Source organism: Vibrio sp. QJM3NY_15 (assembly GCF_057785995.1).
Map to the genome: position 1 here is coordinate 519,044 of NZ_CM173518.1, position 57,671 is coordinate 576,714.

General features: G+C 43.8%; 39 protein-coding genes and 2 pseudogenes (1 of these 41 cut by a window edge). 10 read left to right on the plus strand and 31 right to left on the minus strand.

Features of this window, described 5'->3' with window-relative positions:
* The first annotated feature begins 191 nt into the window (after positions 1-191).
* On the plus strand, positions 192-566 hold the full coding sequence (locus AC3CKG_RS18790) for a regulator (RefSeq protein ID WP_488529777.1): 375 nt from the start codon (positions 192-194) through the stop codon (positions 564-566).
* A 219-nt stretch (positions 567-785) separates the two neighbouring features.
* Here AC3CKG_RS18790 and AC3CKG_RS18795 read toward each other — a convergent pair whose 3' ends face one another.
* The 5 genes from AC3CKG_RS18795 to AC3CKG_RS18815 all read right to left on the minus strand — a co-directional run bounded on the left by AC3CKG_RS18795 (position 786) and on the right by AC3CKG_RS18815 (position 7,309).
* On the minus strand, positions 786-3,233 hold the full coding sequence (locus AC3CKG_RS18795; RefSeq protein ID WP_488529778.1) for a S8 family peptidase: 2,448 nt from the start codon (positions 3,231-3,233) through the stop codon (positions 786-788).
* A 21-nt stretch (positions 3,234-3,254) separates the two neighbouring features.
* Positions 3,255-4,247, minus strand: coding sequence for an AAA family ATPase (locus AC3CKG_RS18800; RefSeq protein WP_488529779.1), 993 nt, complete (start codon positions 4,245-4,247; stop codon positions 3,255-3,257).
* Positions 4,248-4,797: 550 nt separating this feature from the next.
* Complete coding sequence (locus tag AC3CKG_RS18805; protein WP_065099927.1) at positions 4,798-5,004, minus strand: antitoxin Xre/MbcA/ParS toxin-binding domain-containing protein; 207 nt, start codon at positions 5,002-5,004, stop codon at positions 4,798-4,800.
* Positions 5,005-5,423: 419 nt separating this feature from the next.
* Positions 5,424-6,803 carry a DEAD/DEAH box helicase gene (locus AC3CKG_RS18810; protein ID WP_488529780.1) on the minus strand — a complete coding sequence of 460 codons (1,380 nt, stop codon included), beginning with the start codon at positions 6,801-6,803 and terminating at the stop codon, positions 5,424-5,426.
* Positions 6,797-7,309, minus strand: coding sequence for a hypothetical protein (locus AC3CKG_RS18815; protein ID WP_488529961.1), 513 nt, complete (start codon positions 7,307-7,309; stop codon positions 6,797-6,799). The genes AC3CKG_RS18810 and AC3CKG_RS18815 overlap by 7 nt, the downstream gene beginning before the upstream one ends.
* Before the next feature lie 114 nt (positions 7,310-7,423).
* Here AC3CKG_RS18815 and AC3CKG_RS18820 point away from each other — a divergent pair, with 114 nt between their 5' ends.
* Positions 7,424-7,744: a helix-turn-helix domain-containing protein gene (locus tag AC3CKG_RS18820; protein ID WP_488529781.1), complete on the plus strand. Its 321-nt coding sequence runs from the start codon at positions 7,424-7,426 to the stop codon at positions 7,742-7,744.
* A 234-nt stretch (positions 7,745-7,978) separates the two neighbouring features.
* Here the strand turns inward: AC3CKG_RS18820 and AC3CKG_RS18825 are convergent.
* The 10 genes and pseudogenes from AC3CKG_RS18825 to AC3CKG_RS18870 form a co-directional block, all read right to left on the minus strand.
* A pseudogene (locus tag AC3CKG_RS18825) lies at positions 7,979-8,287 on the minus strand (cytidine/deoxycytidylate deaminase family protein); the annotation flags it as partial.
* A 48-nt stretch (positions 8,288-8,335) separates the two neighbouring features.
* Positions 8,336-12,235, minus strand: coding sequence for an esterase/lipase family protein (locus AC3CKG_RS18830; RefSeq protein ID WP_488529782.1), 3,900 nt, complete (start codon positions 12,233-12,235; stop codon positions 8,336-8,338).
* 474 nt (positions 12,236-12,709) lie between these two features.
* Positions 12,710-13,135: a hypothetical protein gene (locus tag AC3CKG_RS18835; protein WP_488529783.1), complete on the minus strand. Its 426-nt coding sequence runs from the start codon at positions 13,133-13,135 to the stop codon at positions 12,710-12,712.
* Positions 13,136-13,284: 149 nt separating this feature from the next.
* The gene (locus AC3CKG_RS18840; protein ID WP_102501600.1) at positions 13,285-13,695 is read right to left on the minus strand and encodes a hypothetical protein; all 411 of its coding nucleotides are present in this window, start codon (positions 13,693-13,695) and stop codon (positions 13,285-13,287) included.
* Entirely contained in the window at positions 13,692-16,004 is a 2,313-nt protein-coding gene (locus AC3CKG_RS18845) for a hypothetical protein (protein WP_488529784.1), read from the minus strand. Before AC3CKG_RS18845 ends, AC3CKG_RS18840 begins: the two co-directional genes overlap by 4 nt.
* An 11-nt stretch (positions 16,005-16,015) precedes the next feature.
* Positions 16,016-17,716 (minus strand): hypothetical protein, encoded by a 1,701-nt coding sequence (locus AC3CKG_RS18850; protein ID WP_488529785.1) that lies wholly within the window; start codon positions 17,714-17,716, stop codon positions 16,016-16,018.
* On the minus strand, positions 17,703-18,977 hold the full coding sequence (locus AC3CKG_RS18855; RefSeq protein ID WP_248401603.1) for a site-specific integrase: 1,275 nt from the start codon (positions 18,975-18,977) through the stop codon (positions 17,703-17,705). The genes AC3CKG_RS18850 and AC3CKG_RS18855 overlap by 14 nt, the downstream gene beginning before the upstream one ends.
* A gap of 147 nt (positions 18,978-19,124) precedes the next feature.
* Positions 19,125-19,466, minus strand: a pseudogene (locus AC3CKG_RS18860) (MFS transporter); the annotation flags it as partial.
* A gap of 133 nt (positions 19,467-19,599) precedes the next feature.
* A complete protein-coding gene (locus AC3CKG_RS18865; protein WP_488529786.1) occupies positions 19,600-20,760 on the minus strand; it encodes an aminoglycoside phosphotransferase family protein in 1,161 nt (386 codons plus the stop codon).
* Positions 20,761-20,771: 11 nt separating this feature from the next.
* Positions 20,772-21,056, minus strand: a complete 285-nt coding sequence (locus AC3CKG_RS18870) for a GNAT family N-acetyltransferase (protein WP_029223601.1) — start codon at positions 21,054-21,056, stop codon at positions 20,772-20,774.
* A gap of 274 nt (positions 21,057-21,330) precedes the next feature.
* Here AC3CKG_RS18870 and AC3CKG_RS18875 point away from each other — a divergent pair, with 274 nt between their 5' ends.
* Positions 21,331-22,077 carry a flagellar brake protein gene (locus tag AC3CKG_RS18875; RefSeq protein ID WP_017111391.1) on the plus strand — a complete coding sequence of 249 codons (747 nt, stop codon included), beginning with the start codon at positions 21,331-21,333 and terminating at the stop codon, positions 22,075-22,077.
* A gap of 189 nt (positions 22,078-22,266) precedes the next feature.
* Here AC3CKG_RS18875 and AC3CKG_RS18880 read toward each other — a convergent pair whose 3' ends face one another.
* The gene (locus tag AC3CKG_RS18880) at positions 22,267-24,627 is read right to left on the minus strand and encodes a Lon protease family protein (RefSeq protein ID WP_017111390.1); all 2,361 of its coding nucleotides are present in this window, start codon (positions 24,625-24,627) and stop codon (positions 22,267-22,269) included.
* Positions 24,628-24,868: 241 nt separating this feature from the next.
* Here AC3CKG_RS18880 and AC3CKG_RS18885 point away from each other — a divergent pair, with 241 nt between their 5' ends.
* Together AC3CKG_RS18885 and AC3CKG_RS18890 are read left to right on the plus strand one after the other, a co-directional pair.
* Entirely contained in the window at positions 24,869-25,363 is a 495-nt protein-coding gene (locus tag AC3CKG_RS18885; RefSeq protein ID WP_017111389.1) for a hypothetical protein, read from the plus strand.
* A 12-nt stretch (positions 25,364-25,375) separates the two neighbouring features.
* Positions 25,376-27,004 carry an ABC transporter ATP-binding protein gene (locus AC3CKG_RS18890; protein ID WP_488529787.1) on the plus strand — a complete coding sequence of 543 codons (1,629 nt, stop codon included), beginning with the start codon at positions 25,376-25,378 and terminating at the stop codon, positions 27,002-27,004.
* Between the two features lie 198 nt (positions 27,005-27,202).
* On the opposite strand, the gene AC3CKG_RS18895 is transcribed toward AC3CKG_RS18890, so the two are convergent.
* Together AC3CKG_RS18895 and AC3CKG_RS18900 are read right to left on the minus strand one after the other, a co-directional pair.
* On the minus strand, positions 27,203-28,216 hold the full coding sequence (locus AC3CKG_RS18895) for a LacI family DNA-binding transcriptional regulator (RefSeq protein WP_488529788.1): 1,014 nt from the start codon (positions 28,214-28,216) through the stop codon (positions 27,203-27,205).
* A 96-nt stretch (positions 28,217-28,312) separates the two neighbouring features.
* Positions 28,313-31,387 (minus strand): GH116 family glycosyl hydrolase, encoded by a 3,075-nt coding sequence (locus tag AC3CKG_RS18900; protein ID WP_488529789.1) that lies wholly within the window; start codon positions 31,385-31,387, stop codon positions 28,313-28,315.
* 64 nt (positions 31,388-31,451) lie between these two features.
* Here AC3CKG_RS18900 and AC3CKG_RS18905 point away from each other — a divergent pair, with 64 nt between their 5' ends.
* Entirely contained in the window at positions 31,452-32,399 is a 948-nt protein-coding gene (locus tag AC3CKG_RS18905) for an aldose 1-epimerase (protein WP_488529790.1), read from the plus strand.
* Between the two features lie 73 nt (positions 32,400-32,472).
* Here the strand turns inward: AC3CKG_RS18905 and AC3CKG_RS18910 are convergent, their stop codons facing one another.
* From AC3CKG_RS18910 to AC3CKG_RS18950, 9 genes are all read right to left on the minus strand, one after another.
* Positions 32,473-34,887 (minus strand): glycoside hydrolase family 94 protein, encoded by a 2,415-nt coding sequence (locus AC3CKG_RS18910; protein WP_488529791.1) that lies wholly within the window; start codon positions 34,885-34,887, stop codon positions 32,473-32,475.
* Positions 34,888-34,994: 107 nt separating this feature from the next.
* The gene (locus AC3CKG_RS18915) at positions 34,995-36,086 is read right to left on the minus strand and encodes an ABC transporter ATP-binding protein (protein WP_009846155.1); all 1,092 of its coding nucleotides are present in this window, start codon (positions 36,084-36,086) and stop codon (positions 34,995-34,997) included.
* Positions 36,086-37,435, minus strand: a complete 1,350-nt coding sequence (locus AC3CKG_RS18920; protein WP_065111792.1) for a GH1 family beta-glucosidase — start codon at positions 37,433-37,435, stop codon at positions 36,086-36,088. Before AC3CKG_RS18920 ends, AC3CKG_RS18915 begins: the two co-directional genes overlap by 1 nt.
* Before the next feature lie 17 nt (positions 37,436-37,452).
* The gene (locus AC3CKG_RS18925; protein WP_017097772.1) at positions 37,453-38,301 is read right to left on the minus strand and encodes a carbohydrate ABC transporter permease; all 849 of its coding nucleotides are present in this window, start codon (positions 38,299-38,301) and stop codon (positions 37,453-37,455) included.
* Between the two features lie 46 nt (positions 38,302-38,347).
* Positions 38,348-39,334: a carbohydrate ABC transporter permease gene (locus AC3CKG_RS18930; RefSeq protein WP_009846152.1), complete on the minus strand. Its 987-nt coding sequence runs from the start codon at positions 39,332-39,334 to the stop codon at positions 38,348-38,350.
* A 66-nt stretch (positions 39,335-39,400) separates the two neighbouring features.
* On the minus strand, positions 39,401-40,648 hold the full coding sequence (locus tag AC3CKG_RS18935) for an ABC transporter substrate-binding protein (RefSeq protein WP_009846151.1): 1,248 nt from the start codon (positions 40,646-40,648) through the stop codon (positions 39,401-39,403).
* 18 nt (positions 40,649-40,666) lie between these two features.
* Entirely contained in the window at positions 40,667-41,674 is a 1,008-nt protein-coding gene (locus AC3CKG_RS18940; protein WP_012601182.1) for a LacI family DNA-binding transcriptional regulator, read from the minus strand.
* Positions 41,675-42,116: 442 nt separating this feature from the next.
* A complete protein-coding gene (locus AC3CKG_RS18945) occupies positions 42,117-44,135 on the minus strand; it encodes a methyl-accepting chemotaxis protein (protein ID WP_488529792.1) in 2,019 nt (672 codons plus the stop codon).
* A 199-nt stretch (positions 44,136-44,334) separates the two neighbouring features.
* A complete protein-coding gene (locus AC3CKG_RS18950) occupies positions 44,335-45,657 on the minus strand; it encodes a carbohydrate porin (RefSeq protein WP_488529793.1) in 1,323 nt (440 codons plus the stop codon).
* A 21-nt stretch (positions 45,658-45,678) separates the two neighbouring features.
* On the opposite strand from AC3CKG_RS18950, the gene AC3CKG_RS18955 reads away from it, so the two are divergent.
* On the plus strand, positions 45,679-46,002 hold the full coding sequence (locus AC3CKG_RS18955; RefSeq protein WP_488529794.1) for a hypothetical protein: 324 nt from the start codon (positions 45,679-45,681) through the stop codon (positions 46,000-46,002).
* Here AC3CKG_RS18955 and AC3CKG_RS18960 read toward each other — a convergent pair.
* Together AC3CKG_RS18960 and AC3CKG_RS18965 are read right to left on the minus strand one after the other, a co-directional pair.
* Complete coding sequence (locus AC3CKG_RS18960) at positions 45,999-48,059, minus strand: prolyl oligopeptidase family serine peptidase (protein ID WP_488529795.1); 2,061 nt, start codon at positions 48,057-48,059, stop codon at positions 45,999-46,001. The two genes, AC3CKG_RS18955 and AC3CKG_RS18960, sit on opposite strands and share 4 nt — an antisense overlap.
* An 11-nt stretch (positions 48,060-48,070) precedes the next feature.
* On the minus strand, positions 48,071-48,988 hold the full coding sequence (locus AC3CKG_RS18965) for a LysR family transcriptional regulator (RefSeq protein WP_009846145.1): 918 nt from the start codon (positions 48,986-48,988) through the stop codon (positions 48,071-48,073).
* A 247-nt stretch (positions 48,989-49,235) separates the two neighbouring features.
* On the opposite strand from AC3CKG_RS18965, the gene AC3CKG_RS18970 reads away from it, so the two are divergent.
* The 3 genes from AC3CKG_RS18970 (at position 49,236) to AC3CKG_RS18980 (ending at position 55,625) form a co-directional block, all read left to right on the plus strand.
* Complete coding sequence (locus tag AC3CKG_RS18970) at positions 49,236-50,927, plus strand: L-lactate permease (protein ID WP_281054024.1); 1,692 nt, start codon at positions 49,236-49,238, stop codon at positions 50,925-50,927.
* A 274-nt stretch (positions 50,928-51,201) separates the two neighbouring features.
* Positions 51,202-52,341 carry an FMN-dependent L-lactate dehydrogenase LldD gene (gene lldD / locus AC3CKG_RS18975; protein ID WP_488529796.1) on the plus strand — a complete coding sequence of 380 codons (1,140 nt, stop codon included), beginning with the start codon at positions 51,202-51,204 and terminating at the stop codon, positions 52,339-52,341.
* 428 nt (positions 52,342-52,769) lie between these two features.
* Positions 52,770-55,625: an FAD-binding and (Fe-S)-binding domain-containing protein gene (locus tag AC3CKG_RS18980; RefSeq protein WP_488529797.1), complete on the plus strand. Its 2,856-nt coding sequence runs from the start codon at positions 52,770-52,772 to the stop codon at positions 55,623-55,625.
* 145 nt (positions 55,626-55,770) lie between these two features.
* Here the strand turns inward: AC3CKG_RS18980 and AC3CKG_RS18985 are convergent, their stop codons facing one another.
* Together AC3CKG_RS18985 and AC3CKG_RS18990 are read right to left on the minus strand one after the other, a co-directional pair.
* Positions 55,771-56,013 (minus strand): hypothetical protein, encoded by a 243-nt coding sequence (locus AC3CKG_RS18985; RefSeq protein WP_488529798.1) that lies wholly within the window; start codon positions 56,011-56,013, stop codon positions 55,771-55,773.
* Between the two features lie 153 nt (positions 56,014-56,166).
* A protein-coding gene (locus tag AC3CKG_RS18990; protein ID WP_488529799.1) for an ABC transporter permease subunit crosses the window boundary here: on the minus strand, positions 56,167-57,671 show its 3' portion. The gene runs 232 nt beyond the window's last position; the window shows 1,505 of its 1,737 coding nt (coding positions 233-1,737); its start codon lies off the right edge, out of view — the gene reads right to left on this strand; its stop codon occupies positions 56,167-56,169.

The following is a 57,671-nucleotide window of genomic DNA, read 5'->3' on the forward strand; positions in this document are numbered from 1 at the left end:
AAAGTAGCTGACACACTTTTGTCCATAAATGAGTTTCAGGAATTCTAATATTAATGATTCATGAATAACTTTTTATAAGGCAAGTTTGCCAATTAATACGCCTTTGTACAGTGCGCACTTTGTCTGATTATGTTTAATTGTGTATATCCGATGAAATAAATACAACCTATTGCATATATAATTTTTTATCATTGAAGTATCGCGAAATGAGTAAGAATTACATTTTTCGAGAGTTAGAGTGTCAAATGACTAAGGAAGAGGTTGCTGAACTGTGTTTTAAATCTGTGAGAACTGTCATAGGTTGGGATGAGGGAAATCAAATACCGCCAGAATGCAAAAGACTCATGCGTACGGCCAAAGGTCGGGAACTAAGCAATAGTAAAGACTGGGAACAGTTCAAAATGTTATATGACCGAATGGAGCTGCCGACTGGCCAAGTAGTGAGACCTCAACAAATATTGGCCGGAATTGCTCTATTGGGAATTCAGTCTGAATTAGAAATCAAGACTTCAACTCACTTACTTGGGTTAGCTAGATCGTTAGCTAACATTAAGAAAAGGGATTAGAAAAGTATGGGGTTATCAATGCGAATTCAAACTCTAAGCCATATTCGATAACACGGTAGCCTTTTGCTGATAAGGTTAACTTGACTGGCGCAAAGATAGACCTTGTTTAGTGAATTAGCCAGTCCTCCTTTTGGGTCATATCAAGGGGAAGGAAGCCGAACCTTTATCAAGAGGGTTCGGCTTTTTATTTGATTAGTGATATTTAATGAAAGGATTTTCTCAAGTTTTTATTACGTTAGTAATTTGAGTATCAATATCGATGATATTTTGAATTTCGTTATAAATAGCAAGATTATTTTCTGGTGTTTCTATTGATACCACCAAACTATACTTAGCCACACTTGATTGTCGATTTTCAGATTTTAGTTCTTTCCACCAACCAGAAACAGGGAAGATAGCTAAATATTTCTTCTCAGATAGTTCCCTAGCGGTTCCAGACCAAGTATCTGAGTGAATTGAGCCATTGCTTCTTAACCTCTGACCTAACATCCATTGAGATGAATCACTTTCAGTTTTATCTATGTGAGGGTTGTCATCTCGGTACTGTTTGTTAATACGTGATGCAAATTCTTCTTGATTTTCTTCAGCTGAGTTAAGTTCAAACCTTAAACCATGAGAACAATATTTATACTTGTTAGCCCATCCTCTTTCGCCGGGGTTTGGTTCGATAAAATAAGATAAAGTTACTTTTAACTTTACAGCCTCATCATCAAGTTTTGCTAGTTCATTCGATGGCCATGGTAACGAATACAATGCCATTTCATTCATCTTTCCATCTGATGTATAAGGTTGAATTGTGTCCTCTATAATCAGATTCACATTGCGGTCACCACTACGTAGAGCCTTGGTTAAATTTGGATACCCATACCCACCGAGCCTTAGAAGTGATTCGACATCGGATTTATTTTTAAATGGACTAAATCGTGATTTTAATTTTTCGGGCCATTCCGCACTGTGGACAACTAACGCACGTATTGTTTCAGGCCAATAGTCAGGATATTGCGACCAGACCTTTGAAGTAAAGTGAGTCGCTAAAGCTGTTGCGGCACTAGTTTCTCCAAAATAGCTAAAATATTCACCACTAGAGAAGTCATGTGATATCGCTAAAATACTTAAATCTTCGAACTCGGAGCTGAAATCAGAAATCGGATCATACCCAAAATTTCCCCCTTCAAATACAACCTCTGGCTTTAGTGGTGATGACTTATGCCAAGAATGACTTGATGTTGACGTAGGCCCAATATCTGACAGTTCACTAAACAGCTCATAACCAGATTCATGTAATAATGCCTCACTCGACCAATAACCAACAGTCAAAGCGTTATAAGCGTTAGCTGGTTCTTGGATGGTTGCATTTTGGTTGGTTGTAGGAATGTCTCTTGGTGAATTCAACAATAAGTTGCCAGCAGATACAACGAATAGCCTCCTTATAGGGTCATCAGGACTTTCTGAAGCTAATTCATCTACTTTTGCGGACCAACTCGAAGGGGCTCCCAACAATGAATAATCCGCGGATGTTGTCGCCAACGTGTAAATACGATTGTTGGAGGGGTTAATTGAATCAATATTATAGACAACATCGCTTGTAATTAACCCATACAAATCTGGGTCGTTCTGGCTAAACCCGGAGATGATCTTTCCTGACTCAATTTTCCCAGTGATCTCTATAGTAGAATTGTTTAGTTGATGCTTCAAATCCCCAAGTACCGAAGCGCCAGCCATCCATGTCCCATGTCCAAATTGATCGCCCGCGGGCCAATTTGGGTCGTATAAGACCTGTGAGCTAGATTCGGAAATTGAAACTAACAAAGGATGTTGAATGTTAACGCCACTATCTAAAATACAAATTGGTACCGCGTTTGGAGATACTTCATATGACAAATTGCTTTGCCAATCCAACTGTTCTGTCACTGGTGCGGATAAATAATCTGAGCAAACAGTTGCCGCAGGTCTAACTTCAACTATCAAATTGCTTAGCCGATGAAATAGCTCAAGTTGTGTAATAGTACCAGTTACGATCTTAACTACTCGGTCTTTAAAAGTAATACAGCCATTACCGATGGATAGAGAAGCAGCTCTGTTCGCGATCTCAATTTTCCTTTCAATTTCGTTGGTATTGGATTCTTTTGAGCTAAACCAGAGTTCAAAGTTAAGTATTGAGTTGGCGTCAGTAGGTAAGGGCTTAGTACTAAACCAAAGTTCTTTAATAGATGTTGAGGAGATCTCTGAAATAGATTCAATTAAAGGTTGGTTCTTAGGGCGGTTAGATGCTGATTCCTCGTGACCATATTGCGTTATTTTTTCAGAGAACTTCTCGAGGTTCTTGAGTGGCAAAGATATGTTTGCAGTACATACACCATCGATGGTGTTTACAGATAATAGTTCGATAGTTTTGTTGTCTAACGACTCAATCTTCAGCCGACTTGGATTACGTACATTTTCCTTAACAGAAAGCAACACATTATCAGGTGTGTTCTCCTTACCAACGATAACCGCAGCTTTTGCTAATAAATCTTTGCTAGAAACAACGGCATTGTCGAACGAACTTCTGATTTGTTGATAATGTAAAGCTCTGTTAGTTCTAAAAGGTTTGTTAGGAATTACGGGGGATACAGCTCTATAATCTAACAGAGATTTGGATGGATTTAACTTTATGTGTTTTTTCATTTAACCTAGCCTAGGTATATATCAATTTTGATATGATTTTCTTTCATTTAGTAATGATATTAGGTCGCTTTGTTCTACTTTTTGTATGTTATTAATCAAAGCGGATTTCACTGCATCATCACAGCTTTTCTTTATCTCTGCATAACTTAAACCATTAGCTGCTGACACTAGCTTATCAGGATCATTTAAGTTCAAGTCAAAAGCGATAAATCGCGATGAGATAAGGTCCATTATTGAGTCGTTGGTCGGGCGAGCGTACTCAATAACGTCATCAAACCTGCGGTATAGCGCATGATCGAGTATGTCTTTATGATTCGTAGCTGAAATGATCAAACTATCAGATTGGTGTTCGTCCAATAATTGAAGAAATGTGTTTAAAACACGTCTAACTTCTCCAACATCATTAGTTACACTTCTCTTTGTGCCTATAGAGTCAAATTCATCAAATAGGTAGACACCTTTATGAGTTCCTATGTACTCAAAAATACTTCTTAATTTGGCAGAAGTTTCCCCCATGAACTTAGTCATTAATGAATCCATTCTTACTGTAAATAATGGTAAATGCAGTTCATGAGCTATTACACTAGCAGACATAGTTTTTCCGGTACCAGGAGGTCCGAAAAGTAGGAGGTGTCTTCGAGGAACAAGACCGTATTGTCTGATTTTGGTTGAGTTTCTATTTTCATCTAGAAATCTCACTAGCTTAGCTTCAATATCTTGAGACAAGATAATGTTCTTAAATGTAAGCGTTGGATGACTTACAGTAAAAAGGTCATTAGCGTGCGAGATGTCAATTCTGGATGAGTTCGAAGAAACAACCTCAGGGGCAATTGACTTAGGGGAATTGAGTGCAAGCTTGGCGTTTTCTACAAGGTTACGTAATTCTTCAGCAAACTTAGTATGACCAATTTTCGACTCATGCGCTGAAATTTGTAAGACAACGGACAAGAATCGCTTCTCATCTTTTTTAATGAAGTGTCTTACTAACTGTTTTATCTGGTTTGCGCTTGCCATGGTACATCTCAATATCACCGTAATAAACTGTATTATAAGCAACTATCAACAATTTCTCTCCCTTTAAAAGTATAATTTTTTGAAATCGACTGGATTCTTTTACTATCTAAGATCGAAAGTACGTAAGAGCTTATAGGCGCTATAACGTTTGTTGTTAAAAGAATAGAGAGAAAGTGCAACGCAGCCTATACGTTAGGTTGAATTTACCCCCGTGATACAACACGGGGATTAACAACTAACAGTATTAGAAGAATTGATAACTTTTAGTAAGGTAAAACCAATAAACAGGATATGAATGAGTATTTACTCTGTCTGATAATGGGGCAAAGACGATTTACGAAACAACTTGTTTCGCATTTTTGCAAGACCCTCTTACAAAATTTAGGTATTAAAATTTGTCCAACAGGCTGTTTGGACAATTCGGGCATGTAAGGGTTGTTGCAAACTCTGCAACTACTAAGGATTCTTCGGTAGTTGGTCACTAGCTAATCCTATGGGTTTTACTGTGGCCCCTGAAACGCTTTAGGGCAAAAGTTTGTAGCAACAAAGCTCACGAAAACACTCCATGCTCTAAACGGCCAATCAAATTGAGTACAGCCTTGGTATCTTCGGCTGTCGAAAGCATATCAATTGGTCGTTTGTTACCAAGTCCTCGAACTGGGTGCTTAAGCCAGTGATTAGCAGCTTCTTCACTACCAAACAGTGCTAACGCAGCCTGAAATACTTTATCAAAATTCTTTTTGGTCTCTTTATTCACCTTAAACTCCGCCCAAATTTATATGATAAGTCCTATACACCATACCTACATCAGGAAAAGTTGGTCAAATAATGATTAGCGAGCGGATAGATAGTAATGAACTCAGCAATAATTGGGCAAAGACGAATTACGAAACAACTTGTTTCGCATTTTTTCAAGATCCTCTTGCAAAATTTAGGTATTAAAATTTATCCAACAGGCTGTTGGATAATTGGGGGTTGTTGCAAACTTTGCAACTACTGAGGATTCCTCAGTAGTTGTTCATTAGCTAATCCAATGGGTTTAACTGTGGCACCTGAAACGTTTTGGGGTATTTTTGAGCTAGCAGGATTTACTAACTCTTTCGAGCCAGAAGCAATACAGAATCGAAATGCTGAATTGATATTGAATCAAACGAGTTGGTAAAGCAATAGGCCTACTCAAGAAGCCAAAAATGCCGATATTACCCGCTGTCTAAAAGTTCCAAGCCGAAGCTCATCAAACGCGCCAAATGCGACATCAATATTCTCAGTGTTCCTTGTCGTGCTATTCCATACAAGCTTAGAGCTAAGTCCTCCTCGCTCTTCTAGCAGCCCCTTTTCGCTCAGACGGTTGCGCTTAGTATCTGGCTCGGCTTCTACAAACTTTTCCCACTTTGCATATATACACGACTCAGGAATATCTTGTTCAATCCTTTCTGCATAGTCAATCAAGCTTTGTTCAGCAAAGGTGAATAACCACGCTTGTTGATTTGTTGCGCCGTTCACACGAAGAATTCGCCCGAGCACCTGTCTGAAGTACAATTCGGTTTTGACTGAACTCATGTGACAACACACTTGAAGGCGCGGAATATCGGTCCCCTCACTAATCATTCCAACGCTAACAATCCATTGAGTATAGCTTCGTCTATAACGTTCAATCTCTGCTAAAGGCTCTTCATGCCGATAGGTCACTATTGAGACCGATTGAGCATACTTTTCAAAAAGTACCTTTTTAATTGTTTGTGCGTGCTGAACGGATGCAGCAACAATTAACCCTCCAGCCGTCGGGGATCGTGAACGGATTTCTTCAAGCTTTTTGCAACCCAATCCAAGTAAGTACTCCATTGCATCTTCATTATGAATGATGCTTTGATATGAGGCCTTAGTTTGCTTAATCATTTCCAATATTGAAGAAAAAGACTCCACTTTCTCATCGTTCGTCACGGTCAAATGTTCATTATCAACCAAAACAATCTTAGGGGCTCTGCAAACCTTATCGCCGATTGCTTGTTTTAACGTGTATTGATAATCAACCAAAAGTATTCCGTCAGGATCGCCGTACTGTCCCAATACTATCGGCAAAGAGTCTGAACGCCACGGAGTCCCTGAAAGAGCAAGGGTATACGTTGCGAGCCCTTGAATCTTTGCAAGGACTTGTTGCCCCCAAACATTCGCATTTTCAATCTCTGTACCAGAGCAGTGGTGTATCTCATCAAAGACCACAAAAACTCGATGATTTCTTAGCGTCAGCCAAAACTCCTCATTTAGAAATTGAATCGACTGATAAGTGAGAGATCGTCCAATAGAACCTAACCCTCCATTAAAGGTACAATTAAGAATCTGTGAAAAGGTTTTCTTTATTCCGCTTGAAACCGTTAAAGAAGGTGAGAAACATAATACAAGGTCGATCTTGCCCTCTTGCATCAACCTTGAAGCAACCGTCGCAGCCAGTACCGTTTTTCCAGCCCCTGGAGTTGCTTGGCAGAAGAAGTGCTGCTGGTTTGAGCTGTATTTCTGTAATGCCTTCTCTGAGCATTCTGCCTGCCATGGCCTTAGCACGATTGGTTGTCCTCACAAAGTGTTTTGAGAACACTGGTGAGTACATTCACTCTTCCTAACAACTGCGCTGAATGCTCTCTTGCTTGCTCAAGAAGTGGAAGCAACCTCGGCTCGAGTTCAGGAAAGCGGCTACAGAGAGATTGATACTCATTAATCTCCCCAAAAACAATCTCTAGCTCACCTTTGTACTGATTGCGTTCGAGCCTTAATACCGAGTAATCCGACAAGGTGGAAAAAGTAACCTTAGTGTTGTCTGATGCAGTATCGATTTGAAGACCTTTAAATAAGTCTGTTTGAAAGTATCGTTTCTGCTGCCCCGTCCCTTCAACTCGAAGGCAATTGTTCTTCACCAAACGAAGGAGCTGTCGATAAACCTTACGACGAGCATCATCCAGATCAACATAGGAGTCATAAATCGAAACAAATGCATCTCTTAGCTCAACAACTAAAAAACCATCCATCTCTTTTTCAATCAATAGGTTGTGCATTTCATCACTGATTTTCAATGAACGCTTCATGTACCGCATACACCACTAAAATACTAAGGATTGCTTAGTATACAGAAATCAGTAAAACTAAGAAAATCTTAGTTACCGTGAGATCAGAGAAATGAAACTTAAGTGCCATTCGAAAACCCAATTCCAAGGCGGCTCAAAGAAGCCCGCAAAAAAGCAAACCTCTCTCAAAAAGCATTGGGAGCACGTATAGGTATGGATGAAAGCTCTGCTAGCCCAAGAATGAATCAATACGAGAAGGGTAAACACACCCCAGACGTACAAACCTTAAAGCTATTGGCCGATGAACTAGGTGTGCCTTTAAGTTACTTTTTCTGTGAAGATGCAAGCGCCGCAGAACTAGCATGTATTGTTTCTCAAATGACAGAGAGTGAGAGGAAAGAATTAATTTCATCATTGCTAGCCAAAAGTAAACGTGAAGTCTAGTTGCATATTCAGACTTAGATTTGGTCTGCGGAGTGACTAAATAGGTACTATTTAGAATCTTCCTTTACTGTTTCTTGTTGGCAGAATTCAAAGTCGCTTGGTGATCACACATGTATGATAATTCACTGGTTTCTATTGGCGCTAGAACGTTTCTGGACAGAAACGTTTTAGAACTGATGCTCTAAAAAGTTTCTGTCAGATTAGGAAAAGTATGTTGAGGCCTTAGGCTCTTTGTTATAGCGCAGAGCCATTAACCAAAGACCAATGATGCGGTATGAGATCTCGAAAAGTTTCAAAAACTAATTTATTCCCTTCTGTGGTTATTGCCGCTTTTACGTCACCGCCCCAGTGAACTAAACGTTCTTGGCAAATACCACAAGGTGATAAAACCAAAAACTCACCATTTTCGTCTTCGCGGCATAGACACAACGAATGCGTTACTGCTTCATTTAATTTGTGAGCTTCCAGATAAGCCCCAGCTTCCATGCAAAGTGATAAAGCATCTTTTTTTACATCTGAGGCAACACTAGTTAAAATTTTTCCGCATGCAGCAACTTGTTATATGACGCCTTTTAAATGCTTACCCTCATACTAATAAAGCCCAAGTCCATGCTCTTCATCTCGCTTCGACTCTTCAATTATTTGGCGGTTTATATATGCAATATGATCTTTAACCCAGAGCCTTACATTATAATTTTCATGTGCCATCAAGGGGCTTAGTGCAACTTTATCTGATTCTAAGTAGGGAACTAGAGAGCCTGACCAACCACGGGTTCCCATATTAGCGCTCAGTTCACTCGCTACCCGTTGGTCATTTCCAAAGTTCTCAAGCAAGGCGATAAACAAAGCCGAAGGCTGTTGCATCTCATCAACTGTTTCGATGACATTTAAACAACGGGCAACAAAAACTGGACCAATATCTGGTTGCTTTAAGCACCATTCCATAACGCTTTCAACTGGAATAACAGAAAATACACTTGGCACATTTCCTACCAAACTTGTTTCCCTATCTAAGAGCTGCTGTAACCAATACTTATCCATCCCTTCTGCTCGAACGATAGCCTCACCAAATATCGGCCAGATTACGTCACCATAGTCGCTCATTAGGCTTAACATTAAAGGTTTGGTATAAGACCAGATATCACCATGATTTAAGCCGAATTTACTCGCCGCAATTAACTGATTAGTTAGCGCAACAGCAAGCTCTTCATCTCGCTCTTTTAATAGCTTTTTAGCCATGTCATGCCAATGGTGTGTATCTGTTGCGCTGTTCTCTTGCCCTTTATGTAAAGGTACGGCTGTGACTAAATACTTAAGCTGATCTCTTAGCTCGTTGATGCTGTCTTTATTGCTAAAACAATACATATAAATCACATTGAGCGCAGACCAGCTTGCCTGTTCGCCCAGATCAGCTAACGGTAAGCAAAAACCGGCCATCACATCCGGTTCAATGCTGTCAGTCACACTGCCATAACTCAATTCATTCGCACTATTTGGCGATAACACACCTCGCTGAATGAGCTCCAGCAGATTATCTAAATGTGCCTTTTTAATATCACCCGTCCGTATAAAATCTGGATAAAGATGAACCAATTTCTCATCCGCAACTAACCGATCGATATTCTCTTGCCAAAGATCTTGCGACTGCTCAAACAAACCTCGATATAAACCTAAAACTAACCGATAGTTAGGCTTTTCAATGGCCGCTAAGCGCTCTAGAGCCAAACCAAGTATCGGCACAACATCAGTTAAGTCATGAGCCAATTGGTGGCCAAAAGCATAGGACTGCTTTTGCTCCCCCTGTAACAATAAGCCGAGGTGAGGGAGTAGCTCTTCAATATTATGGGAGAGTTCTGTCGCAAGTGCTTTCGCATTCTCTGCTGCCACATCAACGTAGTGACCATCCTCACCTTTATGGTGTTCCCAGGGAGGATTGGTTACCAAAATCTTTAACTTCTCGGGCAGTTCAGCTTCATCGGGGCTTAGCAGCTCTAACCAGTTATTCAGCGCATCAGTCGCTTCTTGCTTGATATCTTCTGAATCATACTCAAAAGTTTTTTTGATACTGTCTAGAGCTTCTGGCCAATAGCAGCCATTGATACTTACAACCTTCCTAATCGCCGAATCCAACATTTCAATACGGCCACGAGCAACAAAACCTCGAATTGAATGACCTATATCTGGCAGGACTTTTTCTTTTTGCACATCGCCCCGTTCAAAAAGAACCAACATTAAATCAAAAGCTTGTTGCCAGAAATCAAAAATATCTTGCCATAGCTCTGGCCGCCACTCTTCAAGCGGTGCTTTAGTCCCCTGAAACTCGGCCCCAACAGTTCGCGAGCCTCCATAAGTACTGATTGCTTGACCTAAAGCCTCAAGAACCACAATATCCATATCGGTCTGATTAACTGCAATAGCCCGCTTTAAGATATCAAAGCGAATATTAGGCTTCGCTTGCGTTCCAGATAGATGCACTCGAAACAACTGAGAAAACATACCCGTTGCATTGTTGCTCCAACTTTCATTTTCAGCTGAGGCCAGCAACAGCATACACCATGCTGATTTTTCAAATACATCCGCATGAAAACATAGCTTTTCTAATGCCCATACTAGGTTTCTTCGCGTATCACCACCTATAGCCTGAAGTTGTTCATGACTGTACTCAGACAAAACTCGGTATAAAGCATCGCTCGTTGACTCGGGGTTCACCTCAACAAATGCGCGGAAGAGTTTCGAACCCCTTTCTGTAAGCAGCTCCTCCGCTTGGACAAAAGGGCTTTGCCCCCCAAATAGCCGATCTGAAAATCTTTGAACACTCGGCTGGTCATCAAGATATGAAGCCTGAGTACAAAAACTCTGCATTAAGGAATCGGGAAGGGTATCAATTAGCTGCTTTTGACGATCATATGACGTCTCCTCCCACCATTCTGACGCCAATGTCAGTGCCAGCGGCTTAGGCACCAGTCTTGCGTACCGCCCCGCGCGATTTATGATTTGCCGACTGGTAAATATTTTTAATACTCTGTCAAATGTTTTTAGGTCAGACCCTGCAACATCTTCCGCAATATATTTAGCCTCTTCGCCGGCTGTCCCTTCGTCCGTACCAAAGACATCGAACAAGGAACAAGCAGATAACATTCCCTTCTCAACATCTGTTATACCGCCGTCACCATCTATTAATTTTCTTACGACAGAGCTACTTTCTATCGAACCAAGCAACCGACCCTCTTTCTGATACTGCCCCGCGATTAGAGTAGCCATAAGAGGATAACCTTGAGCAAACCGAGCTACACGATCAACGTCACTCGAATCCATTCCAACTAATATTGGGGATAGGACCTGCTTTATGCCCTCATCTGACAATGGGGAAAGTTGAATATGAATAGACTCATCAACTTGTTCATCTGAATAGCCAACTGTAACAAGTTTTAGTAAGCAATCTGTTTTATTGATCTCCTTGGCCAAATGGTTGTGCAAATCAATATTACAATTTTCAATTACTACTAGGCCATGAACACGATCTTCAACCATTGCCCGAATACTTTCTTTAATGGTGGTGTCGTAACCAGGTGCATTAAAAATAAGAACACAGGAATCATCAATAGAAGTAGATGCATCAATAGCTTCTAATAATAAGCGTGTCTTACCTAACCCAGATGCTCCTGTTAGCCTAATCACAGCTCGTTCTAAATTCATAGCAGCAACAAACGACTCAAAATCTTTTGTTCGATTTTCATCAGTCGCATAATGGTAACTATGATTTCTTTCTACACTTTTCCAGTCTTCAAGGTCTCGTGAGGCAGTATTTTTATACCTATTTACGGTATGTTCTTCCAAAATAAATTTTTTAAAAACAATATATGAAGATGATTCAAGACTTTCCGGTTTAACAATTGAGCTGTGATCAACATCGTTAATTGTTTCAACCTGATGATGCCTGAAGATACTCTTGGAACTAGAAGAAGATACAATGTCGTCATTTGCAGCGACAATGCTCATAATCTCCAGAGCATTGTCCAGCTCACTATCTACCCACTGATCATTTAAATCATCGAGTTCGCTGGAGTCACGACACAGACTTTTAAGATGCTGATTTCTAAATGAAATATACTTGCCAACATTTGCGAACCCTGACCCATCATGTGGAACGTCAAAAAAGCATACTTTTTTGATTTTATGGTTTATTTTTTTATCCTTCATGCGAAGGAGAAGTTTTTTCACCACTAAGCCACCCAAACTATGGCCAGCAAGAATAATTTCATCGTTATCCAAGTCGCACCGAGCTTTTATATCGGTGAGTAAGCCATTTGCTATATTCAGAATACTGGGGCCACGCTGATAAAATTGTTTAATTATATGGGGCGACTGATAGCCATATGAAACAATGCTGTAATCAAGGTCTGCATCCTGCTCAAGGAACTCTGGAAATCTTCCCCATGTTCCGTCGGAGGTACCGCCCAGCCCGTGGACGAGTATTATTTTTTTTCCCATTTTTAAACTCTAATCTAGTGAACTCTTAGGAAACGATAAAACAATATCGCTCTTCGTTTTCCAGCACACATACTTGGCTGCCACCGCCGATATCCATGGTGCTAAAGGCATATGACAGTGTCTTTTCAGCAGACATTGTCTTTATGATATTTTTAGAAAATACAGACACTATATCAACAACATACTGTCCTATAGGTCTTATCCTTTCTTCCACTCATAAATTGCAGAACATGTCTGTTTAATCATAAGTAATCAACAAGGCTCATAATCTGCTATTAGTATATGTAGGTCAAGAATTGACATGAGAAAGTGGTCAGGAATTGAATGTTAGATGATTTAGGGGCAAAGACGTGTTTGCCGAGATCGGCGTCAACACGTCTTTGGACAAAAGAATCTTAGAGTATTGGTTCTCACATGCGAGATTTAGATGAGACAATGTATTTTGAAGCCTTCAACGTTTGTTATGATTACGATTTAACCAAAATCACGTGTTACTTTTTCAAACTGACGCATGACAGGTGTTGGCTGAAAACCAAGCTTCCGATAATTCTCCAAACATGACTTTAGAACAATGAAGCTTTGGAATTGAAGATCAATATCGATCATTGTCTCCTCACCCTTGTCGTGGTGTTTGATTATGTTCCTAGACCAATTCCTTTCTCGAAGAATGATATTCGTTTTAGGGGTATCCTCTTTACGCCATTCTGCTTTGAAACGCTTAAACATAACAAAGAAAGCACTATAAGGCTCTGAGTTTATTGCTTCCACTAGCCCCTCACTCAAACTTTCAGCACTACCAGCTAAAGTAAGAGAACATATGTATTCTTTTTTCAGGTATAGCGAGCATGCCTTGTTTATCTGAATAAGCAATATTGTATTTTTATCGATTTTCTCTTTCATATACCGTTCTAAAAAAGTAGTTATAGCGCTTTGCTAAGGGGCGATTGACTGTTGGCTAAACTTGCGCGAAGCCAACAGTCAATTGTTTTTTGAAGTAGATTCAAGTGCAAATGTCTTATTGTGCTTTCTGCCGTCCGTTTGCCATTGAGCTAATCCACCTCTTCGAATAAACATGAGACATTCAAGTTTGGAAAACTGGAGGCATTTACAATAACTCTTTCGATCATCTCTTGCGCTAATTCATAATCACTTTTATAGATATCTCGCTCTGCGCGGCATCGAGCAAGTTCCTCACGAAGCTTTTTCACCTCATTGATGTCCTTTGATGTAATCGATGAGTCATCAGTTAGAATCACTCCTCGAATTTGATTTTTCTTAAATCTAAAATCTGAATAAATTGATGGGTATGTATTGATAATGGTGGTTTTTGTTACTTTAATACCCAAATCATTAAAAATCGCTTCAAGTAACGCATTCCAGGTAAACTTTGCGCCAGTCCAGTTGTGAATAAGAGTTCTCACCTTCATCACTTCATCTTTATTTAAGGCTTTAGCACTCATGTAGATATACCTTTGCTTTTCAGAAAGTCAGTCAAAACGCTCTTCGGTTTGCTCTCTATCTTAGACAATTCATCAATCTTATCGCTAAGCTCCTGTTTGAAATCAGGTAATTTTCTAATTATCTCACCAAGGCTAATCCGTTTAGTGATGTCATATAATTCAAAACGGATATTGGTCTTTCTAAACCCCATAAAGCGAATTAAAGCTCCATCTTCAATCTCGGGAGACATCATTAGTCCAAGTAATTCATGATAAAATGCAAGGCTTTCGGTCTTTTCCATAAATTGAAGCTTAGATAACTCACTCTTATGAAGGTTCTTTTTTTCAATAACCTGTTCTAACCACATCTCTTGTTGAGCTATATCACTTTTCATAGCAGTAATGGCAGCTTTGCTACCTTTGCAAAACGCTGCTTTTGTACAGTCAGCGCAATGATATTTGAAGTCCGATAAATGGGTGCAAGGTGATTCGGATAAGTCCTGCAAACAAAGCCCAACTCCCGTATCTGTTGCAGCCCTTTTTGTAAGTTCTTGGTACGCATTGGCTGTGATCACATTTGAGTGTATGTAGGAATAATCCTTATCTTGGTCGGTATGCCTCGACATTCTAAATGCGATTTCGTCATTAGTTAAGTGATCATAGTCAGCGTTAGTTCTTATATCTACGCGCCCAGAAGCAATTGCGATATGCTCGTCACTAACTTCAGACTCTTGATAAATCGTATTGCTATAGTGCCGGATCATATGAGGGGTTATCCCATATACTTCTGCGGAATAGCCATTGGATGTAAAAAATAGTCCAGCATTACAATGATTACATGGAGATATAGCGGTTCTAAACACTCCAGCATATTCAGTAGAGTCAATTGCAAAAATCGATGTGGAGAGCGGCCACGAACCTTTAGAGTTCAATTGGCGGCCAGTAAATATAGTAAGCGCATCCTTTAGTAAGACTAGGTTGCCGTTAGCATGAAGCCGGTAGGGGAAATTAGGGCGCATCTTCTTTAAATGAGCTATAAACTCTTGTTCAAGTTGTTTGGGGGTTTCAGCAGCAGTGATGCGTTTAATTCGTGGATTTTTATAATCACCAATAGTAAGCCCCAGTAAAGCAAATTTTTGTGACAGACTTTGGAAAGGGGCTTTAGAGTCCACACTGAATGGGTATCCTTTTATCTTTTTTAAATGAGAAGTGACGCTTTCAGGAAGCTCTTCGTATAGTCCCAATAAACTGCCCAACGTCCATAAGTCAAGAGGTTTTTCAGGATCAACGCCTTTCCAATCGTCTATTTTAATCCCAAATAAAATATTGTTCGCGGGTAAGTCTTGGTTTTCATAATAACGGGTCAAAGCTCTAGCTGGTGCGCCAGATTGGATTAGAAAATGAATAGCTTTTTCAACAAATGGAATTAGAGGACCATGAACATGCTTCTTATTTACACCAAAACCTTTTGATCCAGGGAAGGTTAAATTATAAACCTCTTGACCATCACTAGACTCTCTGCTGGATAGTGAATGCATAGTAAGGTAGGGATTTTCCGCAGCAAATCGCTGTGTGGCCGCAAGACTAAGCATATAAGCACTAGCAACATATCTATTTCTGGTATTTTCATAAATATCTATTTCTTGATCGGTTTCTGGCATGATTTTATGAAAAATAGATAGTGCTACAGCAATATCTTCGTCGGAGGGCATTTTTTTATTTAACCTCCTCGACACTTTTGCAAGGGTGCGATCTGGTGCGACTGAAGCTAAAGGCTTGAACAGTAAAAGGTCATCAATTGCACCGACAGACTGCAATGTTTTTATTGCCGCCAGAATTTTGCTCTCTTCGACATATTCTGAATTAGGTTTTAATGAGCCATCCATAAGCCAACTCATAAAATCACGATGCTTAGATGGCGTATATTGATAAATTTTTAAACTCTTTTCCTGCATCCACCCAATCCATTTTTGGAAATAGTGGCAATGCTCTTTAGGCACGAAGTGATAACCCGCTTTCTTCCTCTTCTCCTCGATAAATACGGTCAAAGCTTTACAAATATCATGATAATAAGAATGAAAAAGAGCATTTTCTTTTTCAGTAAGCCGAGCGAACTGCTTGTGTGTCTTAATCATTTCGTTTGGATATAAGTATCTATTGAAAATAGATACGCTGTGTCTCTTGAGGTTTCCAGCTTCATGGAAGAAGAACATATCGCTCCACGTTGCTTGAGTAGAATCCTCAGCATCCTTTACGGCAAAAAAATGAGACGGTTTGTTTTTTTGTTCTTCTATGAATTTTTGAAGCGCTGACTCATAGTGATTTATCATTTACAATACACCTATTCGTTGTTGCTAAGAGCCTTTAAAGCCAGATCGCAATAATGTATTGTTGCCGCTATTTTATGCATCTGATGCTCTAGCATCGCTAACTGGAGACCAGTATAACCAGCCTTTTTTTTGGCCTTATGCTTAGCCTTTACTATCGTGTAAAAATGTCGGTGATTGCCTGTTGCTAAAGGCTTAAAGCTATGGCATCCATAACACGATATAGGTTTAGTTTGAGAGCACCCTTTGCACATAGGTAGCGAGGCTGATTTTCCTAACTCCCCAGCATCTAGGTCTTCAATTGCTGCCTCATTCTCTTCAATACTGTTAGATATACGCTTTCTTAGTTCTTCGGCAAATACGCCAGTTGCAGCAGCCACAAGAAAGCCTGAGTCTGTTCGCTTGTTATCTATTTCAGCCTGTACGTCTGGGGGGATATCTATATAACTTTGTTTCACAGCATCTAAAGTGGAGTGCGTTAAGGATGCGGCAATCTGTTCTACGGGCACTCCTGCGGCACTTTGAACAGTACCAGCGTAATGCCTTAGCCTTCTTGAGTTTACGGTATATTCACTATCAGGGAGTCTGTCAGAACACGGTCTGAGAGTGGCTATTGTTCCAGCAATCAACCTCATTGCGTATGATTGACTCATAAACCAAGATGTATTTTTAACAGATTTAACAAATGCATGCTTGCATTCGTATTTCTTTGCTTCATTGAATAGCACTTCATTAATAACGAGCGGAAGTTCAATCATTAATGCGATTATTTCATCATCACTCATGTCAAAAGATGACTCGTGGACACTCTGCTTTAATAGGGCGAAATATTTTTCATAAAAGACTTTTAACTCCTGAGAAAACTCAAGAGAGACCGGAAATGGGCTGGCTACAGGCCTTACTAGTTCATCATCTTTTTGCTTAACGTAGCGAGGAAAGAAATAACCTTCTCCATTGAAAAGGAACGGCGCAGATTCGAAGTTATTCTGGGTGAAGTGAGACCATTTGATTATGCGTATTTGTTCTGGTCTCAGGTGGTAATTTATTGCAAGCCTCAATCCCACAAATTGATTTAACTTACCTATGTAAGTAATGCTCCCAGCTCCTTTTCCAAAACCGCTTCGCCAGTTTTGAAAGCGACTCTCATCAAGAACTACGGATGCCCAATCATTAAGCTTTATGACTAAATCAGTCATTTCGTAGCTGCTTAATGAGCCTGTTCGAATATCCCAAGGATCTCTTTTGGGACGCTTAAGGCTGTATTCTTTCAAGGCGTTGTTTACGTCAGTATACTTTCGGGGGTTTAGACGCGCCAGTGAAGAAAAAAATGCTCTAAGGTGGATTTTTTTTGAAAGAGCAGAAGAGCCTTCAACTGCCGAAGTTACACCTTCAATATCGAGGCTCTTAAGCGGGATGAGAACTATGGCATAAAGCATGTTTAACACATACATTCCTTTACTAGCCAACATTGATAATGTTTCTCTAACGACTAGTTGTTCATCGAATGTAAGATCGCTTTCATCAAGTATAGAGATAGGCACGAAGTCTTTAGCGCTATATCCGCTTCCTGTTTTCCATTTATCTGCATAAATATTATTTTCAAAACAATGCCCGGTATTTTTATCCATTGTGGTAAAAATTGCTTCATTGCCTTTTCGAGCGATTTCTTCATTGAGGCGCTGACTAATCGAAATTGATTGTCTACTTCTTGGCATCGTACATTTCCTTCTGGTGCTGCAAATTCACCTCTCCCATTCTCTTAACTGTTTCAAGTCTCGCGTACAATTGTCCCATTTGACTATTCCGTGACCAGCCCATGCCCTCCTTTCGCATCTTTTCTTTTTCATCAGCATTGAGGTTGTTGGCTTTTGCAATATCGTCGAGGTCCTTATTCCAGTGATGGCGAAGGCGGTGAGGGTGGATATGGAACCCAAGAACCTCTGTCAGCTTTTCAAAAATTTTGTTGTACGAGTTAAGTGATAAAGGAACTCCAGCGCTGTGATTGCGGCCACTTTTTTCCGCTACAAAAACAAACTCATGCTCACCTGCTGCCTCAAATCTCAATCTTGAGTTGTCGTAATGCTTTTTAATATCAAGCACTAGTTCAGATGGAAGAACCGCTATGTGCTCACGAGTTTTATGTGCTGCGCTGCGCTTACGAGAATCACTAGGGTCATTAGGAGTACGTTTCATGTACAATTTATTGCAATCGCCGCTAAAGTCGAAATCGCCTATCTTTATTTTAGCGACACCAGAACGCCGGAGTCCTGTTGCAATAATTACCCAAATAATAAGAAAATTCCTCAGCTTACTTTTTTGGAAAGGGTTGTTTGGGTTGTCAGGTTTGATTATTTCGACAAGTTGATCAAATTGGTTGTCTGTAAGCGGTTGTTTCAGGACGCTTGCATGAGCATGCGCTTTTGAGCGTCTACGCTTAGAATTACGCAATTTGTTAAGGATATCCTCTAGGTTGTACTGTTGCTCAATAGTTGGTTTTTTGATGTGATATTTAAAAACGAATTGTAAGTATTGATAAGCGATATCAATACGCCGATTGAAAGCTTCAGAACCTATCGGCTTCAAGCTCTTATTGCTTCCGCTATACATAACCTGATGAAGTTGCTTTTCGCTAAAATCTAAAGATCGCACACTGCCTTGCGAGTTACTTCGGCTAACCACGTAATGTCCAGCATCGACAGCTCTAAGTTTAGATGCCGATATATACAAGTTTATTTGCCATAATGACGGTAACTGACCGCACGAAACAAGCCGCTCTACATCAACATTCATTAGTGACATCAATTTAAGAAAATGGGAAAGAGCATACACTCTGGCTTCGTTAGATGCGTCCGATCCACTTTTAATAGAGTGGATGAATAGAGTCCGCTCAACTCCAGGGAAATGGGAGTCGTCCAAAAGAGCAAACATAGTCTTGCCGTTTGACTTCTTTGAGCGGAAAAACTTTAAATTTGTCATGCAACCAACATTTACGATTATTTTTTATGACATATCAATAACATTAGTAAGGGGAAGAATGGCCGTCAAGGTATGTGTGTCGTTTAAATCTTGGTTTTTATGGTTTTTTTCTGAATTGACATTTACGTTTTTAGTTGCGGTTTAGTTATAGTGAAAGCCCGTCGACATCAAAATCGTAGTCAGCAACAAGCCTGTGAGTGTAGGAAATAAACCGGTTATCGCCGTGCCCACGGTTAACATCGCCAGCGATATCAACATAAAGCGTTGCTCTCGAATGAAGGCCAACACAAACACCACGGTAAACGCTAAGAAGCCAGGGATCTCACGAACACTTTGCAACAAGCCAATATCGGCACCATCAAAGTTCGCTTTCTCAATCACGAAGTTATTCAACAGAGCCATCCAGCTCGAAAACGCGATAGGGACAACAATCGAAATCAGTAATAAGAAGTTTTGCGGCGTTTTCCAGCTCGCTGTTGATGCACTCATGACAGCCAAATCCTAAATAGTAATCCAGTATCATACTCCGGTTTTATGGCGATTAACAAATGATTAACTTTTGTTTTTCTAGTGTTTATACAGGGCATAAATGCATGGTGCAAAAAGAAATAAACAAGAGGTTCTATCGAGCATTGACGGACTTCTGTTCGTCTAATTGTTTAAGTACTCTTAAGGTCAATTGATCTGTGTAAGGATTAATCTTCCAGTGCTCTGGGCTCCAACCTTTTACGAAACGTTGAAAATCAGCCCACGCCACGTAAAACATAGGTCGCCACGCAGCTTCGATTTCATCAAACGAAAGCTGTGGCTGATAATATGCCAATGCCTCTTCCAAGTGTTGGAAGTAAGTCTCTAACATATATGACTCAAGTTCAGCGCAATCTTGCGACCTCACCGCACTGCTCATAAACAGAGCCACGTCTTTCATCGCACAACCATGACCCACATATTGAAAATCGACCGCAGCAGCGTTTTGGCTTTCTGAATCAAAACAGAAGTTAGCGAGCTTGGCGTCACCATGCACCAAAGTTGGATACGGACACTCTCTGAGTAAACGATCGATGTGTTGCGCTTGATTCTTCAATCGTAAATCAACCAAGGCATTGAACTCATCAGGACGAGTGTCTAAATGCCAGTAAGTACCTATTTCCCATAATGATGCAGACTTTTCTTGGTCTATATGGATATGCTTCGCATGAAAATTAGCAAGCCACTTTAGGCAGGCATCACGTTGTTTTTGCTCTTCTAGAGTGTAACCAAACGCCAGTTCAGACTGAGTATGTTTGGTCGCCAGATCGTCAGAAACAGTAAGCACATCAAACTGAGAAGTTAACGGAAAGCCGATCTCCGCTAAGTCTTGCATCACAATCAGCCACTCGTTCTCTTGTAACTCACATTGCAGCCCAACAGGCACAGGGCAGCGCTCATCCCATTGCTGAGTGAACGATTGATACCAAGCCGTTTCCACTTGATAAGAGTGCACCTTTCGCTGATGAGATAATTTGGTGTTCCAGCCTTTAGGGTGTTCGGCTTTATCTGGCAGTGCGACATGCTTAACGATCACACTCTTCAGTTCAGTCTGGCCTTTTTGAAAAAAGACTAAGCGAACTAACTCGCCATATCCGCCCCATAGGCGTTGAATCACTTGGATATCAAACCCTTGATGGCAACCCAGTGACGTCGCTATTTTTTGATAAAGCTCATTTTGATAAAGCTCGGGTTGATTTTGACTTGTACTCACTTTTGATTGAGCAAGATTGTTTGACGGTATTGATTGAGACATATAACTCGTTGCTATGCTTTATCGGATAGAAGATGCGACCATTGTTTTTGCCTGTTCATGTAGTGCACGACGTAACTGCACACTGGAACAATTTTAAAACCCGCCTGTTCAATTTCAGGTAATACCGATTCCATCATCACCTTGCCAAAACCTTTGCCTTGCAGTTCATCAGGGATACGAGTCGAAGTAATATGTAGCACGTCTCCATCCTTCTGATACTTAACAACCGCAAACTGATTTGGTTCTAGCTCAACCGTGATCTGGCTAGCTTGTTGGTCCCATTTTATGGCCTTCATTCTCAACTCCCGCAAATAATTGGTACGCCAAACAATAAAAGTTTGAAGTATCAGTTCCTTGTAATAGACTAACGCAAGTGCATATAAATAAAACTAAGTACTTACAAACACAATAAATAATTTAGAGTTACCTGCTTCATATAAAACTAGCAAATAAAAACATCACTCTATAAATTAATATAAAGTACTTCTGTTAAACCTAGCACGTAATAACACCTTGTTAGCAAGTTACCAATATAACTAACAGACGCATGTTGGCGCATGGAGAAACATAATGAACGCACCACTGAAGAAGCCTTTGGAGCATAATCAGGCACTTCAAGATCCTCGAAATCGCACTATTTCCACGATTAATAGTACCGATGCCCTTGCCATGATTGAACACGGCAGTGAACTGACGTTAAACGTATCGACTCCAGTCGGCACTAAATTTCTAGCGACCACGAAGTTTATCGGCACACACAGTGAGAACTGTATCTTGGTTGAAGTCCCTGAGGTTTCAAGCGATGACTTACGCTTTTTCTTCCAAGAAGGTTTTTGGATGACGGCCAGAGCTTATTCCTTAAGAGGAGAAGGCGCGCTTATCCACTTTAGATGTCAGATTCATCATAATATTGGCGAACCTTTCCCAATTTTGGTGTTATCGACCCCAAGTACGATGCAAGTGACTCAACTTCGTAAAGAAACTCGTTATGAAGTGAATTTAGACTCCAGAATCATCTTTAATGATCAGCGAATGAATTGTGAGATACGAGACCTTTCGAAAAGTGGCTGTCGCTTTGTCACATCACCAACCTCACGACCAATTCAGATCGCCGATAGAGTATCTATCGAAATCACCCCTGGAAACTACAACGGTCCGTTTATTCCTCCGCTACGAGGCATAGTGTGTAACTTACAAAAATCGACACACTACGCACGTTACGGCGTCGAATTTGATGATATCGGCCGTGCCAATGCGAAGAATCTACTGGGTAAACTCAAATTCGATGGCACTAAGCTTCGTTTACGTAATGCTTAAGTGTTCGTCAGTTCCGATTTAACATCTTTCTGAACGCCTCTCTAAACGTCGGAAGATTAAAGAGCCCAAACAAAAAAACAGCCATCGATAATATCGATGGCTGTTTCGTTTTAGCTAAATCAAAGGATAACGGTTATTTATCCGGTCTTATTTAGCTAACGCGTTGAGCTGTTTATAACGCGTATTCAGCTACTTACGTAAAGCATTGAGCTTAGCTTGAGCGATACCAAAGATAGTATCGATAGGATAACTCCCCTCATCGCTCGCCTCACCTGCCGCTTTACCTGTGAACAGCTCAATCGCTTCAGTCACATGGTCAATCGCCCAGATGTTGAACTCGCCCTTTTCAACCGCTTTGACGATGTCGCTGCGCAGCATCAGGTTGTGAACGTTAGAGCGCGGAATAATTACCCCTTGCTCATTTGAACGTCCTTTGATTTCACACACATCAAAGAAGCCTTCAATTTTCTCGTTCACGCCACCAATTGGCTGAGATTCACCAAACTGGTTCATCGAGCCAGTAATCGCGATGTCTTGACGGTTCGGCTGTTTAGAAAAAGCAGACACTACCGCACAGAACTCGGCCATACTCGCACTATCCCCATCCACGCCACCATACGATTGCTCGAAGGTAATATTGGTCGTAAGCGGGACTTTCGCTGTTTTACCAAATACCGAAGAAAGATAAGCCGATAAGATCATCACCCCTTTCGAGTGAATGCTGCCACCTAAGTCTACGTTTCTTTCAATATCAATCACCTCACCATCGCCGTAAGCTGTGGTGGCAGTAATTCGGTTTGGCGCACCGAACATGTGATCGGTGGTGCTGAGTACTGACAGAGCATTAACCTGCCCGACAGCCTGACCATCAACATGTATCAAAGTCGTACCGTTGGTAAACGTCTCCATTACGCTGTCTTGCAGTCGCCCTACACGCATCTGTTGGTTAGACAGTGCTTGGTCAACGTGGGTAGAACGAATCAGGTTCGACTTCGCCCCTCTCGCGACGTAGTTAGACTCACGAAGCAGGTTCGCAATGTGTGCAGAATGCAGCGATAACTTGCCTTGGTCACCGGCCTGACGTGAGCTGTGCTCAATGATGCGAGCAATCGCTTTACGATCACAATGCAGCATATTGTTGTCGTGCACGATGCTAGAAATGAAGCGTGCGTAATGCATCTCAGAATCCGCAGTACGCTTCATCTCATCTTCAAAATCGGCCGTCACACGGAACAGTTCACCAAACTCCGCATCGTAATGCTGCAGCAGTTGGTAAGTGCGATAATCACCAAACAAAATGATTTTCACATCCAATGGAATCGGTTCTGGATCAAGCGATACTGCACCCGTTAAGGTCACCTCTTTCTCCAGTGAAGCGAAGCTCAGTTGACGTGAACGAAGCGCACGTTTAAGCCCTTCCCATACATACGGTTGCTCTAACACTTTCACCGCGTCCATCAGCAATACGCCGCCATTAGCTCGGTGTAAGCTGCCCGCACGAATCAAAGAAAAATCGGTAAATACCGTGCCTTTGAATGTCGCCGTTTCGACATAACCAAACAGCGAGTGATAGTTCGGATTCTCTTCGACCACAATCGGCAGAGACTGCTCTTTTTGGCTAACAATGACGTTAACTTTGTAACGACGTGGCATTTTCTTATCAAGAGAAGCCGTCGCGATTTCAGCTTGCTCAGTGCTCTCTTCTAAGAAAATATCCGCGTTTTCGACAATATCCTTACGCAGTGCCGTGAGGTACTTTTTGATCTCTGGATATTGGCTGTAATCTTGCTTCAACTGCTTAACAAAGTGGGTAATCACATCCCTTGCTGTATCATCATTCAGCTTTTGAATTTTCTCTGTGTACGTCTCTTCAAGCTCAGTCAGCTCGCGAGAAATCGTTCGTAACCCCACCTCTAATCCATCAATGGTTTTATCGAACTGATCTTGTTCTTCCGGCGAAAGCAAATCAAAGCTCTCTTCGGTATGAAGCTCCTCGCCGTTCATTGCAACAAACTGGTAGTCGCCCTGAGTGGTAATCGTTAGGTTAATACCCTTTTCTTTCGCTTCTTGGCTAATGCTTTCTAGCGCTGCTTGCTGTTTGGCTGCCAGCTGGTTTTTAAGCCTGTCTGCACGGCTAAAGTACATCTCGTTATCAAACGCAAGAGGCATACCTTTAAGCAATTTGCGCATCAATTTTTCGATATCTTGCTTTAAGTTGCTGCCAACGCCGCTCGGTAACTTGAGCACTTTAGGTGTACGAATGTCTTCAAAATTCGCGATGTAACACCAATCAAAAAGCTCCTCGACTTCTTGAGGATGACGGTTGAGATAACGCAAGATCATGGTTCGTTTACCGAGACCATTGCGTCCTATCGCGTAAATGTTGTAACCCTTTTCCTTAATTGACATCGCGAACTCAACGGCTTTTTGCGCCCGTTCTTGCCCGACGATCTCGTCAATTGGAGCCAGTTCTTTGGTCGACTTGCAGGGTAGCTTCTCTAGCTCTGCTACCTGATACAGCTGTTCTGTATTGAGTCTTTGAATCGCCATGGCCGCCTCCTTAGTCCTTTATTACTTGGGTGTAGATAAAATCAGTGTAGATGTAATTTCCTATAAATTTAGTGACTTACGCAACATCGCTGTTCAACTGAACAAATAACACACAATTTGAGCCGATTATTAAGAATAAAGGGTTATTTTATTTACCAACCTAACATGTAAATGATTTTAATTTGCAATTGATAATAAATATCATTAACATTTCCTGGTATTATAAATTGAGGATGTGGATATGGAAATTGAACGATGCTGGATGCACTACCTAAAAGCTGAACAGTTAATGGAACAAGGTCACTGGCCTGAAGCACAACGCCTTTATGGTGATGTTCTCAATTCTCTTCCTCATCACATCCAAGACGCGGCGTACCAAAGCGACATCAAACCCTGTCAGTTTGCTTGTCTATTGGCAGGGCTAAGAGACGCAAGCGTAGCTCAATCAGAAATTCTTAACCGTCAGGGGCTGCAACAGCAAGCCTTCGACACATTGAATCAGTCTTACGCACTGATGCAGTTTATCTCTCTAGAAAGCACTGAACTGATTCAACGTACTTATTCACTATTGGAAAAGCAAAGTGAAGACCTACTCAATCACTTGATCGCTTTTTGCAGTGCTCAGCGCAGCTCACATTGGATGCTTGAGCTAGAACAAATTCAGCGTGCTCATCACCATTTTGGGCAGCTAAAAACAACGTCAGAAGTTCAATCTTCACCTAATGTCTTAAATTGATAAGGATATATCATGTCGGACCGGGCCATTCTCAAAGTCAATAACCTCTCCGTTAGCTTCACAACCAATGATGGAATCATTGATGCGGTTAAAAAGGTTAACTTTACCCTTAACTCCAGCGAAACCTTGGCCATTGTTGGTGAATCGGGTTCAGGTAAATCAGTTTCTTCCAACGCACTGATGCGTTTGCTCCCTGATAACGCCATTATTGACCCTCAATCTCAAATAGAGTTTGAAGGACAATCGATACTCGAAAAAACCGAACGCCAAATGCAGTCAATTCGGGGCGATAGAATCGGTATGATCTTTCAAGAGCCGATGACCTCTTTGAACCCATATCTGCGTGTAGGCATTCAAGTGGCAGAAGCCATCATGTGTCACCGTAAGGTATCGAAGTCAAAGGCCAAGCAGCGCGTACTTGAGCTGTTTGAGCTTGTTCATTTGCCAATGCCAGAGCAAGCCTACACTAAGTATCCTCACGAGTTTTCTGGTGGTCAGCTGCAACGCATCATGATCGCAATGGCCCTGATTAATGAGCCCGACATTTTGATTGCCGACGAACCAACGACGGCATTAGATGTGACGGTTCAGGCGGAAGTGCTTTCTTTGATCAAAGAGATTCAAAGCAAGATGGGCATGGCGATTTTATTTATCACCCATGACCTTGGCGTAGTAAAACACTTTGCAGACCGTGTTCTGGTGATGTGTAAAGGTGAGCTCGTTGATGAAGGGATGACCCAAGCTTTATTCGAAAACCCAAGACACGATTACACACGCATGCTAATTAACTCAATTCCGAAAGGCGCTAAGGTTCCTGTTGAGGCATCAGCCCCAGAGCTATTATCTGCCGACGACATCCGAGTTCAATTCTTGGTTAAATCACACTTCATCAAGAGCAAAAATCAGTATTTCGAAGCCGTAAAAGGCATTTCGTTGAACCTTAAACAAGGCGAAACGCTAGGCATTGTGGGTGAATCCGGTTCAGGAAAATCAACACTGGGACGAGCGTTAATCGGCTTGCTGCCAAGTACCGGACGTATTGTTTATAAAGGCCAAGATGTCAGTTTATTAACCGACAAAGAACGCCATAAACTCAAGAAAGATGTACAAATGGTGTTCCAAGACCCTTATGGTTCTTTGTCACCACGTATGACAGTTGGGGAGATCATCACCGAAGGCTTAACGGTGCATCAACCTCAACTCTCTAAGAAAGAACGATTGGAACGAGCACGCAAAGCGCTGATTGAAGTACGTCTAGAACCGAATTCAATTAACCGCTATCCACATGAGTTCTCGGGCGGGCAAAGACAACGTATCGCGATTGCTCGTGCGCTGATTCTTGAACCTTCTTTTATCTTGCTGGATGAACCAACTTCGGCACTCGATCGCTCAGTACAACTGACCGTGATTGATCTGTTGAAAGACATTCAAACCAAGCACAACATCGGTTTCCTTTTCATCAGCCATGACCTCTCGGTAGTGAAAGCACTTTCGGATCGTGTTTTAGTAATGCAGAAAGGGGAAGTGATGGAAGAGGGCTCTGCGGAAGAGATTTTCAATGCACCGAAAAATGACTACACCAAGAAATTGATTGAGGCGTCATTCGACTTAGAAAATAAATCGAAAAAAAATGCCGCTTAAATTGAACTAATTAACATTAACAGCGTCTTATAAGTACATTCTGAATAATCTCCTAATGGATTGAAATCTAGAATGGATATAGCAAAACTGGTTTGGCCGCCAAAAGAGAAATGTCGCATGGATGCGACATTTTTCGTTTCTGGAAGGAAATAATCGCCCAAAGGCCTTAGTCACTTCACTAAATCGGACTGTTCTCTTCTAACGATACAGAGACTTGGTCGACTCTCTGACGATTAAATCAATCGGTGGTAATCGCGCTTCATGCCTCTCGCCAGATAACAAATTCAAGATCGACTGAGCACACACTCCACCAATCTCTTCAATCGGCTGTCTTAATGTCGTTAAAGCTGGCGTGAAATACTTAGACGTAGGCAAGTCATCAAAGCCAATCACCGACACATCTTCTGGCACTTTATAACCGTGATCATGCAATGCCTTAATCGCGCCGTAAGCGGTTTGGTCATTAGCAGCAAACAAGGCTGAGAAGTGAACCTTAGATTCAATCAACTCTACCGTTTTCTCATAACCAGCCTCACTGCTGAAATCGCCCTGTTTGACGAGTTTTGGCATCACTTTAATCCCCGCCTCTTGAAGTGCTTTCTTATAGCCTTCAAAGCGATCTCCCGAATCAGGTTGGCTTGAAAGACCCTTGATATGAGCAATGTTCACATGCCCTTGTTGCAGTAAGTGAAGGGTCGCCATGTAGCCGCCCAGCACATTATCAATGTTGATCGTGCGGATGTTGTCATCAATGATGTCATACCCCACCGCCACGACAGGGATGTCTTGTGCATATTTGGCGATATCTTCTTTACTCACGCTTCCGGTCACAATGATCATGCCATCAACATTACTTTTCGCCAGATACTCCAGTGCATGTAATTCCAGTTTTTTCTGCCAATGCCCTGTCGCAATCACCAAAGAATAACCTTGAGCTATCAGAGTTTTCTCCATGTCGTTGAGGATACGACTGGTGTAGGGGCTATCAGGGTGTTGTACCAATACACCAATAGTAAGCGAGCGTCGGTTGGTGTTTTCTTGCATTTGGAAGTTAGGTTTGTAGCCCGTGTCTTTAATGGCTTGCTCAATGTTTTGGCTTTTATCATCCGACACATAAGTGGTTCGATTAAGGAAGCGAGACACCGTGCTGGGAGAAACACCAGCCAGTCTTGCTACATCGTATACTGTTGTTTTTTTTGTTTTAGTGCGCATCTCGATACCCTAATCAAGTGACATTTGGGGAGCTTTAAGCTCCCCATCAGTTTCAACCTGCATACCACTGCTTTCGTTGAAAATCGTGTCATTAAGTTAATACAAGTAGGCGAAGATCATCCCCGGTCTAAAGTAACGACCAGCCGTGTATTTCAAGCCAGTACTCAGTAGCCATTTGTGCAAGCCAGCCAGCTTTTCTAGCGGGATTTCACCGCTCAACATTTTAACAAAATTATCAGTATCTTTCGTCAATGTTGGGTTGATACGACCGTCAGACAGCACACAGTTTTGATATTTAAGTACACTTAGCCAGTTTTTCGCATCATTTTGCGACAATTTAAATGCTTCTATAAGATCGTTCTCATTGACAGACACAGAGCAATTGAACCCCTCTGGCGCTGCAAATGGGATTTTCGAATAGTCATAGAGTGCGGTATACACGGTATCCATCAATGTTTCTGCTTGCTGCGATTTACCCGCTAAATTCAACGCTGTTGCCACACTAAACTGAACACCAATCCACACATCTTGTGCCTGAAATGCTTCATGTGGTGAGCCATCGGCTAACGTCATATTCGCAACACCCAACTCAGGACTGTTAATTTCGAAGTTATGCTTATAAACATAGTCCAATGCGCGTTGGATATTCTCTTGCGGGAAAATACCGTCTAAACCGATGAGCTTTAGGTAGCTGTCGGCCAACAAGGCATCGCCAAAGCTGTTGTCGGAATCTGGCACTAAATCTAAGTATTCTTGTGTAAAGGCTTGATGCGCGGTCTCACTCAGCAAGCGTTTCTTAGAGACTCTCTGAGACACTTTACTGATGTTGATGGAGGTATCCGTTTCATTGAGATAGGTATTGAGTGTGCTCTTGTCAGCAATCGCATCGCCCGTCAAAGTCAGGCCTAAGATTTCCAGTGCTTGGTAGCCTTCACCTGTTAAATGCTTGGCTTGAACGGGAGTGACGAAGAAATGGTAGTAGCCTTCTTTTTCATCCCACAAGCTTTGCTCAACTGTCGCCAGCGCCTTTTTAGAACGCGTTAAGTAACCCGCAGCTAACTCGCTTTCATTCATCAATTTTGCAAGTTCGCTTGCTGCTTGCAAGCCAGCAACCCAAAGGCTCGCGCAGTAAATAGAGATGCCGTGAGACGCAAGGTTATCAAAGGTATCGTCTGTGCCACGGGTTAGCGGTAAATCATCGCCCTCAGCGATCAAGTTCGATAAAAAATCGATACTCTCAGTCACAGCCTGCCAGCACTCTTTAACCACAGAGAGATCTTGGGTGTTTTGATAATGACGGAACACCATCAAGATGTATTTCGGCGCTAGGTCCTTCCATTCTTTCACGTTGTGCCAACTGTAAGCGTCTGGCTGGATGTCGAATGGGCTGCCCAAGTCGTGGATTACCGCACCTCGAATGGCGCGCACGCCTTGGTACTTGTCATCAATCAATTCGGCATTAGGCGTCGCTTCGTATTCCCAGTATCGGCGCTCGGTAAAGTCTTCCGCCAAAATGGCTTTCGAGAACTCTTTCATCACACAGCCATCAAGCTCAGGCAACAAATATAGCAGTGAGAATGAGCCGTAGAAATACACGTCCAGCGAGTTAAAGAATGGGTAGTCGACACACTCTTTCACCAAGAACTTATCTTCTTTATCCCATACCGTTGATTCGGCTAGGAAGGACAATGAGTTCATTGCCATCGTCGCATAACGCAATGCCGATTCTGGCTGCGATATCTTGCTTTGAGCTTGCTCTAAGAAGGACGTTTGTTGCTCGACGATCTGTTGCTCAATCGCTTCTAGCCCTGGTAATACATCTTCTAACATCGGCAGAGCCGGCTTCGCTTGCGGGTAAAACTGCGTGTAAGCCTTATCTGAATACCAGCCATTAAGCATGACTTTGCTGTGCGCCATTACCTGTGCAAAACGCAGATCAACAGACTCACCCGCTTCCAATTCAACCTGAACCACCACCAATGCGCTCAGAGCCTCACGCCCAGTGTAGATGCCGGTCTGGAACTCAGTGTTTGTGCGGCCTGTTTTCAGTGCGAACTCTGTTTGTTGAGCACTCTTAGAGGTGTAAAGCGTTGGCTTAACAGAAATCGAGACCTTGCCAGATTTCGTCAAATGGTTATCCGCTTGAACACCAAACACCACTTCGCCTTCAATATCGCTCTGATAAGGCGATTGGCTCGACAGCTGAACACCCGTAAAACTGTGACTTTCGCCTTTTAAGTTAACCACTTCATGCTGCTGAGCGATCGGATTTTGAGATAAGGTACACGCCGAATCTTGAATGCCATCGCGACCTTTTTGATAGGTTGAACCAATCAAGTTTTGTAGCGGTTGAGCAAGCGTAATCACGCGCGTTTGCGCTGAATTATTGGTTAATTCGAAGTGATTCCAGTGCATCGGTAAAGAACAAAGGCGCTTGTTCTCTTTAACGATCGGAGAGACTACCTTACGCTTTATATTAATATCTTCGAAGCTACTGTATTTATATTCAGCCAATGGATATAAAGCTTGATATTCTATATCACTGCCATTAACACTATCTATATCATTATTATCACCCGCGGTAAGCGATAATAACTTCGTTGTATCATTTGTTAATAAACCATTAAAGAAATCTAAGGCTACATATAATTGACAAATTGTTGAAGCTGAATCTTCTTCAATCAATAACTGAGTCTTATTTGAAAATTCAACGTTCCACTTTGTAAAGTTAGCTTTATTTTCTTGGTAGAAGCGACCATTTTGTAATGCTGCTCGAATCAGGTTAATCGCATTCGATATGTTTTTGCTTTCGATCTTGTTGCCATCAAACAAGGCAGGATAAAAGTTTAGGTGAACACTCAGCTCTTGTTCATTAAGGACTTGCAGCGTATCGATAGTCGGCACATTCATCATCGACGCATAAAAATCATTAAAATTAATAACTTGCTCTGAACAATCAACAAATATTCCCGGAATAAAGCTGAAATTTGGTGTTTTGCCGTTTGGCGTCAGTGTAAATGTGTTGCCAATTCCGCCCACCGCCATACCGGTATTTTCTGGTGTCGTAGAAATTGGCGTGTACCAAGGTTGAATAAATTCAACTGCATCACCTTTTTTACATAAGTGTTCCGAATTTCCTGAGTAGCTCGTATATGGAATTTTATTATTCATTTTAAAACCGCCATTGAATATTTTTTTCTTCTTGTTAATATCTTTTTAAAATGGAGACATCAACATGTTTAAAATTATAAATGAAAAATTTGGAAATATTGACTCAGTCACATTAATAAACCACCAACATGGTATAGAACTTCAAATAATCAATGGATTTGGTGCTGTTATTAATAAATATACCGTAAATAACAGTCCATTCTCTTTTATTTGTGGTTATCAGAATTATGATGAACTGATCAACCAACATCCGTTCTTTTCCCGCAGTGCTAAATTATTCCCTTTTCCAAACCGTTTAAACTTAGGTCGTTACAGTTTCGAAAACCAAAACCATCAACTCCCAGCTAACTTTCCATGGTCTGATCACGCCGTACACGGCCTGCTCTACAACCAACCTTTTTCAATCACAAACAGCGTAGCCACTGAAGAATCCGCCAGTGTGACGTTGCAATATCAAACGTCATCTTTGCATCCTGCTTTCCCGTTTGCGTTCAACCTTGCAGTCACCTTCACTATCGATATCACGGGTAAACTCACTTCCTCAACGACCGTCTCTAATCTTGGTGATTCTGCATTCCCATTCGGTGATGCTTGGCACCCTTATTTCTCACTCGGCACTGAGCTAGCGCAATGTGGACTCGCTATGTCACCTTGCTCTGAGGTCATTCACGAAAATGACCTACCCAATGGTGAAAAACTGGCTTTTGACTGTTTGTCTTTGGGTGATTCACTCGCCAATCAAAGCTTAAATCACTGCTTTGAATTTGATTCCAAGACAACCAACCAACTTGCGTTTACGCGCTCAGATTCGTCAGCCGCTATTCGCTATCAACAAGATGCAAGCTACCCATTCGTTCAGCTATACACGCCGACTAGCGAACAAAGTATTGCAATAGAACCAATGACTTGCCCAGCTGATGCATTCAATAACCAGATTGGCTTATTGACGCTTAGCCCGGACCAATCTCAGACCTTTACTTGGCAATGCCAAGCCAGCTATCAACCACAGTGATGCAACCAAAATAAAGCGATACTAAAGAGAAACCAAAAAGCAATAAAGGGCGCATAAAGCGCCCTTCTCTTTGTTAACCTAAAATCACCTCGATGGTGTGCTCACCAGAGGTAAACACTGGCGCTTTATTACCTGAAATCAGGTCACCATTTACCTTCATTTCAACCACACCCTTACACACGTTATTCGGGTTAGTGACATGAATATGGTATGTCGCACCACGGAACTGACGGCGGACTTTGAATTCAGGCCATTCTGCCGGAATACATGGGTCCACCAGCAAGCCATCCACTTCAGGGCGAACACCCAGAATCCATTGCGTACCCGCAACGTATGTCCAAGATGAAGTACCTGAAAGCCATGCATTTCGGCCTAAACCAAACTGCTTATGTTCATCACCCAAAATGTTTTGTGGGTAGCAATAAGGCTCAGATTCGAAGGTATCGATGTCATCGTTCTTAGAAGCTGGGTTGATTTGACGGTAGTACTCATAAGCACGCTCACCGTTGCCCATTTTCGCTTCTGCGATCATCACCCAAGGGTTAGAGTGCAGGAAGATACCGCCGTTCTCTTTCGCACCTGGTGGGTAAGTTGAAACACCACCTAACTGTGGATCAAATCCGTTGTAACCAGGAGTTGAAAGCTTAATGCCATTCGCTGTATTCAGCTTGTTGTAAACCGAGTCTAGGGCTTGCGTTGCACGCTCTTGAGTCGCGAAACCAGAGATCACAGGCCAGCTTTGACCGTTAGTGTAGATCTGCCCTTGCTCATTTTTATGAGAGCCGATTGGCAAACCTTGCTCATCAAAGTAACGAACAAACCATTCGCCATCCCAACCGCACTCATTCACCGTACTCTGCATCTGTTGGTACTGATCTTTAAACTTAGCCGTCAGTTGCGCTTCGCCACGCAGCTCACACAAGTCCAACATGTCGAGCAATGCTTTGCCGTACATGTTCGCCACCATCATCGACTCAGCACCCGTTGGCAGGTTCACCGTGTCGTTCCAGTCAGCAAAACCTAACAGCGGTAGGCCGTGCTCGCCAGTATTGGTGTAGGTAAATTCAATCGCGCGGCACAGGTGGTTCCAAACCGTTCCCGTTTCGATTGGGTTGCCCGCTTTGTCTTTTTGATAGAACGGGATCTCTTTATTCAAGAAGTCTGCATTGCCCGTTTCTTTCACATATTGCGTCACCGCGTAGATGATCCACAAGTGATCATCACCGTAGTAATCCGGGCGATCTTCCTCTTCACGAGAGTCACCCGCGTTCGCTTCCATGGTTGATGGAAAGAACTGATGCATCGCAGAACCGTTGGTGTTCTGAACAGACAGCAGACGCTCGATGAACTCACGCGCCTCTTCCGGCATGTGAGTAATTACGCCTAACGTATCTTGAGAAGAATCACGGAAACCGATGCCACGAGCCCCATAACCAAGCTGATACAGAGACAAGTAACGAGACCAGTTTTTGGTTGTGTGACACTGACGTGGGTTATGTACGTTCAGCATTGAATTCATTGCCGGATCTGGCGTTTCAACCTGAACCGCTTGTAGGTAACCATCCCAATGTTCAGCCAGTTCAGCGAAAGCAGAATCGACCACTTGATGGTCACGATATTTAGCCAATAGAGGCAATGCTGCTTCTAGGCTCTGTTCTTGCGCGATTTGTACAATCGTACGTTCGGTCTGCTCTGGAGATAACCAACCTAGGCGCAGGTTCAGTGCGCCAATGTTGTCGCCACGCAAACACTCGGTGTTGCCTAATTCATCATTGTTTAGTGCTTCTGGCGCAGCCCATGTACCGTAGCCCAAATTACCTAGGAACGATTGGCGATCACCATCAAAAGACGTCGCAGGGCGATCCGCTGTCATCAGGTTCACCGCGTAGTCACGCTTCATGAAGGCATACTGCTCAAGCACGGTATGACCCAACTCTTGCTGGTGCGCTTTTAGCGTCATGGTTTGTGGAACCCAGTCCGCATTGAGTAGCTGTTTAAGCGCATCGAAGTGCGTGAATTCGTAAACAGGCACCACATCAACATGCAGTGCTTTGTCTGAAATGTTGGTGACTTTGATGTCTTGTAGCAGTACTTGGTCAGCTTTTGGTACAAAGAACGTAGCTTCACAACGCACACCAAAGGCTTCTGCAATGATGGTGGTGTATGACAAACCGGTGTGGTTTTCAAACTTATCTAACGGCTTCAAGGTTGGCGTGTAGAAAGGTGAGAACACCTCTACGTTGCCCTCTTCATCACGTACCTTGAGGTACATGGTCGAGCCTTTGAAATCTGAGTTTGGCAGTTGAGCAATGTACTTAGTGATACGGTTAAGCGCCGGATCGCCCTTACACAACAACACGCCACCGTTGCTATCAACAATGCCACCGAAATCTAATGTACCTACATAGTTACACCATTTGATCGGCGTACATGGTGTGGTTGCTACGTATTCTTTGTTTTTATCGTCAAAATATCCGAATTTCATCATCACTATCCCTAGCCCCTCCCAAATCAGGAGGAGCCAAAACAATTTGTCGTAAGTTGGTTGGTGTCAGCTCATGGCTGATTTAAATTGACTGGCTAGCTCGTAATTGACTAGCTCGCTAGCGAGTTCTCACTCAGAGCATCGAACAAGTGGAAAGCATCCAAATCCAAATAAAGCGTCAGATCTTTTACATCCACTTCAGCCGCTTGAGTTTCAACCATCAACGGCTGACCGCCAATTTCTGTTTTCAGAAGAATGCTTGCGCCTAGTAATTCCTTGTCTTTGATTTTCACAGGGAATGGCAGCACGCGGTCGTGGTCAACTTGCTCGGCACGTAGGTGAATGTCTGTTGGACGAACACCAAAATGCAGCGCTAGGTTTTTAGATGCCAGAGACTTAAAGCGCTCAGGCAGTGGGATATGAACATCACCGATTTCAACGAAGTACTCGCCTTCTTTTTCAATCAGTTTTGCTTCCAACATGTTCATTGACGGGTTACCAATGAATTGCGCGACAAACTTGTTTGCAGGACGCTGGAACACCTCGGTTGGTGTACCAACTTGAGCAACATAACCGTCTTTCAGGATCACGATGCGATCCGCCAGTGTCATCGCTTCGATCTGATCGTGGGTTACGTAGATCGTAGTGGTTTTAAGCTCGCGGTGTAGATGTTTGATCTCTTCACGCATCACGCCACGAAGTTTTGCATCTAGGTTAGATAACGGCTCATCAAACAAGAAAACCTTAGGTGTACGAACCATTGCACGACCCATTGCCACTCGTTGACGTTGACCACCAGAAAGCTCTTTTGGCTTACGGTTCAGTAGCGGGTCAAGCTCTAGCATTTTCGCCGCTTTTAGCACTTCTACGTCGATTTCAGCTTTAGGCATGCCTTTCAGTTTCAGAGCAAAGGCGATGTTCTCGTACACGGTCATATGCGGATACAGTGCGTAGCTTTGGAATACCATCGCCAAGTCACGGTCTTTCGCGTCGACTTTGTTCATCAGCTTGCCGCCAACCACGATGTCACCAGAACTGATGCTTTCAAGGCCAGCAAGCATGCGTAGCGTTGTCGATTTACCACAGCCAGATGGGCCAAGGAAAACCACGAACTCACCGTCTTCAACCGTAAAATCAAACTCTTTGACGACTTCAACATCACCGAATGATTTTTTGATGTTCTTAAATTCTACTTTAGCCATTATCTGTTCTCCTCAGCGCGCTCTAGCAGCATATTTCGGTACGCAATTGCGCTCTGTTTCAATGTTCGTTCTTGGGTGGTGTAGTCAACATGGACAATGCCAAAACGCTGGCAGTAGCCGAATGCCCACTCAAAGTTATCCATCAGGCTCCAAGCGAAGTAACCGTCGACTTTCACACCCGCTTCAACCGCGTTGTGAACCGCTTCGATGTGACCTTGGAAATAACGAACTCGTTGGTCGTCCATCACTTGTCCGTTTACACGTTCATCATTGCCCGCTGCACCATTTTCAGTAATGTAGATAGGTGGCATATTTTCGTAACGAGCATCCAGTCTTACCAATAAATCAGTTAAACCTTGTGGGTTGATCTCCCAGCCAATGTAAGTGTGTTCAGCTTCAGTTTGTTTCACCGATTCGATGTCGCCATTCTCGTTGAAGCGAGCGACATTGCGTGTGTAGTAGTTGATGCCGATGTAATCAACCGGAGCGCTGATGATGTCTAAGTCACCTTCAAGGATCATCGGCATGTTCATCGCTTGGCGTTCAACCACCAATTGTGGGTACTCGCCTTTTAATACTGGGTCGATGAACCAGTGGTAGTTTTCCGCTTCGCAGTAGTCTGCTGCCGCTTGGTCTTGTGGCGTCAGCGGGTAAGCAGGAGTCGCGTTGAATACCACACCATGCTTAGCATGAGGGGCATTGTTACGAAGGATCGGCATTGCCAAACCGTGTGCCAGCATTAGGTGGTGAGATGCTAGGTAGCCTTCTTTCTCACCTTTGATACCTGGCGCGTGTTCGCCCCAGCGGTAGCCAAGGAATGCAGACACAAACGGTTCATTAAGCGTGGTGTACACATCTATGTTGTCACCAAAGTATTTACTCACCACTTCTGCGTATTCTGCGAATTTGTAAGACGTTTCGCGGTTTAACCAGCCGCCTTTATCTTCAAGGTATTGCGGAAGATCCCAGTGATACAGCGTCACATATACCTTCATGCCACGAGCATGACACTCATCGATGATCTGACCGTAAAACTCTAGGCCTTGCTGGTTCACGACACCGTCTTGTGGAAGGATGCGCGGCCATGCAATAGATAGACGGTAAGCATCAACGCCTAAGCCTTGAATCATCTCAATATCTTGTTGCCATAAGTGGTAGTGGTCACACGCCACATCACCATTGTCGCCGTTATCGACCTTGCCCGGCGTCTTACAGAAAGTGTCCCAGATAGACGGTGTACGACCGCCTTCTTCAACGCCGCCTTCAATTTGGTATGAAGATGTCGCGACACCGAATACAAATTCCTTACTGCGTAACTTTGAATCACTTGGAAGTTGATATTTATTCATTGTTATAACCCTTAAACCTAACCTTTGACTGCGCCGGACGTTAAACCACTGATCATCTGTTTCGATGCGAACAAGTAAGTAATCACGAGTGGTAAAATAGAAATTGTGGTGCCTAGCATTACCGCGCCCCATGGCGTATTCGGAATACCTTGAACACTTCGAAGTGCTTGCGTAATAACATAGTTATCTGGGTTGTTTAGCACCACGAGAGGCTGCATGAACATGTTCCAGAAGAAAACGAACTGAACGATAGCCAATGTTGCGAGTGCAGGCTTCATAAGTGGCAATACCACACTCCAGTACGTTCTGAACTCGCCTGCACCATCCAATTTCGCTGCTTCAAGTAGCTCTTTTGGAATCGATGCAATCACGTGCTGACGCATCAAGAAGATACCAAATGGTGTCGTAGTGAACGGTAGCCATACCGCCATGTGGTTATCCAACAAGCCTAAGAATTTCACGATCATGAAGTAAGGGATCAAGCTAAGCACAGGCGGAATCGCCATTGAGCCAACCAGCATGCCGAACAACACGTTCTTACCACGGAACTTAAACACAGCAAACGCGTAGCCACCCATGCTACAAAACAGCAGCGAGATGGTGGTGCCTAAGAAAGCCACGTAAATCGAGTTAAACATCGCTTTCCAAAACGGCATGATTTCAAGCAATTTGGCGTAGTTAATCGCCAGGCTATCGCCAATCGCAAAGCTAATGCCCGTGCCGAAAATTTCAGAACGGTCACGCGTTGATAGCAGTGCCGACCATACAAATGGAAAGACTGTAATTAGCGCTGAAACAACCAGTAAGATACCTAGCATGACCATCAAGATCTTAGTCAGAATGAACATGCTGCGTTCGCTTGGCATCAGTCCACTTAGTGGTGAGGTATTTGTCTTAATTGATGTCGACATCTTAATGTTCCCCTAAGCCTTTCTTACCGAAGAGTAAAAATTGAACCAATGTACAAGTCGCGATGAGTGCAAACAGTAACCACGAGATAGCAGATGCTGTACCCATTTCTAGCCATTCCCAACCCACTTTGTAGAGGTACATCGAGATAGTTAAACCAGATTGGCCAGTACCACCTGTACCACGTGTTAGTACGAACGGTTCTTCAAACATTTGCAGGTTACCGATGATGGTCATCGTGATAGCAAAGAAGATGAATGGGCGAATCATTGGTAGTGAAATGTTCCAGAAGCGGCGGAAGGCATTAGCACCATCCATACGTGCAGCTTCTAAGATGTCTTTAGGAATCGTCATTAAACCCGTGGTGTAAAGGACGATGTTAAAACCGGTGTATTTCCAGAAAACCATGATTGCAATAGACGGCTTCACCATAGTGGCATCGTCTAACCAACGGATTGGTTGAAAATCGTTAACCCAAGCGAATGCCCAACCAAACAGCGTGCTATCGGCCAGAGCCATTAGCGTTTGGTTAATAATTCCTGAGTTAGGAGAATACATATTGAAGAAAATCAGTGACGCTGCGACCGTTGATGTAATGAACGGTAGAAAGTACGCCGATGTTAACCAGTGACGCATACGGTCACCCATTGAAACCAACATGTAAGCCACTGGAATAGCGACTAAGTGCTGAGCCACGCCTGAAGTGATTGCTAGCCAAAGCGTGTTCTTCAATGAACGCCATAGCCATGGGTCCGTTAAAGCAATGTGATAGTTCTCAAAACCAACGAACTCCATCGCATCCATGCCTCTTACTGGGTTCCACTCGTGGAACGACAGGTAAACAGAGAACAACAGCGGGAAGATCCCAAATACAGAAAAAATGATCAGAAACGGCAGAAGAAATCCATACGGTGTAAGCGCTTTCAAATTTAGACGAGAAAAAAGGCTTTTGTCCGCAGGTTCTATCGTTGTGCTCGCTGTATGATTCATAGTAACGACCTCTTAAAAAGGAAGCGCGTTATCCACGCTTCCTCACTTACTTAAAGTAAAAACAAATTAAAGATTACGCGTGCGACGCTTGATTAGACGCTCTGCCTCTTTAAGCGCAGTCTTGATGTCTTTGCCTTCATCAAGTACTTCCATCAATGCGTTCTCTAAGATAATAGAACGTGCAACGTGGTCGCCTTGTGCTGGAGATACTGGTTTGATGTTCTGTGCCACTTCAGCAAACAGTAGACGAGCTTTTTGCCCACCTAGGAATTCCATCTCTTCTTGGAAAAGCTCATCGTCATACGTGGTGATGTTCGCAGGGAAAGCAGCAATCGTTTCGAAGTGTTTAAGCTGTACTTCACGATCCGTCGTCATGTATTCAATAAGCGCCCAAGCTTCATCTGGGTTTTCTGATTGAGTTGGAATAGAAAGGAATGAACCACCCCAGCTGCCGTAGATGCCATCAGGTAGGTTTTCTACTGCCCACTTACCTTTAGTTTCAGGAGCAATCCAGTTATTTAGGTGACCAAGAAGCCAAGCGCCAGAAAGTTGAGTTGCAAATGTGCCGTTGCGGAAGCCTTCGTACCATTCGTTAGACCAAGCCAGAATGCGGCCGTCTAAGCCTTTGTCGCGAATCTCTTTTGCTACTTCAAAAGCGTGTACAAAACGCTCTGATGTCACAACTGGGTTGCCATCTTTATCGAAGTACAAACCTTCACCTTCAGGAACCGTCGTGAAGATAATCGCTTGTGCCACGTCGGCTGCCGAAGCGATAAGTTGTACGTTTTGCTCTTTCAGTTTTTCACCAGCAGCGATGTATGAGTCCCAATCTTTGATTGCGTCTTCTACATTAATGCCTGCTTTTTCGAATACGTCAGTGCGGTAGTACATAACGCCAGGACCAAGGTCGACAGGGATGCCGTACATATCGCCATCAGCGCCTTTGCCCTGTGCCCATGCGTAAGGTGCGAATCGTTCTTCGTACTTATCTGCACCGTAGTTTTCAGACAAGTTAACTAGGCCACCAGAACCCACGAATGGACCAATTTTCTCAACGTCCACAACAATCACATCACCCGCACCAGAACCTGTTGCAAGGTTCGTTGTCAGTTTCGTGTGGTGGTCACCGTGGTTGTTCATAAGGTAATCAACTTTGATACCCGTTTCCTTTTCGAAATCAGGCAGTAATACCTTTAGGCTGCTATCGAAATCAGGGAAACCGTCGAAACGAATTTCTTTGTCTGCTGCATTTGCAGCTGTTGTACCTAATCCTAAAGCAACCGCGCATGAAAGCGCTAAGGTCTTAAATTTCATGTTCTATCCTTAATATTTTTATAGGGTAACTGGTAAATCCGATACCGAGTTTCTAGTGACCAACGTCGGCAGCAATTTAAAGTTCACGTCATGTTTTATTTTCTTTAGCTTTTGCAGAGTGAGCTGCACAGCTTCAATGCTCATCTCTTCAATTGGGAAATTAATGGTGGTCAAACTAGGGGTCAGATAGCGCGCGAAGATGGTGTTATCGAAGCCCACCAGTGATACATCTTTCGGAACTGACAGCCCCTCTTGATGCAGCACCTCAAAGGCGCCAAATGCCATGTGATCATTCGAAGCAAATACTGCGGTGAAATGACACTTACGATTCATCAGCTTCTTCATAGCACTGATGCCCGTCTCTTCAGTAAAGCCCGCTTCCGAGACTAAGGCTTCATCGTATGGCACACCCGCTTCTTCCAAGGCCTTTCGATACCCCTGCAAACGCCCCCTAGCGTCTGCTTTATCTAAAGGCCCGGTAATACACGCGATATCTGTATGTCCCTTTTGCAAAAGATATTGAGTAGCGAGTAGCCCCCCGACTTCGTTATCAATATCAATGCAACTCATCGCCATTTCTGGGATGAAGCGGTTAATCAAAACCACAGGGGTCCCCTGTTCTTCCAATTCAATTAAATAATCATCACTGAGCAATTGAGTATGAAGAATCAAAGCATCAACACGACGCCCCAACAGAAACTCCACAGACTCGCGCTGCCCTTGTTCGGTGTTCGAACCCGCTGTAACGACAGCGTGGTAACCAAAGCGGCGTAGGTTTTCTTCTATGCAATGCAAGATGCCTGAATAGAAAGAACCGCCAAGTTCTGGAACAACAACACCAACACTACCGGTACGACTTGACGCCAAAGCTTGAGCGATAGAGTTCGGGCGATAACCCAACTCTTTGATCGCTTTTTCAACCTTTAGCTTCTTGTCATGACTGACTCTGCTAGTGCCATTAATAACTCTAGACACTGTCGCCTGAGACACACCTGCATGTTCTGATACGTGTTTAATTGTCGCCACTCGAACCTCGATACTTCATTAGCTTGTAACCGCTTACAAAACGATTATTAAAGAAAGGCGTCTTGGTTGAAGTGAGTGTCATCACACTAAAGTTGGAGGTAAAAATGCCAGTTGTGGAAATCATGAAAGCGCTTACAGATTAACTTCACGCCATGAAACTATTTCATGAGATTATTGTTTATATTATCAAGATGACGTTCGATTACTTGCTCGCCAGATCAAAAAAGTACACCAAAATCCATTTTTTTGAAGCGTAATTTGTTGATGAATCCGCAGCTGAAGGCAATATACACGGGGAAAGTGGCCTTGTTGTTTCAATGGCCTTTCGAAATTGTATGAGAACATTTCATCTCATGAACACTCACATTAATGCTCCGCTGACCCGACACAAAAATGCCCAGCAAAAAGCTGGGCATGCAATCATTAAGACTCAGATAGATGTCTAATCCTTATTTTCAGATGGCTTCGGTAACTTAAACTCTTGAGTCAGTGAGAATTGCTGTTGCGACATGATTTCTAATTGCTGACCGTGGGAAAAGAGGACCTGTGAACGCTGGGAGTTTTCTTCTGCCAATTCATGTATCTGGCTGATACTTTGCGTCACTTGGGACGCGACAACTTGATGTTCTGTGGTCGCCGTTGCGATCTGATGGCTTCTTTGTTCGACTTCATTGAGCAAGCCATACACGGTCGATATGGATTGATTCACTTCACCCGTTTGCTCAACACATTGCGCCATATCTGCAACGCACTGATTGATTTGTTCAACAGCCAATTTAGAACTGTTTTGAAGCCGTTCAATTTTATGGTGAATCTCTTGCGTTGATGCATTGGTTTTTGCGGCTAACACTCTCACTTCGTCGGCGACCACAGAGAACCCTCGACCTTGCTCGCCAGCACGAGCAGCTTCAATGGCTGCGTTCAATGCCAACAAGTTAGTTTGTTCTGAAATACCGGAGATCACATCAAGAATAGAACCAATGCTGGCACTCTCTTTCTCAAGTTTGTCGATTGTGCTTGTTGATTCTGCCAACTTACTTTCCAAAACGCCCATTAGGTCAACATTCTTACCCATGGTTTGTTGCCCTGCGCTTGAACTGGTGACAGCCGATGTCACCAGTGTCAGTGTTTGGTTGGCTGCTTGAGTTATTTCAGTCACGGAACATTCGATCTGTTCCATCGCCGTTGCCACCATTACTGTTTGATTGCTTTGGTCTAACATCGCCTCACGCAATGAACCACTGGTACTTTGATTATCTAGAGACGCTTCCTTTAAATGCAGCGATGATTGGCGCATGTTTTCAATCACGTGTGTTAAGTGGCTGATCACCAAATTGACCTTGTCGCTCACTAAACCAAATTCATTATTGGCTTGATATTGAACCTGAGAGCTCAGGTCTTTGTTGGCGACTTGGTCTAACGCACCTTGTACCAACTTGCTTGGCTTACGGATGCTTTTTGCGATATTAACGCCGATCAAAAGCGCTATCAGAACCGATACAATCGAAATAATTACCTGCATAAAAAGGGCTTGATTGGATGATTCCATCGACTCTTGATACAGGTTTGTTGCGGTGTGTTCGGCGTACGTAGAAAGTTCATCGAAGTACCCTAGCTGCACATCAATCATCTGTTCAATCTCAACTCTTTGTTCAGCTATCGACTCATGCAACTTAACGGTTTCCATGTGCGTAGACACTGATCCTTGCGCTGAAAAGGCATGGGAAGCGAGCAGTGACAAAGACTGCTTGCTCCGTCGCACTAAAGCCGGATCCTGCGCCTCCAAATTGGCAATGGCTTCTTCAAATCGCTCGTGACGACTTTGTAGGCGACGCTCTACTCCACGAACTTCCGATGATGCTTGCAGTGAAAACGCCTCATTGGCTTCTGCCGCAATCAAGCTCAATTGAACCAGTAATGCTTCTACTGCTTTTTGCGTTGCATCTGAGCTCGCGCTCGCCAGTTGATTCACCAAGGTATTATTGAGTTGACCCACTACCGATTGAAATTGTGCCTGCTCCATCGAACCGAGGTCTTTCGTATCCAAATAAGAAACGTATAAGTTTAAGGTCTGGTCTATCTTATCGATGGTAGCAACGCCCGTTTCATCAATATTCTGGAGTATGGATTCAAGAGACGACCCTGCCGTGCTCTTGCCTTCAAACCAATTCAATTGCTCCTGATAATGCTCGATGTTATTCACAACGACTTGTTTGAGTGGCTCTAACTCATCAACATAATCCGCTGATAAATAAGGAATGGAGCTTCGATTAATATCCAAAAAACGAATAGTAAGCGTGGAAGATTGGAGCATTAAAGGGGTGGCTTGTTGAGTGATGGTCTCGATGTGTGAGGTTATGTTCTTATTGCTGCTAATACTCAACCATGCGCTACCCAGCATGATCACGATCAGCGTGAAGAAACCTAAATAAACTCGAGACACAATGGAAGAAAGTCTCATCGTTATTCCTTGAACTAGTGGCGAAAAAAAAGGGCACATAAAATGTGCCCAAGAATGGAGTTATTTAACGTGCCCTAATCAATCTGCCTTTAGGGCTAAAATGGACAGTATGTACTTACTATTTGTAACGTATGGCTATTTCAACATGAACGCTTTGAAAATATGCCTAATTCAAAGCGTTGCTCTTTCTATCTGTTGATTACCACCAAGCTTCAAACATTGCGCCGAACGACAATGTATCAACATTGGTTGTCTTCACTGTGTTGCCTTTGGTTTCTACATCACCCACGGTTGTGTAGAAGCGAAGCATTGGACGGCTCCAAGGTAAGCCACCCAAAGAAACGTTTTGAGACAGCGTTACTTTCCACGCATTCTCTTCACCGTCGTCATCGTAATCAACCATGCCGTAGCCCGCTTCTAACCAAGTAGAATGAACGTCATCCCATTGGTACTGTGGACGAACGATACCCGCGTATTCAGTATTCTCACGATCTAAGTCTGAGCCAGAATTGTCTTTGTAAGACACTAAGTAATCGATGATGAACTGTTCAGATGCCGCGTAGCTACCCTCAACACTTGCATACAAAGTCTGGTAATCACCTTTAAGGTCATATACCGATGAATCTGCACCGTCACCGTACTTAACAACTAACTTGTTAGACGCACCCAAGCCTAATGTTGCACCTACTAGGTATGCCGTTTCATCACTAACTTTTGGATCACCCGCTACGTCTGAGTCTGCTTCATCTGAAGCAAAACCATAGTTAGCATAGAGGTCTAGTTGACCGATACCCGCGTTAATTGAGTGAAGTTTAGAAGTAATTGCGTATCGGCCGTTGTCATTCACTAGGCCGCCTTTCACTTGGCCTACAAAGCCCATATCTAGCTTCGCGCCGCCGAAATCTAGGTTGTTAAAGCCAGCACCTTGACCATCGTGTGTCATCCAGAAGTAATCGTTCAAACCTTGTTGCGGACGTTGATGGAAGTCGCGACCAGCCCACATGTAAAGTTCTGGTTGGCTTTCAAATACATTGGTTACACCAGCGTACATTTTTTTCATGCTCAAGCCGCCGTCGTCAGCCCAAGCGTCAGCTTCCCAGTGGTCAGCCATGAATACGATGTCCCAGATAGCGCCATTGTCAGCTTCAAATAGCTTAGCTAGCTGAACCTCGCCACCATTAGCTTCGTTACCTAAACGACCGACAGAACGACCTGTTGTACCGATGTCTACGTAACGTTCATCACCGCTCTTGTAGTGAGCGCCGTAACGAGCATAACCAGAGAAGACAATGCCATCTGGTACATTCGTTTCTGAAGTTAGAACCGCTTGTTGTTGGTCATCAGTGTACTTGATGTCTCCAACCTGAGATTCCAACTCTTGGATTCGTTGTTCTAGAGCAGCAAGATCCGTTTCTGCAGCGAAAGAAGAGAGTGAAGCAAGCGAAGCCGCCACTGCGACCGTTATTGGCAATAAGCTTAAATTTTTGCATTGTAATTCCCTATTATTTTTTTGAGTTTTCATCGAACAGGGAAATATTAAGCAATGAAAGAGTTGAAAAGTTGGTCACTGTTCACACTGATAAATCAGCTTAAATGTCATGAAACTTTTAGAAAATTCACGGGGAAAACTACTACATTTAGATCAATAAGTTATGAACAAACATGCGTGATATTTCAGCTTGAAATCGCTTTCATTTCATCAGTAATGGTGGCGGCTATCACGGAAAAGGGTGTAGAAAAACAAAGAGAATTGGATGTGAATTTGATTGATTTTCATCTATATGAAAAGCCTCAAAATCTAAGGCAGATTTTGAGGCTTTTTGGACTGAGTCAAATACCCAGTTATCTAAAATTAAGTATTTTCTAGATTGAACCTAGGGACTCTATTCCCATATTGAACAGGGTAAATGCGTAGATATCAGCAGTGAGATCGATCGCTTTACTCAGCGGCATTCCAGCACCATGGCCCGCATTAACATCGATACGAATCATCACGGCCGCACCACCTTCATGCTTATCTTGCAGCTCTGAGATGAACTTGTAAGAGTGAGCCGGTACCACGCGGTCATCGTGATCAGCGGTGGTAACCAATGTCGCAGGATAGTCCGTGCCACGCACCACATTATGAACCGGAGAATAGCCAAGCAGATATTCGAACATCTCTTTGTTTTGCGCGGATGTGCCATAGTCGTACGCCCAACCTTCGCCAGACGTAAAGGTGTGGTAACGCAACATGTCCAACACCCCAACCGCAGGCAGAGCCACTTGGAACAGCTCAGGCTTTTGAGTGATACAAGCGCCTACCAACAAGCCTCCGTTAGAACCGCCGCGAATCGCCAACTTATCGCTACTGGTATAGTTTTCTTCAATTAAGAACTCGGCAGCAGCAATGAAGTCGTCAAAGACATTCTGCTTTTTCTGCTGAGTTCCGGCTTTGTGCCACGCCTTACCATACTCACCACCGCCACGCAGGTTTGGCACCGCATATACGCCACCCAGTTCTAGCCAACTACCAACCGTGCCCGAGAAAGAAGGCGTTAGGCTAACGTTAAAGCCACCATAGGCGTACAACATGGTTGGATTATTGCCATCTAACACTAATCCCTTCTTATAAGAGATAAGCATCGGAACCTTGGTGCCATCCTTCGAGGTATAGAAGACCTGTTTAGACTCAAATTGATCCGACTCAAACGGAGACTCAGAGCGTTGGTAGATTTCAGAATTGCCTGATTCGACATCGAAAGAGAAAATCGTTGGCGGCGTTACATAGTTGGTAAAGGTGTAATAAAGCTGAGTTTGCTCTTTTTTACCACCTAAGCCACTGGCCGTTCCCAGCCCAGGCAAATGAATTTCACGAACTCGATTACCTTGGTAATCCAACTGCTCAATCTTAGACACCACATCGACCATGTAGTGGGCAAACAAGTAGCCACCGCCCGTACTGATATCCAATGGCTGTGGCTTTTCAGGGATGATTTCGAGCCATTTACCATCGCGAGTATCAAAGCTCACCACCTTGCCATTAGGCGCATCAAGATTGGTGTATAGAATGAAGGTCTCATCTTGGTTATCGATGAGATAAGTGTCGCTATCCACATGATCAATCAGCGTATTCAGCTTTTGTTCTGGTGAGTTTAAATCGATATAGAACAGTCTGTTACCCGATGTCGACTCTCGCCCTAGAATGATCAAGTAACGGTCATCTTCGGTGGTATAGCCTGATACATAGCGGTGCTGATCGGCGTTGTTCTCACCAAAGATAACCTTGTCGCTAGCTTGCTCTGTACCCAACTCATGGAAGTAAAGTTTGTGCTGTTCGGTACGTGCTGAAAGCTGGCTGCCGTCTGGCTTGTCGTAGCTTGAGTAATAAAATCCTCGATTACCTAACCAAGAGATACCGGTAAACTTCGCATCGGTAATTTCGGCTTCAAGCTTCTGCTTAGTCTCAGTATCAATCACAAAGATCTTACGCCAGTCGCTTCCACCCTCTGAAATGCTGTACGCCACTAGGCTGTAATCTTTCGAAAACGACACCGAACCTAATGATGTGGTGCCATCTTCCGAGAAGGTATTCGGATCTAGGAATACTTCAATCGACTGACCTTCTTTCTGACGATAAAGAATACTGTGATTCTGCAGTCCATCATTCTTATAGAAATAGGTGTAATCCCCTCGCACAAACGGTTGTGAGCTCTTTTTGTAGTCTTGCGCTTTCGCTAATCGCTCTCGCAGTTCTGCGCGATACGGGATTTGAGCAAGGTAATCGAATGTGACTTCATTTTGACTCGCCACCCATTGCGCGGTTTCGTCACTTCTGTCGTCTTCTAACCAGCGATATGGGTCTTCGATTATCTGACCGAAATAGTCATCGCTGACGATCTGTTTGTTGGTGACTGGATATTGATACTCTTTTAAATAGCTCATCGTGATCCTTATTAAAAATAATGTGAAATCGTCAGATAACGCGTTCTGATGTGTTCAATCAATAACTTAATCTTGTTCGGTGGCTGGCGCGTAAACGGGTACACCGCATAAATACCCAGCTTTTTACCGACTAAATCAGGGAAGATGTCCACCAGCTGGCCGTTTCGAATATCGTGATACACCAGACAACGTGGCACGTACGCCACACCATGACCGCCCAAAGCGGCCTTTCTTAATGCCGTCGCGTTATCGGTAGAGAAAGAGCCAGAAACGCGCACGATGTATTTGTCGTTGTCGGTACAGCCATCCTTACTGTGTAAGAACTGCCACTCACTGGCGCCTGTCGTTTGATAAGCGTATTGCAAGCAATTGTGCTCGACCAAATCCTTGGGCTGCATCGGCTTACCGTTCTTAGCGATATAAGACGGCGAGGCACACACCACCCATTGTGAATCCAATATATGACGGGCAATTAAGCTGGAGTCTTCCAAGTAACCAGTTCGAATGACCAAGTCGAGACCATCCTCAACCAAATCAACAAATCGATTGTTAAGAGACATATCGACCGTTAAACCTGGGTGCATATTACAAAACTCGGCAACAGCGTCTGCGAGAATCAAATCTCCGGAGATAGTAGGCACTGACATTTTGATATGACCACTGACATTTTCACCAAAGCCTGAAACTGCGTCCATAGCCTCTTGAGCCGCCTGCTTCACATTTTTGGCTCCGTGTAACATTGCCTTACCCGCCTCGGTCAGGGTCAATTTACGCGTGGTTCGATATAATAGCTGCACGCCAATCTCTTCTTCCAAACGCGCAATTCTCTTGCTAACTACCGAATTTGTAAGGTTATTTTGTTCTGCCACCTTACTAAAACTACCCAGCTCTACTACCTGTGAAAACAGGATCAAATCGTCTGCTCGCATTTGATTATGCCAATTTTGGAATTAATTATTTTCATTATTTCCCTATATCAATAAAAAATAAAGGGGTAAATTCACGCCAAATTAACAAAACAATTACAAAAACAGCTTTTGCAATCACATCGGTTACAAATAAAGCGACTCTAATTACAACAATTGAATCCATGAGATTCAGATTACACCTACAAAACTAATGACGTGTTATTCACTTCAAACATGAACGTTTGAAAACAAGTACGAGGAAGTACCCATGAGTGAAACTCTACTAGCTTTATTGGCCTTTTCGCCAATAGTTGTTGCAGCGATTCTGCTGGTTGGCCTTAACTGGCCTGCAAAAAAAGCGATGCCCGTGGCATTTGCATTAACCGTTGCTATCGCCCTATTCGCATGGGATATGTCTAGCACTCGCGTGCTTGCTTCAGTATTCCAAGGCTTCGGCATTACCGTGTCGGTTCTCTGGATTGTGTTTGGCGCCATCTTCTTATTAAACACTTTGAAACACACCGGAGCTATCACCACCATCCGCAACGGATTTACTGACATATCAGCAGACCGTCGTGTACAAGCGATCATCATTGCTTGGTGTTTTGGTTCATTCATTGAAGGGGCATCTGGCTTCGGCACACCCGCTGCAATCGCCGCTCCGTTATTGGTTGCAATTGGCTTCCCAGCGTTAGCTGCGGTACTGATGGGCATGATGATTCAATCTACGCCGGTATCGTTTGGCGCGGTGGGTACACCTATCATCGTTGGCGTAAACAAAGGTTTGGATACGCACAACATCGGTGAAAGCCTGATTGCCAATGGTTCAACATGGGATGCTTACCTACAACAAATCACATCAAGTGTTGCGATCATCCATGCCTGCGTTGGTGTGATGATTCCTGTATTGATGGCAATGATGCTGACTCGCTTCTTCGGCAAGAACAAAAGCTGGACTGAAGGTCTTGATATCCTGCCATTCGCACTGTTCGCAGGTGCCGCTTTCACCATTCCTTACGCACTAACGGGTGTTTTCCTCGGAGCTGAGTTCCCATCACTGATTGGTGGTTTGGTTGGCCTTGCTATTGTTGTAACAGCAGCAAAACGTGGCTTCCTAGTACCTAAATCAAAATGGGATTTCGAAAGCGAAGACAAGTGGCCAGCAGAATGGCTAGGTTCTTTGAAAATCGATCTAGATGACGATAAAGGTCATAAGAAAATGAGCATGGCGATGGCATGGGCACCTTACGTGCTGCTCGCTGTCACTCTAGTTGCTAGCCGTGTGAGCCCTGAGTTCAAAGGCCTGCTTAAGAGCGTTAGCCTTTCTTTCAGCAACATCCTTGGCGAGACAGGCGTAAGCACAGCGATTCAACCTCTGTATCTACCAGGTGGTATCTTGGTCTTCGTCGCACTGGTTGCTGTTCTAATGCAATCACGCAGCGCAACACCACTGGCTAAAGCTTTTGGTGAGTCGAGCAAAACTCTAATAGGCGCTGGCTTTGTGTTGGTGTTCACTATCCCAATGGTTCGTATCTTCATTAACTCAGGTGTGAACGGCGCTGATTTAGCAAGTATGCCAGTAACCACTGCCAACTTTGCAGCTGACCTAGTCGGCAGCGCATTCCCAGCGTTAAGTGCCACGGTTGGTGCGTTAGGTGCCTTCATTGCAGGTTCAAACACCGTTTCAAACATGATGTTCAGCCAGTTCCAATTCGAAGTAGCACAAACTCTGTCTATCTCTAGTGCTGTGGTTGTTGCTCTGCAAGCCGTTGGTGCTGCAGCAGGTAACATGATTGCGATTCACAACGTGGTAGCCGCATCGGCGACCGTAGGCTTGTTAGGACGCGAAGGCGCAACACTACGTAAGACTATCATCCCAACGTTCTACTACTTGGTGATGACAGGAATCATCGGCCTCGTGGTTATCTACGGCTTCAAAATGACAGACGCACTTATGTAAAGCATAAGTCGTTACAAAAGCACTTGGCGTTAATACTCAATTCCCCCGACTGCAACACCGTCTAATAAGACAGTTGATGAGTTTCGGAATGGATACTAAAACACATCAACACCCTCGGGTATTAACGCCATTTTATTGCTTCACCGATTAATTGCTTAACTGGTTAATCGCTTCACTGTTTAAGAAAGAACAAACACTTACTTTTCAAGAATTAAAGCAGCCCAAGCCAAGCTCTCATAGAAGGGCAACATCCCAAGAATTTAGGACTGAAATTATGATCATATCCGCATCGACTGATTACCGCGCCGCAGCAAAAGCGAAATTACCACCGTTTCTTTTCCACTACATTGACGGCGGTTCTTACGGAGAACATACCCTACGCCGCAACACGGCCGATCTTGCAGAGATCGCACTCAAGCAGCGTGTACTTAATGACATGTCAGATCTGAATTTGGAAACTGAGCTGTTTGGCGAAAAGCTCGCGATGCCGATTGCCTTAGCACCCGTTGGTCTAACAGGCATGTACGCACGACGTGGCGAAGTACAAGCTGCAAAAGCCGCAGACAATAAAGGCATCCCTTTTACGATGTCGACCGTATCGATATGCCCGATTGAAGAAGTCGCACCTAAGATTGAGCGCCCAATGTGGTTCCAACTTTACGTACTAAAAGATCGTGGCTTCATGAAGAACGTATTGGAACGTGCAAAAGCGGCAGGCGTGACGACACTGGTCTTCACCGTTGATATGCCAGTACCCGGCGCTCGTTACCGTGATATGCACTCAGGAATGAGCGGTCCAAATGCAGCAATTCGTCGTGTATTTCAATCTATGCGTCATCCTAGTTGGGCTGTTGATGTTGGCCTACTAGGCAAGCCACACGATCTTGGCAATATCTCTACTTACCGCGGCTCTCCAACCAAACTGGAAGACTACATCGGTTGGTTGGGTGACAACTTCGACCCGTCGATTTCATGGAAAGACCTAGAGTGGATCCGTGACTTCTGGGACGGCCCGATGGTCATCAAAGGTATTCTTGATGAAGAAGATGCAAAAGACGCCGTGAGATTTGGCGCAGACGGTATCGTAGTTTCAAACCACGGCGGTCGTCAGCTAGATGGTGTTTTATCAAGTGCTAAAGCACTGCCTGCAATTGCAGACTCAGTAAAAGGCGACACTAAGATTCTGGTCGACTCTGGCATTCGTACTGGCTTAGATGTAGTTCGCATGATGGCGATGGGCGCAGACTGCACCTTGCTTGGTCGCTCTTTTGTCTACGCGTTAGCAGCGCAAGGACAAGCAGGTGTTGAGAACCTACTCGACCTTTACGACAAAGAAATGCGCGTTGCGATGACTCTAACTGGCGCCAAGACAATCAAAGACTTAACTCGTGATTCTCTGGTAGGGCTAGATTAAACCTCAACGATTTAGGTTCGGATTCGGACTAACGCTTTGGTCTACTTAGACTGAAGTTCAATCGGTGTCACAGCAATTCCACTGCCGTTGTGACACCGTTTAAGCACTGGAAAATAAAATAAAAAGCTAGGGCGTGTTGATCTTTCGAGCTGATTTTTGCAGCGAGTTGCTGGGTATTTATACAAGGCAGAGGCGTCGATGTGTAGCTAGCCTACATGAGAAGCCGATAACGTAGTAGAAATGGCCAGCAAACGCTGCCCGAAGGGTTCGGCTAAAAGCGTTTTACTCTTTGTTGAGGGGGATTTGCTTAGAGTGACTAGGCTACTTCCCCTCGCCGCGATTAAAACGCTTTTATCTCGAACAAAATTTAATCACGAAAGGTCAACACGCCCTGAACAGTGCCAAATAAGAAGCACAAGGAAGCAAAGATGGAGACAACCACACCCCATGAGCGAGTAATAGACGCACAAGCTTATCAGCAGCTTGAAGCGATACTGGCTCAAAAAATAGAAACAGAACGCATTGTCACTCAAGAGGCAAAGCGATTGGCTTACGGCACCGATGCGAGTTTCTATCGCTTGGTGCCGAAAATGGTTCTAAGGCTCAAAAACTTAGACGAAGTCATATTCACCATTCAAAGCTGTCGCGAACTCGGTATTCATTTTACCTTTCGCGCCGCGGGCACCAGCCTTTCAGGACAAGCGGTTTCAGACTCGGTACTCATCACACTGACCGATGACTGGCGTGGTCATGAAATCGTAGATAACGGCAATCAGATCATCCTTCAACCGGGTGTGATTGGCGCTGATGCCAACAAATACCTTGCCCCTTTCCAACGTAAAATCGGCCCAGATCCAGCCTCTATCAATACCTGTAAAATCGGTGGTATTGCCGCGAATAACGCCAGTGGTATGTGCTGTGGTACCGCGCAAAACTCGTATCGCACCGTCGAGAGCATGAAAATCGTATTGAGTGATGGCTCCCTGCTTGATACGGCTGATAACGCAAGTGTTGAGGCATTCAAGCAATCACACAAAGAACTGTTTGAAGGCATTGTTGAATTACATCAACAGACAGCTTCAAACCAAGAACTTGCAGACAGAATCCGCCACAAATACCGCCTCAAAAACACCACTGGCTACGCTCTGAATGCTTTGGTTGATTACCACGATCCAATTGAGATCATCAAACACCTGATGATTGGCTCAGAAGGCACACTAGGCTTCATCGCTGAGATTACCTACAACACGGTGATCGAACACCCAAACAAAGCCTCGGCTCTGTTGGTGTTTGCCGACATCGAACAAGCCAGTAAAGCCGTTACTACGCTATCAAAAACACCGGTTGCTGCCGTTGAATTGATGGACGGCAGAGCGCTGCGCTCAGTGGCGGATAAACCAGGTATGCCTGCGTTTATGCCAAGCTTGGACTTAGAAGCCGCGGCTATTTTGGTGGAATCACACGCCAGCTCCCAGCAGGACTTAGATTTACAATGTAAATCAATTTTGGATGCATTAGCTGATTACACGATTGTTGAATCGGTACCTTTCACTTCCGATCCAAAGACAGTCGCGACTCTGTGGGGCATTCGAAAAGGCATGTTCCCTGCGGTAGGCGCTGTGCGTGAAGTCGGCACGACCGTTATCATTGAAGACGTGGCTTTCCCTGTCGAAAACCTCGCTAACGGCATTCGGGAGCTGCAAGAGCTGTTCGATAAATACGACTACAGCGAAGCGATTATTTTCGGCCATGCCCTCGAAGGCAACCTGCATTTTGTGTTTACTCAAGGCTTTGATAGCCAAGAAGAGATCGACCGCTACGGCGGTTTCATGGATGACGTTGCCGAACTGGTCGCGGTGAAATACCAAGGTTCACTGAAAGCAGAACATGGCACTGGCCGTAACATGGCGCCTTATGTCGAATTAGAATGGGGCAAAGATGGCTACGCCTTGATGCAACAAATCAAAGCCTTGTTTGATCCAGAAAGACTGCTCAACCCCGGCGTTATTATTAACGACAATCCAAATTCACACATCACCAATTTGAAGCCAATGCCTGCTGCTGACGACCTTGTCGACCGCTGTATTGAATGTGGCTTCTGCGAGCCTGTTTGTCCGTCTCGTACCTTAACCCTATCGCCACGCCAACGTATCGTGTTGTACCGCGAGCTACAACGCCGCCGTGCTGCAGGTGAAGAAATAGAAGCAAGCGAACTAGAAAAAACCTTCGAATATCAAGGCATTGATACCTGCGCCGCAACCGGCCTGTGTGCTGAACGTTGCCCTGTGGGAATCAACACCGGCGATTTGATTAAGAAGCTTCGTATTGCCAAGTACGAGAAATTTACGCCAATCGCTAAGTGGACAGCGGATCATTTCTCGACCACCACTAAACTGACTAAGGCCGGCCTCAAAACCAACCAAGTGGCGAGCAAAGTATTAGGCGCAAACACAGTCGGCAAGCTAACCAACGGCTTGCGCTCAATAACTAAAGGCGCGACACCGGTTTGGATGCCGGAGATGCCGCAATCCAACAGTCATTCGCTAACCTCATCACCAGTGACGGCGGAAAACTCAAACAACCATAAGAAGGTGGTTTACCTGCCTTCGTGTGCGAGTCGAACCATGGGACAGCAGAGTGATGCGGGCGACCAACGCCCTCTAACTGAAGTGACCATGTCTTTGCTTAACAAAGCCGGATTTGAGGTTATTCTTCCGAAGAAGCTAGATGACCAATGTTGTGGCATGCCTTACGACAGCAAAGGAATGACCGATTTAGCCCAATCTAAAGCGCAACAGCTCGAAGAAGTGTTGTGGCAAGCCAGTCGTCAGGGTGAATACCCAGTCTTAATGGATACCAGCCCATGTGCTAAACGCAGTATTGAACAGTTCACCAAACCGTTAGAGGTATTAGAGCCGACAGGGTTTGTGAACCAGTACCTGCTTGAGCACCTGACACTTGAGCCGCTGCAAGAAACCGTGATGCTACATGTAACTTGTAGTTCTCGTCGAATGGGTTTAGAAGGCGCGATGTTGAGCCTTGCCAAAGCCTGTACCGAAGAGGTCATCGTTCCTGAGCATATTCAATGCTGTGGTTGGGCGGGTGATAAAGGTTTTACCACTCCAGAGCTGAATGAGGCGGCGGTGCACCCACTCAAAGAACAAGTACCGAGCAACTGCACTCGCGGATTTAGCAACAGCCGAACCTGTGAGATCGGTTTATCACATCACAGTGGCATTCCGTATCAATCAATCTTGTACTTGGTGGACGAAGTCGCGCAATAGCTCCATTTCATCACTCAAGATGTCGAGCAAATAACTTAAACCTAAAACGAAAAATGGCAGCCCAATCAGGCTGCCATTTCTTTATTCGATTTTAAACGTGCTACTGAGTTAACGCTTAGAGAACTAACGGTTGGAGAGCTAACGGTTAGAGAGCTAGGCGCATCAACTCTTCTGGCGAGTAGTGTTCTGCTTCTGCGCCTTTGGCGATCAAGTCGATCACTTTGAATTCATTCATGTCACCAAACTCTTTGGTTAAGTAATCACGAAACGCTTTCTCATTCGGCCACTTACCTCGCACGATATAGCCCTCTTCTTTGTCAAAATCTTCTGTTTCAAAGAATGAAAAATCGGTCATACCAATATTGTGGCAATACAAAACAAGATACATGTTGAATCCTTAACACTTAACTAGGGTCGGTTTAGCTTTTGAGCCGATCAAAAAGCTTCTCTACAAAGCAGGGCTCAAGGTTACAACATAAATGCTAAATCGAATACCCAATCGAATCGTCAATTTAGAAACCTCAGCAACCGACTCTTTTCGTTAATCATCAAACATCATGTTAATTGCAGAACCTAACAAAATCAGACCAATAATTGGCCCCATGACAGCGATTGGCGCGCGTTCAATGTAGGGCAAGTTTTCAGCAATCATCAAACCCCATTCAGGTGCAGGCGGCTTCGCTCCCAAGCCGATGAAGCTCAGCGAGGTCAGGCTCAGAGTGATGACGGGTAGCCTCAACAACGCGTGTCTTAGCAATGGCGGCATCACATAAGGAAGCAGATAGAAGCGGAAGATTCTAAGCTTGCTGGTGCCCCATAATGGCGCGAGATGCGTATAAGGCTGAGCCTTCGCTTCCACGATCAAGCTTGAGCAATGCGCCGCTAATGGCGCCCAAGATACCAATACAATAGCGATTAATGCACTGTTCGGATTCATCCCCGTTAAGCCCGCAACCAACAGGCCTGCAATAATGTAAGGAATGCCCTTAGTGATCTCGATAAGACCTTGGCTAAAACGTGTATTGAAGCCCATGATGATGCCCGTCACCAAACTCAAAAACGTTGCCAATATACCCGCTTGAAAGGTCGATACCATGCCCGAGCCGATTCTCGCCAGTAAGTCTCGGCCAATGCCATCCGCACCCAAAGGTGCTTGCCAACTGGGATCAGCTAAACGTGAAAACTGACTGGTGTATGGGTCACGAAATGCCGCCCAAACCACAATAGCAATTAGGAATGAGAATATTGAAAAGGCAACAGCACGCTTGGTGCGGCTTTGCGTAAAACGAAACGAAGAGTGGCTACTAATAAGCTTACCGCTTTTCAGGCTGTGACCCAGAATCAACTGCTGAACAAACAGGCTCATGCTGCTAACGGCAATTGAAAACAGCAGCAATACCAACAGGCCGCCTTGCAACATTGGTAAATCTTGCGCCTTAGCTGCGCCTAAAATCATGCGCCCGATACCCGGAATCGAGAAGATAAGCTCAACCGCGACCGCGCCGCCAGTCAAGCCAATCACGATCATCGCGATTTGTGGGATCAGGCTGCTCAGCGCTCTTTTCAGCGCAAAGCGAATAATTTGGTTGGAGTGAACGTTGGCACTGAGCCAAGTGATCACCCAAGGTTCATTTAAAACGCGTTGTAAACTGTCTCTAAGTAGGCGACTAAATAGGCCACTAGCGGGCAATGCGAGCGCTAAACTCGGTAGCCATATGTCTTGCCAACTTTGCCAACCATACGGCGGCAGCCAACCTAACCAGATAGAGAACACCAGTATCAATACCGAGGCCACCACGTACTCTGGCAAGGATATTAATACGGTGCTTAAACTGCTGTAACTCTGCCCTAATTTGCCCTTCTTCCAACTGCGCAAGGTGGCAAGCAAGCCTGCACCGCACAGCACGAAAGTCATCACAAGTGCACTCGACATCAGAAACAGAGACGTCGACGCTGTCTTTTGAATGCCTAGTGCAACCGAAGAACCATCAATCCATGATTTCCCTAGGTCACCCGAAAAGGCACTTCCTATCCAGTCGATCAGGC

Excerpts from the sequence above, each read along its gene's own strand:
- AC3CKG_RS18795 (WP_488529778.1), bottom strand. The coding sequence starts at position 3,233 with ATGAAAAAACACATAAAGTTAAATCCATCCAAATCTCTGTTAGATTAT.
- AC3CKG_RS18800 (WP_488529779.1), bottom strand. The coding sequence starts at position 4,247 with ATGGCAAGCGCAAACCAGATAAAACAGTTAGTAAGACACTTCATTAAA.
- AC3CKG_RS18830 (WP_488529782.1), bottom strand. The coding sequence starts at position 12,235 with ATGGGAAAAAAAATAATACTCGTCCACGGGCTGGGCGGTACCTCCGAC.
- AC3CKG_RS18835 (WP_488529783.1), bottom strand. The coding sequence starts at position 13,135 with ATGAAAGAGAAAATCGATAAAAATACAATATTGCTTATTCAGATAAAC.
- AC3CKG_RS18840 (WP_102501600.1), bottom strand. The coding sequence starts at position 13,695 with ATGAGTGCTAAAGCCTTAAATAAAGATGAAGTGATGAAGGTGAGAACT.
- AC3CKG_RS18845 (WP_488529784.1), bottom strand. The coding sequence starts at position 16,004 with ATGATAAATCACTATGAGTCAGCGCTTCAAAAATTCATAGAAGAACAA.
- AC3CKG_RS18850 (WP_488529785.1), bottom strand. The coding sequence starts at position 17,716 with ATGCCAAGAAGTAGACAATCAATTTCGATTAGTCAGCGCCTCAATGAA.
- AC3CKG_RS18855 (WP_248401603.1), bottom strand. The coding sequence starts at position 18,977 with ATGACAAATTTAAAGTTTTTCCGCTCAAAGAAGTCAAACGGCAAGACT.
- AC3CKG_RS18865 (WP_488529786.1), bottom strand. The coding sequence starts at position 20,760 with ATGTCTCAATCAATACCGTCAAACAATCTTGCTCAATCAAAAGTGAGT.
- AC3CKG_RS18870 (WP_029223601.1), bottom strand. The coding sequence starts at position 21,056 with ATGAAGGCCATAAAATGGGACCAACAAGCTAGCCAGATCACGGTTGAG.
- AC3CKG_RS18875 (WP_017111391.1), top strand. The coding sequence starts at position 21,331 with ATGAACGCACCACTGAAGAAGCCTTTGGAGCATAATCAGGCACTTCAA.
- AC3CKG_RS18880 (WP_017111390.1), bottom strand. The coding sequence starts at position 24,627 with ATGGCGATTCAAAGACTCAATACAGAACAGCTGTATCAGGTAGCAGAG.
- AC3CKG_RS18885 (WP_017111389.1), top strand. The coding sequence starts at position 24,869 with ATGGAAATTGAACGATGCTGGATGCACTACCTAAAAGCTGAACAGTTA.
- AC3CKG_RS18890 (WP_488529787.1), top strand. The coding sequence starts at position 25,376 with ATGTCGGACCGGGCCATTCTCAAAGTCAATAACCTCTCCGTTAGCTTC.
- AC3CKG_RS18895 (WP_488529788.1), bottom strand. The coding sequence starts at position 28,216 with ATGCGCACTAAAACAAAAAAAACAACAGTATACGATGTAGCAAGACTG.
- AC3CKG_RS18900 (WP_488529789.1), bottom strand. The coding sequence starts at position 31,387 with ATGAATAATAAAATTCCATATACGAGCTACTCAGGAAATTCGGAACAC.
- AC3CKG_RS18905 (WP_488529790.1), top strand. The coding sequence starts at position 31,452 with ATGTTTAAAATTATAAATGAAAAATTTGGAAATATTGACTCAGTCACA.
- AC3CKG_RS18910 (WP_488529791.1), bottom strand. The coding sequence starts at position 34,887 with ATGATGAAATTCGGATATTTTGACGATAAAAACAAAGAATACGTAGCA.
- AC3CKG_RS18915 (WP_009846155.1), bottom strand. The coding sequence starts at position 36,086 with ATGGCTAAAGTAGAATTTAAGAACATCAAAAAATCATTCGGTGATGTT.
- AC3CKG_RS18920 (WP_065111792.1), bottom strand. The coding sequence starts at position 37,435 with ATGAATAAATATCAACTTCCAAGTGATTCAAAGTTACGCAGTAAGGAA.
- AC3CKG_RS18925 (WP_017097772.1), bottom strand. The coding sequence starts at position 38,301 with ATGCCAAGCGAACGCAGCATGTTCATTCTGACTAAGATCTTGATGGTC.
- AC3CKG_RS18930 (WP_009846152.1), bottom strand. The coding sequence starts at position 39,334 with ATGAATCATACAGCGAGCACAACGATAGAACCTGCGGACAAAAGCCTT.
- AC3CKG_RS18935 (WP_009846151.1), bottom strand. The coding sequence starts at position 40,648 with ATGAAATTTAAGACCTTAGCGCTTTCATGCGCGGTTGCTTTAGGATTA.
- AC3CKG_RS18945 (WP_488529792.1), bottom strand. The coding sequence starts at position 44,135 with ATGAGACTTTCTTCCATTGTGTCTCGAGTTTATTTAGGTTTCTTCACG.
- AC3CKG_RS18950 (WP_488529793.1), bottom strand. The coding sequence starts at position 45,657 with ATGAAAACTCAAAAAAATAATAGGGAATTACAATGCAAAAATTTAAGC.
- AC3CKG_RS18955 (WP_488529794.1), top strand. The coding sequence starts at position 45,679 with ATGAAAGAGTTGAAAAGTTGGTCACTGTTCACACTGATAAATCAGCTT.
- AC3CKG_RS18960 (WP_488529795.1), bottom strand. The coding sequence starts at position 48,059 with ATGAGCTATTTAAAAGAGTATCAATATCCAGTCACCAACAAACAGATC.
- AC3CKG_RS18965 (WP_009846145.1), bottom strand. The coding sequence starts at position 48,988 with ATGCGAGCAGACGATTTGATCCTGTTTTCACAGGTAGTAGAGCTGGGT.
- AC3CKG_RS18970 (WP_281054024.1), top strand. The coding sequence starts at position 49,236 with ATGAGTGAAACTCTACTAGCTTTATTGGCCTTTTCGCCAATAGTTGTT.
- lldD (WP_488529796.1), top strand. The coding sequence starts at position 51,202 with ATGATCATATCCGCATCGACTGATTACCGCGCCGCAGCAAAAGCGAAA.
- AC3CKG_RS18980 (WP_488529797.1), top strand. The coding sequence starts at position 52,770 with ATGGAGACAACCACACCCCATGAGCGAGTAATAGACGCACAAGCTTAT.
- AC3CKG_RS18985 (WP_488529798.1), bottom strand. The coding sequence starts at position 56,013 with ATGTATCTTGTTTTGTATTGCCACAATATTGGTATGACCGATTTTTCA.